51 protein-coding genes (2 of these 51 cut by a window edge) are annotated in these 57,671 nt (G+C 64.6%); 21 read left to right on the top strand and 30 right to left on the bottom strand.

From position 1 onward, the window contains the following. From JY451_01145 to JY451_01135, 3 genes are all read left to right on the top strand, one after another. Nucleotides 1–2,056 carry the 3' portion of a glycoside hydrolase gene (locus tag JY451_01145; protein ID QZH75270.1) on the top strand. It extends 1,355 nt beyond the left edge of the window, so the window shows 2,056 of its 3,411 coding nt (coding positions 1,356–3,411); its start codon lies beyond the left edge, outside the window; it ends in the stop codon at nucleotides 2,054–2,056. A gap of 154 nt (nucleotides 2,057–2,210) precedes the next feature. Beyond that, nucleotides 2,211–4,529 (top strand): TonB-dependent receptor, encoded by a 2,319-nt coding sequence (locus tag JY451_01140; GenBank protein QZH75269.1) that lies wholly within the window; start codon nucleotides 2,211–2,213, stop codon nucleotides 4,527–4,529. A gap of 80 nt (nucleotides 4,530–4,609) precedes the next feature. Then, nucleotides 4,610–5,989 (top strand): sulfatase-like hydrolase/transferase, encoded by a 1,380-nt coding sequence (locus tag JY451_01135; protein ID QZH75268.1) that lies wholly within the window; start codon nucleotides 4,610–4,612, stop codon nucleotides 5,987–5,989. A 9-nt stretch (nucleotides 5,990–5,998) separates the two neighbouring features. On the opposite strand, the gene JY451_01130 is transcribed toward JY451_01135, so the two are convergent. The 7 genes from JY451_01130 to JY451_01100 form a co-directional block, all read right to left on the bottom strand. Further along, complete coding sequence (locus JY451_01130) at nucleotides 5,999–6,763, bottom strand: siderophore-interacting protein (protein QZH75267.1); 765 nt, start codon at nucleotides 6,761–6,763, stop codon at nucleotides 5,999–6,001. After that, entirely contained in the window at nucleotides 6,763–7,923 is a 1,161-nt protein-coding gene (locus JY451_01125) for an alpha/beta hydrolase (protein QZH75266.1), read from the bottom strand. Before JY451_01125 ends, JY451_01130 begins: the two co-directional genes overlap by 1 nt. Nucleotides 7,924–7,926: 3 nt before the next feature. Next, nucleotides 7,927–8,829 (bottom strand): VOC family protein, encoded by a 903-nt coding sequence (locus JY451_01120; protein ID QZH75265.1) that lies wholly within the window; start codon nucleotides 8,827–8,829, stop codon nucleotides 7,927–7,929. 103 nt (nucleotides 8,830–8,932) lie between these two features. Next, on the bottom strand, nucleotides 8,933–9,691 hold the full coding sequence (locus tag JY451_01115) for an SDR family oxidoreductase (GenBank protein QZH75264.1): 759 nt from the start codon (nucleotides 9,689–9,691) through the stop codon (nucleotides 8,933–8,935). Continuing rightward, complete coding sequence (locus tag JY451_01110) at nucleotides 9,688–11,016, bottom strand: MFS transporter (GenBank protein ID QZH75263.1); 1,329 nt, start codon at nucleotides 11,014–11,016, stop codon at nucleotides 9,688–9,690. Before JY451_01110 ends, JY451_01115 begins: the two co-directional genes overlap by 4 nt. A 106-nt stretch (nucleotides 11,017–11,122) precedes the next feature. Then, nucleotides 11,123–11,656 carry a cupin domain-containing protein gene (locus JY451_01105; protein ID QZH75262.1) on the bottom strand — a complete coding sequence of 178 codons (534 nt, stop codon included), beginning with the start codon at nucleotides 11,654–11,656 and terminating at the stop codon, nucleotides 11,123–11,125. After that, nucleotides 11,653–12,597, bottom strand: coding sequence for a fumarylacetoacetate hydrolase family protein (locus JY451_01100; protein ID QZH75261.1), 945 nt, complete (start codon nucleotides 12,595–12,597; stop codon nucleotides 11,653–11,655). The genes JY451_01105 and JY451_01100 overlap by 4 nt, the downstream gene beginning before the upstream one ends. 161 nt (nucleotides 12,598–12,758) lie before the next feature. On the opposite strand from JY451_01100, the gene hisD reads away from it, so the two are divergent. The 8 genes from hisD (at nucleotide 12,759) to JY451_01060 (ending at nucleotide 20,771) form a co-directional block, all read left to right on the top strand. After that, nucleotides 12,759–14,087 (top strand): histidinol dehydrogenase, encoded by a 1,329-nt coding sequence (gene hisD, locus JY451_01095; protein QZH75260.1) that lies wholly within the window; start codon nucleotides 12,759–12,761, stop codon nucleotides 14,085–14,087. A gap of 132 nt (nucleotides 14,088–14,219) precedes the next feature. Further along, complete coding sequence (locus tag JY451_01090; protein QZH75259.1) at nucleotides 14,220–14,972, top strand: SDR family oxidoreductase; 753 nt, start codon at nucleotides 14,220–14,222, stop codon at nucleotides 14,970–14,972. Nucleotides 14,973–14,982: 10 nt separating this feature from the next. Then, nucleotides 14,983–15,783 (top strand): cyclase family protein, encoded by an 801-nt coding sequence (locus JY451_01085; GenBank protein QZH75258.1) that lies wholly within the window; start codon nucleotides 14,983–14,985, stop codon nucleotides 15,781–15,783. A gap of 12 nt (nucleotides 15,784–15,795) precedes the next feature. Continuing rightward, nucleotides 15,796–16,830, top strand: coding sequence for an aromatic ring-hydroxylating dioxygenase subunit alpha (locus tag JY451_01080; protein ID QZH75257.1), 1,035 nt, complete (start codon nucleotides 15,796–15,798; stop codon nucleotides 16,828–16,830). Next, nucleotides 16,823–17,473, top strand: a complete 651-nt coding sequence (locus JY451_01075) for a glutathione S-transferase family protein (protein ID QZH75256.1) — start codon at nucleotides 16,823–16,825, stop codon at nucleotides 17,471–17,473. Before JY451_01080 ends, JY451_01075 begins: the two co-directional genes overlap by 8 nt. Beyond that, nucleotides 17,463–18,119, top strand: coding sequence for a glutathione S-transferase family protein (locus tag JY451_01070; GenBank protein ID QZH75255.1), 657 nt, complete (start codon nucleotides 17,463–17,465; stop codon nucleotides 18,117–18,119). Before JY451_01075 ends, JY451_01070 begins: the two co-directional genes overlap by 11 nt. Next, the gene (locus tag JY451_01065) at nucleotides 18,116–18,760 is read left to right on the top strand and encodes a class I SAM-dependent methyltransferase (GenBank protein QZH75254.1); all 645 of its coding nucleotides are present in this window, start codon (nucleotides 18,116–18,118) and stop codon (nucleotides 18,758–18,760) included. The genes JY451_01070 and JY451_01065 overlap by 4 nt, the downstream gene beginning before the upstream one ends. Nucleotides 18,761–19,061: 301 nt before the next feature. Beyond that, entirely contained in the window at nucleotides 19,062–20,771 is a 1,710-nt protein-coding gene (locus JY451_01060; GenBank protein QZH75253.1) for an EAL domain-containing protein, read from the top strand. Between the two features lie 58 nt (nucleotides 20,772–20,829). Here the strand turns inward: JY451_01060 and JY451_01055 are convergent, their stop codons facing one another. From JY451_01055 to JY451_01035, 5 genes are all read right to left on the bottom strand, one after another. Further along, nucleotides 20,830–21,177 (bottom strand): DUF2200 domain-containing protein, encoded by a 348-nt coding sequence (locus JY451_01055; GenBank protein QZH76484.1) that lies wholly within the window; start codon nucleotides 21,175–21,177, stop codon nucleotides 20,830–20,832. A gap of 80 nt (nucleotides 21,178–21,257) precedes the next feature. Next, entirely contained in the window at nucleotides 21,258–22,328 is a 1,071-nt protein-coding gene (locus JY451_01050) for a VOC family protein (GenBank protein QZH75252.1), read from the bottom strand. A gap of 102 nt (nucleotides 22,329–22,430) precedes the next feature. Further along, nucleotides 22,431–22,640: a hypothetical protein gene (locus tag JY451_01045; GenBank protein ID QZH75251.1), complete on the bottom strand. Its 210-nt coding sequence runs from the start codon at nucleotides 22,638–22,640 to the stop codon at nucleotides 22,431–22,433. 103 nt (nucleotides 22,641–22,743) lie between these two features. Continuing rightward, nucleotides 22,744–23,736: a LysR family transcriptional regulator gene (locus JY451_01040; protein ID QZH75250.1), complete on the bottom strand. Its 993-nt coding sequence runs from the start codon at nucleotides 23,734–23,736 to the stop codon at nucleotides 22,744–22,746. 15 nt (nucleotides 23,737–23,751) lie between these two features. Next, nucleotides 23,752–24,675 (bottom strand): NAD-dependent epimerase/dehydratase family protein, encoded by a 924-nt coding sequence (locus tag JY451_01035; GenBank protein QZH75249.1) that lies wholly within the window; start codon nucleotides 24,673–24,675, stop codon nucleotides 23,752–23,754. Between the two features lie 38 nt (nucleotides 24,676–24,713). Here JY451_01035 and JY451_01030 point away from each other — a divergent pair, with 38 nt between their 5' ends. The 3 genes from JY451_01030 to pobA all read left to right on the top strand — a co-directional run bounded on the left by JY451_01030 (nucleotide 24,714) and on the right by pobA (nucleotide 27,512). Beyond that, a complete protein-coding gene (locus tag JY451_01030) occupies nucleotides 24,714–25,022 on the top strand; it encodes an antibiotic biosynthesis monooxygenase (protein QZH75248.1) in 309 nt (102 codons plus the stop codon). A 178-nt stretch (nucleotides 25,023–25,200) separates the two neighbouring features. Continuing rightward, nucleotides 25,201–26,331 (top strand): FAD-dependent monooxygenase, encoded by a 1,131-nt coding sequence (locus tag JY451_01025; protein ID QZH75247.1) that lies wholly within the window; start codon nucleotides 25,201–25,203, stop codon nucleotides 26,329–26,331. Nucleotides 26,332–26,342: 11 nt separating this feature from the next. Next, entirely contained in the window at nucleotides 26,343–27,512 is a 1,170-nt protein-coding gene (pobA, locus tag JY451_01020; GenBank protein QZH75246.1) for a 4-hydroxybenzoate 3-monooxygenase, read from the top strand. Here the strand turns inward: pobA and JY451_01015 are convergent. Genes JY451_01015 through JY451_00990 form a run of 6 tightly spaced genes read right to left on the bottom strand, consistent with a single transcriptional unit; the run spans nucleotide 27,509 to nucleotide 33,714 of the window. Further along, nucleotides 27,509–28,525: a Rieske 2Fe-2S domain-containing protein gene (locus tag JY451_01015; protein QZH75245.1), complete on the bottom strand. Its 1,017-nt coding sequence runs from the start codon at nucleotides 28,523–28,525 to the stop codon at nucleotides 27,509–27,511. The genes pobA and JY451_01015 overlap by 4 nt on opposite strands. After that, nucleotides 28,522–29,685 (bottom strand): hypothetical protein, encoded by a 1,164-nt coding sequence (locus JY451_01010; protein QZH75244.1) that lies wholly within the window; start codon nucleotides 29,683–29,685, stop codon nucleotides 28,522–28,524. Before JY451_01010 ends, JY451_01015 begins: the two co-directional genes overlap by 4 nt. Next, complete coding sequence (locus JY451_01005; GenBank protein ID QZH75243.1) at nucleotides 29,678–30,910, bottom strand: hypothetical protein; 1,233 nt, start codon at nucleotides 30,908–30,910, stop codon at nucleotides 29,678–29,680. Before JY451_01005 ends, JY451_01010 begins: the two co-directional genes overlap by 8 nt. Then, on the bottom strand, nucleotides 30,900–31,742 hold the full coding sequence (locus tag JY451_01000; protein QZH75242.1) for an MBL fold metallo-hydrolase: 843 nt from the start codon (nucleotides 31,740–31,742) through the stop codon (nucleotides 30,900–30,902). The genes JY451_01005 and JY451_01000 overlap by 11 nt, the downstream gene beginning before the upstream one ends. Continuing rightward, complete coding sequence (locus JY451_00995; GenBank protein ID QZH75241.1) at nucleotides 31,739–32,728, bottom strand: NAD-dependent epimerase/dehydratase family protein; 990 nt, start codon at nucleotides 32,726–32,728, stop codon at nucleotides 31,739–31,741. Before JY451_00995 ends, JY451_01000 begins: the two co-directional genes overlap by 4 nt. Continuing rightward, the gene (locus tag JY451_00990; protein ID QZH75240.1) at nucleotides 32,725–33,714 is read right to left on the bottom strand and encodes a hypothetical protein; all 990 of its coding nucleotides are present in this window, start codon (nucleotides 33,712–33,714) and stop codon (nucleotides 32,725–32,727) included. The genes JY451_00995 and JY451_00990 overlap by 4 nt, the downstream gene beginning before the upstream one ends. A 102-nt stretch (nucleotides 33,715–33,816) precedes the next feature. On the opposite strand from JY451_00990, the gene JY451_00985 reads away from it, so the two are divergent. From JY451_00985 to JY451_00970, 4 genes are all read left to right on the top strand, one after another. Beyond that, a complete protein-coding gene (locus JY451_00985) occupies nucleotides 33,817–34,434 on the top strand; it encodes a TetR/AcrR family transcriptional regulator (GenBank protein QZH75239.1) in 618 nt (205 codons plus the stop codon). A 67-nt stretch (nucleotides 34,435–34,501) separates the two neighbouring features. Continuing rightward, entirely contained in the window at nucleotides 34,502–37,864 is a 3,363-nt protein-coding gene (locus JY451_00980; protein QZH75238.1) for a PD40 domain-containing protein, read from the top strand. Between the two features lie 215 nt (nucleotides 37,865–38,079). After that, nucleotides 38,080–38,547 carry a lasso peptide biosynthesis B2 protein gene (locus tag JY451_00975; protein QZH75237.1) on the top strand — a complete coding sequence of 156 codons (468 nt, stop codon included), beginning with the start codon at nucleotides 38,080–38,082 and terminating at the stop codon, nucleotides 38,545–38,547. Continuing rightward, nucleotides 38,537–40,309: an ABC transporter ATP-binding protein gene (locus tag JY451_00970; protein QZH75236.1), complete on the top strand. Its 1,773-nt coding sequence runs from the start codon at nucleotides 38,537–38,539 to the stop codon at nucleotides 40,307–40,309. The genes JY451_00975 and JY451_00970 overlap by 11 nt, the downstream gene beginning before the upstream one ends. Before the next feature lie 12 nt (nucleotides 40,310–40,321). On the opposite strand, the gene JY451_00965 is transcribed toward JY451_00970, so the two are convergent. Then, entirely contained in the window at nucleotides 40,322–41,020 is a 699-nt protein-coding gene (locus JY451_00965; GenBank protein QZH75235.1) for a hypothetical protein, read from the bottom strand. 78 nt (nucleotides 41,021–41,098) lie between these two features. Between JY451_00965 and JY451_00960 the strand changes: the two genes are divergently transcribed. After that, entirely contained in the window at nucleotides 41,099–41,674 is a 576-nt protein-coding gene (locus tag JY451_00960; protein QZH76483.1) for a PAS domain-containing protein, read from the top strand. 162 nt (nucleotides 41,675–41,836) lie between these two features. Here JY451_00960 and JY451_00955 read toward each other — a convergent pair whose 3' ends face one another. The 4 genes from JY451_00955 to JY451_00940 form a co-directional block, all read right to left on the bottom strand. Further along, on the bottom strand, nucleotides 41,837–43,033 hold the full coding sequence (locus tag JY451_00955) for an esterase (GenBank protein ID QZH75234.1): 1,197 nt from the start codon (nucleotides 43,031–43,033) through the stop codon (nucleotides 41,837–41,839). Between the two features lie 142 nt (nucleotides 43,034–43,175). Next, the gene (locus tag JY451_00950; GenBank protein QZH75233.1) at nucleotides 43,176–43,601 is read right to left on the bottom strand and encodes a hypothetical protein; all 426 of its coding nucleotides are present in this window, start codon (nucleotides 43,599–43,601) and stop codon (nucleotides 43,176–43,178) included. Between the two features lie 59 nt (nucleotides 43,602–43,660). Beyond that, nucleotides 43,661–44,530 carry a hypothetical protein gene (locus tag JY451_00945; GenBank protein ID QZH75232.1) on the bottom strand — a complete coding sequence of 290 codons (870 nt, stop codon included), beginning with the start codon at nucleotides 44,528–44,530 and terminating at the stop codon, nucleotides 43,661–43,663. A gap of 14 nt (nucleotides 44,531–44,544) precedes the next feature. Beyond that, entirely contained in the window at nucleotides 44,545–46,506 is a 1,962-nt protein-coding gene (locus tag JY451_00940) for a PQQ-binding-like beta-propeller repeat protein (protein QZH75231.1), read from the bottom strand. Between the two features lie 373 nt (nucleotides 46,507–46,879). On the opposite strand from JY451_00940, the gene JY451_00935 reads away from it, so the two are divergent. Both JY451_00935 and JY451_00930 read left to right on the top strand, forming a co-directional pair. Further along, the gene (locus JY451_00935; GenBank protein ID QZH75230.1) at nucleotides 46,880–47,416 is read left to right on the top strand and encodes a hypothetical protein; all 537 of its coding nucleotides are present in this window, start codon (nucleotides 46,880–46,882) and stop codon (nucleotides 47,414–47,416) included. A 13-nt stretch (nucleotides 47,417–47,429) separates the two neighbouring features. Next, nucleotides 47,430–47,948 (top strand): hypothetical protein, encoded by a 519-nt coding sequence (locus tag JY451_00930; GenBank protein ID QZH75229.1) that lies wholly within the window; start codon nucleotides 47,430–47,432, stop codon nucleotides 47,946–47,948. A 57-nt stretch (nucleotides 47,949–48,005) separates the two neighbouring features. Here the strand turns inward: JY451_00930 and JY451_00925 are convergent, their stop codons facing one another. The 7 genes from JY451_00925 to JY451_00895 all read right to left on the bottom strand — a co-directional run. Beyond that, nucleotides 48,006–50,108: a PQQ-binding-like beta-propeller repeat protein gene (locus JY451_00925; protein ID QZH75228.1), complete on the bottom strand. Its 2,103-nt coding sequence runs from the start codon at nucleotides 50,106–50,108 to the stop codon at nucleotides 48,006–48,008. A 20-nt stretch (nucleotides 50,109–50,128) separates the two neighbouring features. Further along, nucleotides 50,129–51,811: a carboxylesterase family protein gene (locus JY451_00920; GenBank protein QZH75227.1), complete on the bottom strand. Its 1,683-nt coding sequence runs from the start codon at nucleotides 51,809–51,811 to the stop codon at nucleotides 50,129–50,131. An 18-nt stretch (nucleotides 51,812–51,829) separates the two neighbouring features. Then, on the bottom strand, nucleotides 51,830–52,942 hold the full coding sequence (locus JY451_00915) for a hypothetical protein (GenBank protein ID QZH75226.1): 1,113 nt from the start codon (nucleotides 52,940–52,942) through the stop codon (nucleotides 51,830–51,832). Further along, nucleotides 52,943–54,061 (bottom strand): hypothetical protein, encoded by a 1,119-nt coding sequence (locus tag JY451_00910; GenBank protein ID QZH75225.1) that lies wholly within the window; start codon nucleotides 54,059–54,061, stop codon nucleotides 52,943–52,945. After that, on the bottom strand, nucleotides 54,058–55,092 hold the full coding sequence (locus tag JY451_00905; GenBank protein ID QZH75224.1) for a hypothetical protein: 1,035 nt from the start codon (nucleotides 55,090–55,092) through the stop codon (nucleotides 54,058–54,060). The genes JY451_00910 and JY451_00905 overlap by 4 nt, the downstream gene beginning before the upstream one ends. After that, complete coding sequence (locus tag JY451_00900; protein QZH75223.1) at nucleotides 55,092–57,077, bottom strand: PQQ-binding-like beta-propeller repeat protein; 1,986 nt, start codon at nucleotides 57,075–57,077, stop codon at nucleotides 55,092–55,094. The genes JY451_00905 and JY451_00900 overlap by 1 nt, the downstream gene beginning before the upstream one ends. A gap of 155 nt (nucleotides 57,078–57,232) precedes the next feature. Beyond that, nucleotides 57,233–57,671, bottom strand: the 3' portion of a protein-coding gene (locus JY451_00895) for a hypothetical protein (protein ID QZH75222.1). It continues 203 nt past the right edge of the window; 439 of the gene's 642 nt are visible here — the last part of the coding sequence; its start codon lies beyond the right edge, outside the window; its stop codon occupies nucleotides 57,233–57,235.

Here is a 57,671-nt window from a genome sequence, read left to right as displayed (position 1 = left end):
CAACCACCCGGCCACGCCCGAAGCCACCGGGCTGGAAGTGGACAAGTATGACGGCCCCGCCGTGCGCCGCTATCTTGAGCATTATCTGGGCATGTATGCCGACGCGCTCGACGCGCCGATTGCCCAGCAGGACATGCTCGATGCCATCCTGACCGATTCCATCGAGGTGGGCGCGGCCAACTGGACCCCGCGCATGATCGAGCAGTTCACTGCCTTGCGCGGCTATGATCCGCTGCCTTGGCTGCCTGCGCTGACCGGAACGATCGTCGGCAGCCGCGCGGAGAGCGATCGCTTCCTCTATGACTACCGTCGCACTCTCGCCGATCTGCTCGCCAGCGAACATTACGGCACTGTGGCGCAGGTGGCGCACGAAAATGGCCTGATCGTCTATGGCGAGGCGCTGGAGAACGGTCGTCCGTCGCTGGGAGACGATTTGTCGATGCGCTCCCACGCCGACATTCCGATGGCGGCGATGTGGACCCACAGCCGCGAGGACGGCCCGAATCCGGCCCACGTCTACGATATCCGCGGTGCGGCCTCGGTCGCCAATCTGTACGGACGCGACTTCGTGGCGGCGGAAAGCATGACTTCGGCGATGCAGCCGTGGGATCATGTGCCGAGTTACCTGAAGCGGATCATTGATCTCGAATTCGTCAACGGCGTCAACCGTCCCGTGATCCACACCTCGGTGCACCAGCCGGAGGACGACGTGGTGCCCGGCCTGTCGCTTTTCATTTTCGGCCAGTACTTCAACCGCCACGAAAGCTGGGCTCCGCTGGCGCGGCCGTGGGTCGATTACCTCTCGCGCACGGCCTATCTGCTGCAACAGGGCCGCAACGTGGCCGATGTCGCCTACTTCTACGGCGAAGACGCGCCGCCCGCTGCGCTGTATCAGCAGGGTCCGGCGCCCGCTGTGCCGACGGCGTACGCATGGGATTTCGTCAACCCGGACAGCCTGGGCACGATCTTGTCGGTCGAAAATGGCGAGGTGGTTTCCACCGGGGGCGCGCGGTATCGGGCGATCTACCTGGGCGGAACCTCGCACATGATGACGCTGCCGGTACTGCGCAATCTGGCGGAGCTGGTGCGGAGCGGGGCGACGCTGATCGGCACGCGGCCGCAAGCGACGCCGAGCCTGGCCGACGATACCGACGAATTTGCCGCGCTCGCCGATGCGCTGTGGTCCGGCGAGACCGGGGCGGGGAGGGTAATCGCTTCCATCGATGTCGAAGCGGCGATGGCATCTGCGGGCGTTGCCCCGGCTTTCCGCTTCACCGGCGGCAGTCCGGCTGCGCGGATCCCGTTCGTTGAGCGCGAATTCGATGGAGGACGCTTGTTCTTCCTCAGCAATCTGGGCGCGGGCGCGGAGACCATCGAAGCGCGCTTCCGCGTCACCGGTAAGGTTCCTGAACTTTGGAACAGTGTGACCGGAACTTCATCGGCGGTGAGTTATCTGGTCGAGGGCGGCGAAACGATCATCCCGCTTTCGCTAGCGAGTGATGATTCGATTTTCGTCGTCTTCCGTGAAGACAGCGTAGCAGGCGGTGCTGCCGTCGCGGAACCGGGGGTGGCTGTTGCCGCCAGGATCGACAGCCCGTGGACGGTCAGCTTCCAGGAAGGCCGCCGTGGTCCCGCGCCAATGCAGATGAGCGAACTGGTTCGCTGGGACGAGTCCGCCGATCCGGCGCTGCGTTATTTCTCCGGCGTGGCGAGCTATGCCAACGCCTTCACCACACCCCGCGGCTGGGCGGCGGGCGAACCATTGTGGATCGATCTGGGCGAAGTCCATGACCTGGCCGAAGTGTGGGTCAATGGCGAGCGGGCAGGCGGGCTTTGGCGCGCGCCGTGGCGGATCGATGTCGGCGCGCTGGCGCGACCGGGCAGCAACAGCATCGAAGTGCGCGTAGCCAATCGCTGGGTCAATCGGCTGATCGGGGACGCAAACCTGCCCCAAGCCGAGCGCGGCACTTTCACCGCCCTGCCGACCTACGCCCCCGATGCGCCGCTGCGTCCGTCGGGCTTGGTGGGGCCGGTGCAGGTACTGGTCGCGGAGTGAATTAGAACCATCCTTCTATAATCCACACCGTCAATGGGCACTTATAGAAACAGCCCGTTTTACTTGGCGACCCCCGCATCCGATTGAGCCAGCAGGGATCAAGACCGTGCGGCCAATGGCGCGCACGGCCAACCAGGGTGAGGGAGTTTCTGATATGCGTTTTTCCGCAATGAGAGTGAGTCTGCTGTGTTCGGCGCTGGCCGGATCGGCCTTTGCCATCGCGCCGACCGCCTATGCACAGGATGCCGGACAGGCTGCACAGGAAGAGGAAGCAGAAGGTACGATCTTCGTCACCGCACGTCGCCGCGACGAAAGTCTTCTGGACGTTCCGGTTCCCGTCAGCGTGGCGACGCAAGAGCAACTGGAGCGTGCGCAGGTCAGCAATCTCGACGACCTTCAGCGGCTCACTCCCGCCCTCGAAATCAGCCAGACATCAGGCGGTGAGTCCAACGGGGGCGCACGGCTTCGCGGATTGGGAACCGGCGTCTTCAATACCAGCGTTGCCCCATCGGTCGCCTTCATCATCGACGATGTTTCCGTCGGAAACCTCTCGTTCCCTCTCCTGTACGACCTGGCGCAGGTCGAGGTTCTGCGCGGACCGCAGGGGACGCTGTTCGGCCAAGGAGCGTCCGCCGGGGTGATCAAGATCCAGACAGTCGAGCCCAGTTTGACTGAAATCAGCATCAACGGCGGGTTTGAGTTCGCTGACAAGGGAACTGCCGGTTCGGAATTCGGGAACCTGATCCTGCGCGCCGGGCTTAACTTGCCGCTGAGCGATAATGTGGGGTTGCGGATTGCATCGCAGTTTCAGCGGGAAACCGGCTTGCAACGGAATACCTTCACGGGTGAGGACAACGAAATCACCGATTTCGGCGTGCGTGCCAAGCTGCTGATGTTGCTGGGTGATCGCACCGAAGTGCGTCTCAACGCCGAGTATGTGAACCGTATCGATGATGCGTGGACGTTCCAGGCCTATCCGGTGGCTCCTCCCAGCGGAGCTGCTGCCCTGCTGACGGCCTGCGGCGTTACACCTTCGCCCCGGCTTGAGGAGTACTGCTCCGAATTCCCGGGATATCAGGCCAAAGCCGCATACGGCATATCGCTGAACGTCGAGCACGAGTTGACCGACGAACTGTCGATAACCTCGGTTACTGCCTACCGGGCGCGCGACTTCCGGACGGATTCGGTCGATTTTACCAGGCTGGTGGGGGTCCCCTCCGCCAATCGGGAAAATATCAATGCCGATGGAAAGCAGTTCAGCCAGGAACTGCGCTTCTCCTACGTTGGCGACAGTTTCGACGTCATCTTTGGCGGTTTCTATCAGGATTTTTCCGCCGATACCTCCCCATCGATCGATGGACCGTTCAACCAGACCACTCCGGGTGATCGCATCGGCTTCAGCGTTTGCCCCTACGCGGGCAATTTCGCAATTCCCGGCGGTCCGATTGCAGGCTTCTACGGCTGTACCCCGTTCGTCTACGGCTTAGGTAATCCCACGGTACGGTTCGAGTTCGAAGAGAACGAAACTCAGGTTTGGGCTCTTTTTGCCGATGCCACGGTAGAACTGGGCGATCAGGTTTCGCTGTTCGGGGGCTTGCGCTACAATAATGTCGAAAATTATTTCGGCGTCGCTTTCGATCAACTGGTCGCCGATGTCGTCGGCAATACAAACGACGAGGACATTTCCGGGCGCATCGGTATCAGCTACGAGCCGACGCCGGACCTGAGTTTCTACAGCTCGGCCGCGCGGGGATACAAGCCACCTGCGGTGGCCCTGGTGCCGGGGAATCTCCAACCGATTTTCCTGGACCCCGAAACGTCAACTGCATTCGAGCTGGGTGGGCGCCTGGCTCTCGGACGGATGCTTCTCTCCGGAAACCTGTTCTACACTGAGCTGGAGAACTATCAGTCACAGACATCGGCCTTGGTTGCAGGGCAGCTCATTTCGGTCGCCTCGAACATCCCTGCCGTTGAATCATATGGTCTGGAACTCGACTTGTCCGGTCAAGTCAGTGACAGTCTATTCCTGAGTATCGGTTACCAATTCAACAGTGCGACCTACCCGGACAGTTTCCTCGGCGACGATGGAGTCGAGGTCGGCGGGGAACAACTTTCGAACGCTCCAAAGCACAAAATTGTTCTTTCTGGCGAATACAGCTTCCCGCTGTTCGGCGAAACCGAAGGATTTCTGAACGGGAATCTGGTCTACAAGAGCGATACCCGTATCGGGAATTATGGTGGCGACCAGTACGTGTTTCCCGCTGGCGAGTTGATCAACGTGGGTGCGGGCATTCGCGATATCGATCGGGGATGGACACTTTCGGTATTCGCCCGCAATCTCACCGCTCAGCGCGAACCGGTCAGCTATCTGCCAAGCGTCTTTGCCGGAAGCAGGGACGGAGGCCTGCGCGGGTGGCCGGGCGCCAACCGGACAGCGCGTGCCGTGGGCATTACGGGTAGCTTCCAGTTCTAGTGCCGAATGATTCCTGGTGGTGGCGAAAGGGCGGGCAACGCTTCTCTCGCTGCCGCCTTCGTGGTGAATGGAGTACAACTATGATCGATCGCCGCACGCTTCTGGCTTCCGCATCGGCCTGTACTGCGCTGGCAGCCTTGCCTCAGCCGCTTCGCGCGACTTCCACCAATCTTCCCAATATCGTGTTCATCATGGCCGACGATCTCGGTTACGCCGATCTCGGCTGCACCGGGTCGCGGATGAATCGCACACCGCACATTGATTCCTTGGCCGCGAACGGACGGTTCTTCACTCAGGGGTATGCCAACAGCTCGATCTGTTCGCCCACGCGCACAGGCCTGCTGACCGGCTGCTATCAGTACCGCTTTGCCGCCGGACTGGAGGAACCCATCGGCCCCGGATCTCCGCAGGACATTGGCGTGCCGCATGACTGGACGACCATGCCCGAAGTGTTGCGCGGCCTCGGCTACCAGACCGCGCTGGTGGGCAAGTGGCACCTTGGCAATCCGCCGCTGCACAACCCGCTGACGCATGGCTACGATCACTTCTTCGGCATCGTGCCCGGCGGGGCGGACTATTTCCGCCACCACGCAGTGGTGGGCGGTCGCGACGTCGGTGTCGGGCTGATGCAGGGCGATGCGGAGATCGAGCGCGCGGGCTACCTGACCGACCTGTTCGGGGACGAGGCGGTGCGGGTGATCCGTGAGAAGTCCGGCCCGCTGTTCCTCTCGCTCCACTTCACCGCGCCGCACTGGCCGTGGGAAGGGCGCGAGGATGAGGAGGTGGCGCGAACTCTCGGAAACTTCATGCATTTTGATGGGGGTTCGCTGGAAACCTATGCCAACATGGTTGCGGCATTGGACGACAATGTCGGCAAGGTTCTGGCGGCGCTGCGTGAAATTGGCGAGCTGGACAACACACTGATCGTCTTCACCAGCGACAACGGCGGCGAGCGGTTCAGCGACACCTGGCCGTTCGCAGGCATGAAAGGCGAACTGCTCGAAGGCGGCATCCGGGTGCCGCTGCTGGCGCAATGGCCTGCGCGGATTGCTGCCGGTACGCGCAGCGAGCAGGTGGCGATTTCCATGGATTTCCTGCCCACTTTCGCCGCGCTGGCTGGCGGTTCGCTTCCGGCGAATACTTACGACGGCATCGATATCGGGCCACAATTGATTGACGGTGCGGTGCCGGTGGAACGTACGCTGTTCTGGCGGATGGCTTCGAACGGTGGCATGGCCGCGGTGCGCAGCGGCGACTGGAAATACCTGGCCACCGGCGACGAACAGCACCTGTTCAACCTTGCGCTCGACCCGCGCGAGCGGGCCAATCGCATGGATGCCGAACCCGAGACATTCCAGCGACTTCGTGCGCAATGGGACGCGTGGAACGCGCAAATGTTGCCTTATCCTCTGGGGAGTTACCGGCAAGACAATCGACCTTACTTCTCCGATCGCTACTGACTCTGCGCGTCAGGCGGTGTTCGTCTCGGCATCCTCGCGCTTGATGCGCTTGTGGTCTTCCTCGGTCAGACCGCACTTCCAGTAGGACGAGATGTACAGCCGGTCCGGTCCCAGTCCGCGCTCGTCGCGCAGGTATGCACGCAGCGCCTGCATCGCTCCGAATTCGCTGGCGCACCAGGCATATATACCGCCTTCGGGCCAAGCGGCGGCACGCAGCGCATTGGCGAGGGCTTGGGGCTGCGATCCGGGTTGCGGCACCACCAGCCATTGCAGTTCGATGCCTGCGGGGCGGGGCAGGTCCTGCGCGTCAGCGGCGTCCATCACCTCGATCACTGCCAACCCGCGCGCATCGGCAGGCAGGGCGGCGAGATTGACGGCGATGGCGGGCAGGGCGGTCATGTCCCCGGCGATCAGGTAGTGGTCGTGCCCGGGCGGCAGCTGCTTGGCAGGGCCGGGGCCGCCTGCCTCGATCGTGTCCCCCGGCTGGACCGTCAGCGCCCATTCGGTGGCAGGGCCAGCGTGGCCGGTGGCAGTTTCCGCATGCAGCGCGAAGTCGACATCGAGCGCTTCGGCGCGCTGGGCGCGGATGGTGTAGGTGCGCACTGCCAGCCCGCCGTCCGCCGCCAGCCGCAGCTTGACATAGCCGCCCGCACTGTCCGCCGGATAGTCCGCCATCCCCTCCCCGCCGAGTGTGATGCGCAGCAGGTTCGGGGTGACGTGATGCTTGGCCAGAACGGTGAGCTCGCGCGGTGGCGGGCGATTGGGAAGAGCCATCAGGTCTTCGTCTTTCCGCCCAAGGTTTCCGCAAACCAGTCGGCGATGTAGTCAATGGCAAAGGCGTGGTTATCCGCGCCGACATGCTCGACCCCGCCTTCGCGCGGAGTGAACCATTTGAGTTCCCTGCGCGGCGAATTGACCAACTGGTCGTAAGTCTGGTTGGCGTAGTCGGGGGAAATCTGCCGGTCCTGCACCCCGTGGGTGACGAGGAACGGCACCTTGATCCGGTCCATGTGGCCGTTCAGGTCCATGTCCTTCGTCTTGACGAGGAAATCGTCCATGTCGCTGGCGCCGAACACCCAGAACACGTGGCCCCAATAGTGCGGCACGGGGTTTTCGCCTTCACGCTTCATCCGCTTGTACTGCACTTCGTGCCAGTTGTGGTTCGCCCCCCAAGCCGCGCCAGAGGCGAAGCGCGGTTCATAGGCGACCGCGCGCGGGGCAAAATGGCCACCGAGCGAAATGCCGGTCATCCCGATGGCGTCGGCCTTCACGCAGTCCTGCGTTTCCAGCCAGTCGACCCACTTGCTCGCCCACTTTTCCGAATGTGGGGTGGCCAGCAGGCCTTGCAACCGCAGTGCCTCTCCGGTGCCGGGCTGGTCGACGCACAGGGTGTGCACGCCGCGCTTGGCCATGGCGTAGGGGAAGCCCCCCATCCACAGCATTTCCTTCATCGAATCGAGACCATTGCAATAGACCACGCAAGGCGCCGGGCCGTCGACCGGGGCCCTGTGGAATAGCCCGGCGATTTCCTTGCCCTCGTACTCGGTAGTGACGCGGGTGACGGGATCACCCGCCATCTGCGCCCCGCGCCGGAAATTATCGATGCCCTTGCGAAAAGTCTCCATCCGCCCCGGTGACCCGTGCGCCTGCATCCGCTCGCCGGTCATGTAGTAGATTGATGCGCGCTTGAACTTGGCCCCGGCAGAGAATTCGCGCCCAAGCGCAAGGTCCTCTTCCCCCAGCCCGACGAGCTTGTCGGCCATGCCCACCCAAGCGCGCATGAAATCCTCGGTCCCGGCGTCCTCGCCAGCCTCGGCCTTGCTTTTCAGTTCCTCGATGATGTCGACGATCTCGCCGATCTTGCCGCCATTCTCGACGGCAATCGAAACCGAGAGGTTCCAGACGTAATTGGGGAAGGGTTCGAACAGCGCCAAATTCTATACTCCTGATGGCTGGAACAGCCCGGCGTCGGGTGCGGGCTTGGGCATGGTCTGCGGGCCGCCGGTGCCGATGCCCCACTGGTCCATCACATCTGGCGCGGGGGCGAAGGTGCGCGGTTCCCAGCTTGCCTCGTCGATTTCTTCGAGTTCGGAGGTGTATTCGACCGCGAAGCCTGCGGGCGTAATGAAATAGGCGAAGGTATTGTCCCCAGCAGTGTGCCGACCGGGACCCCAGACGGTATCGAACCCCTCGCGGCGCAGGCGCTTCAGTCCGCGCATCATCTCGTTCACATCGGGCATGTCATACGCGATGTGGTTGAGGCAGGCCGGGCCGGGGAGGAAAGCGATCCGGTGGTGCGCCGAATTGCAGCGAATCAGGCTCATGAAATCGCCGATCCAGTCGGAGAGGCGGAAGCCGAGCACGTCGATAAACCACTGGGTGATTTCCTTGTGCTGCGGCGAATGGAACACCACGTGGCTGATCTTTTCCGGCACCGCCTCGCGCGGCTCCAGCGCGCGGGCCGTGCCGCGCGCGACATCGCTGGAAATTTCCATCTCGATCCCGTCCGGGTTGAAGAATCGGAAGCCATACCCGCCGCCGAAAGTCTCCAACTCGCGCGGGGCGAAGATGATCTGGCACCCCGAAGCCACCACCTGATCGTGCAGCGCATCGACATCGGCGCGATTGTCCGCCGCCAGTGCCACCACGTCCACGCTGCGGACATCGCTCTGCCGCAGGCGCACGACGTAGAGTTCGTCATGCCCCTCGGTGGCGAAATAGGTCAGCCCGTTGTCCTCGGCGATCAGCTTCAGCTTCCAGGTATCGAGGTAAAAGGCCCGCTCTGCCGCCAGATCGGGCACGGCATAGCCGACATAACGGACATCGGTAACACGGCTCATGTGGTTCTCCTTGTGCCCCGCAATTAGTCGGAGTGATCGCAGCAATGAAGCCCATTCCATCGATAGCATGGAATCCAAAGGCTCCATCCCTGGTGACGGAAACTCAGCTCCCGTCGGTAATCAGTGTCCCGCCATCCACCACCAGCGTCTGCCCGGTGACGAAAGCGCCCGCCTGGCTGGCGAGGAACTGCGCGGCTCCGGCTACTTCCTCGGGCTGGCCGGGGCGGCGCAGCGGGGTCATGGCCATGCGGCGGGCCATGAAGCCCGGATTCTCGAGCAGCGGCAGGGCCAGATCGGTGCTTATGAAACCGGGCGCGATCGCGTTGACCCGAACATTGCGCGGCCCCCATTCGACCGCCAGATTGCGGGCGAGTTGCGAGACCCCGGCCTTCGACAGTGCATAGGCATTGATCGCGCCGTTTCCGCGCAGTGCGGAAATGCTGCTGAGCAGCACCACCGCGCCCCCGCCCGCAGCCGCAATATGCGGCAGGGCCAGATTGCACAGCACCACCTGGCTACGCAGGTTGACCGCCATCACCCGGTCGTAATCGTCCATTTCGACATCGGCGAAGGGGCCATGCTTGCCGGTGATACCCGCGTTGCAGACGAGAAGGTCGAAGCCGCCGAGCAAGGCCAGTGCGCCATCCACCAGCGCGGCGAGCGCGGTGTCATCAGCGACATCGGCAGGAAGCCCCGGCTGGCCCAGTTCCGCCGCCACGGCCTTCGTTTCGCCCTCATCTTCGCTGGAAATCACCACCCGCGCCCCGGCGGCGACGAAGGCTTCCGCAATCGCCCGCCCGATCCCGCGCGTCGAGCCGGTGACAATGGCGCGCTTGCCGGTAAGGTCGAAAGGCGAGGTCATGCCTCGGCTGCCGCCTTTGCCTGCATCGTGCGAAGCAGGTGATTGCGGGCGAGGAAGAACAGCACCGTTGTCACCGCCATCGCTCCGGTCGCCACCATGCGCATGGCTTCGCCCAGCCGCTCCTCGCCCAGCACATATTCGCTCAGTGCCCCCACCAGCGACGGGCCGATGGCAAAGCCGATGATGCTGATCGAGAAGATCAGCAGCGCCGAGATGCGGCTCCTCAAGGCGGGCGGGGCGATCATCTGGGCCACGGTGTTGTTGATGGCGTTGAACGGCGCGCTCACCAGCGCAAAGGCGAACAGCAGCAGGTAGAAGCTGTCGGTGCTCTCGGCGCTGAAGGCGATCCATGCGAGCGGGACGGAAAGCGCCGTGGGCAGAATGCCGATCCGCAAGGGCGCATCAAGTACCCCGCGCGCAGCGAGCCAGTCGACTATCGCGGCGTAGGTTCCCTGGCCCAGAAGGGCGGTGCTGAGCATGATGAGGCCCAGCATAGACCCAGCTTCCACCGGAGATACGCCCAACGAGCGCTGGAGGTATTCGGGCACCCAGCCCGTCAACACGCCGGCCGACATTGCGGAAATGCCGGACCCGAAGAACATCAGCGTCATTAGCACGCGGTGCTGGCGCAGGAACGGCATGATCGGCACCTTGGGCGCGGCGGTGGTGGCTGCGCTGGTCTGGCGAGCGCGATCAGGATCGTGCAGCAGCGGGATCAGTGCCAAGGCCAGTAGTCCGGGTAGCCCGATCAGGATGAAGGCAACCCGCCACGGGGCTAGGTCCTGTAGCAACGGGATCCCCTCGAACGCACCAGCAGCGCCTGCGCCGAGGATTCCACCTGCCGCTGCCACCCCGATTGCGGGGCCGACCTGGAAGCCGATCCCTTGGAGGGCAAGCGGCTTGGACAATTCATGCCGAGGGAAGCTCGCGCCGATGATGCCGTGCGAACACGGCCCGATCCCCGCTTCGCCAGCGCCCATCAGCATCCGCAGCACGAACAGGCTGATGAACCCGGTGGCAAAGCCGCAGGCGACGGTGGTGATTGACCAGACGAACAGGCACACCCCCAGTACCCTGGCGCGGCTGTACTTGTCCGCCGCTGCGCCGATAGGCAGCAGGAAGATCACGTAGAACAGCGTAAAAGCGAAGCCGATCAGCAGGCTGGCCTGAAAATCGCCGAGCCCGAATTCGGCCTTGATGGGGCCGATCAGCATCGAAATCGCCATCCGGTCCGCCAGCGCGATGGCAGTGAGCAGGAAGACGATGACGGCGGAACCCCAGGCCTTGGCACGGGGCGGATAGGCTGGTGCTGTCGCTTCGGTCATCCCAAGTGCCCCGCCTTCGTCACCCCGGCCCCCGAGCCGGGGTCCCGCTCCCTGCTGCTGCGGGAAGAAAAGCGAGACCCCGGACCGAGTCCGGGGTGACAAGAAATCATGATATCCGCACCCCGTCATACCGCTCATCCACCGCTTCGGGCTTGTACTCAGCCAGCGGCTGCCCCTCGTGCAGATAGGCCGGAGCCTCGATCAGGATGAAGGCGATCCGGCACACTGCGTCGGTAGTATTGCGCCACAAATGGTTCGTCCCGCGCTGCACGATTACGCCGTGCTTGCCGACGGTGGTCTTGCGCCCGTCCTCCAGCTCCAGCTCGATCTCGCCTTCGAGCACGATGCCGTAGTCGATGGAGTTGGTGCGGTGGAACGGGCTCTCGCCGCCGGGAAGCATATCGACGATGCGAAAGGCGCTGCCGCCCTTCAAAGTGGTCCCGACATCGCGTTCGCGTCCGTCGGTCGGGTCGTTGTTGTCGGCGGGGACCGTCTCGGTGGTCCACAGCAGCAGGAAATTCGCATCGCCGGTCGGAACAGGCTGCGGCTCCTCCACATCCTCCGAAACGAAGCAGGCGCGGCCATCGGCATTGTGCCCGGTGACGACCCGCTGGATCGGCGGCAGCACCGGATCGCTCACGGGCGCACCACCTGCTGGTCGATCGCGCCGAACGGCGTGCGGCCGTCTGCGGTACGCGCTTCCATCCGCACCCGGTCACCATAGCGCATGAATTCGGTCTTCGCTGCGCCCTGGTCGACAATCTCGATCCCCCGCCGTTCGGCGATGCAGGAAGAGCCGACTTCGCGGAAATTCTCGTTCGAGACCGTGCCCGACCCGATCACCGTTCCCGCCACCAGCTCGCGGGTGCGCGCGGCGTGGGCGATCAGCGCGTCGAAGGCGTGGCCCATCGCCTTGCCGTGGGCATTGCCGAATTGCGCGTCGTTCCAGTGCACAGTCAGGTGCATGTTGGGCTGGCAATCCTCCCAGCCATCGCCAAGCTCGTCCGGTGTCACCGCAAACGGCGCCATGGAGCACGGCGGCTTGGCCTGGATCCAGCCGAACCCGGTCTTCATTTCCGGCCCCGCCAGCGCGCGCAGGCTCCAGTCGTTGATCTGCACCACCAGCGCGATGTGGCGGGGCGCATCGGCGGCAGAGGTGCCCATCGGCACCTGCGTGGTGATGATCCCGAACTCGCCTTCGAAATCGATTCCCAGCGCCTCGTCAGCCATCACCACGTCTTCGCCGGGGCCGTAGAACTTGCTGGACACGCCCTGGTACATCAGCGGCCATTCCACCGGCGGCTTGTCGATCCCGATCACCTTGTCCATCAGCGCGCCGTGGCTGGCATAGACCGAACCGTCGAGCCATTGCCAGGCGCGCGGCAGCGGAGCGGTGACCTGCGCCATGTCGAGCGTATCGGGAAAGGCGGAAATGGCGCGCAACTGCGGCTCCACTGCGTCCCATTGTTCGAGCGCCTGCTGCAAGGTCTTGACCGGCGCTGTGGCGCAATGGGTGCCCTCCGGTGACACTACCACCAGTCGCCCATCGGGCGTGCCGTCGATCAGCGTAGCAAGACGCATGTGAATTCCTCCCTCAATTATCGATGGTGCGCAGCTAACCGCGCCAGCGCAAGGCAACAATGGCATTCAACCGATAGCAAGCCATCGATAACATGCGTTGGTCCGCCGTAAGGGCTTGGGGCATTTGCCGCCTACCAATCACGCGGGGATCGAGAGATACAATGGCCATCTGGCTCAAGCGCGGCACCAGTGCCGAAGCGAAGCGCGACGCGGACCGCAAGGTGCGCGATATTGTCGAGGCGGCACTGGCCGATATCGAAGCGCGCGGCGACGCGGCGGTGCGCGAGATGAGCGTGAAGTTCGATGGCTGGGACCGCGAGGACTATCGCCTGACCCAGGCCGAGATCGACAATTGCGTCGCCCGGCTGACCGCACAGGAGCGCAAGGATATCGAATTCGCGCAGGCGCAGGTGCGTGGGTTTGCGCAGATCCAGCGCGCCAGCATGACCGATGTCGAGGTCGAGACGCTGCCCGGCGTGGTGCTCGGCCACAAGCATATCCCGGTGAACGCGGCGGGCTGCTACGTCCCCGGCGGCAAGTATCCGCTGCTCGCCTCGGCGCATATGAGCGTCATCACCGCCAAGGTGGCGGGCGTGGCGCGCGTCATCACCTGTGCCCCGCCGTTCGACGGCAAGCCCGCCGACAAGATCGTCGCCGCGCAGGCGATGGCCGGGGCCGACGCGATCTATGCGCTCGGCGGCATCCAGGCGATCGGGGCGATGGCGCTGGGCACACAGAGCATCGGCGCGGTGGACATGCTGGTGGGGCCGGGCAATGCCTTCGTCGCCGAAGCCAAGCGGCAGTTGTTCGGCCGGGTGGGGATCGACCTGTTCGCCGGGCCGACCGAGACGATGGTGATCGCCGACGAGACCGTGGACGGCGAACTCTGCGCCACCGACCTGCTGGGGCAGGCCGAACACGGGCCGGAAAGCCCCGCGATCCTGATCACCAATTCGGAAAAGCTGGCGCGCGATACCATGCGCGAAGTCGAACGGCTGCTCGCGATCCTGCCCACTGCCGATTATGCTCGCCCCGCCTGGGAGAATTTCGGCGAAGTGGTGGTCTGCGAAAGTTACGAGGAAATGGTCGCGGTGGCGGACGATTACGCCAACGAACACGTGCAGGTGATGACCGCCGATCCCGGCTACTTCCTGAAGAACATGACCAATTATGGCGCCATGTTCTTGGGGCCGCGCACCAATGTGGCTTACGGTGACAAGGTGATCGGCACCAACCACACGCTGCCGACCAAGAAGAGCGCGCGCTATACCGGCGGGCTGTGGGTGGGCAAGTTCCTCAAGACCTGCACCTACCATAACGTGCTGACCGATAAGGCGACTACGCTAATCGGCGAATATTGCAGCCGCTTGTGCGCGATGGAAGGCTTTGCCGGCCACGGTGAACAGGCAAACATCCGCGTGCGGCGCTATGGCGGGCGGAATGTGCCTTATGCCGGTGCGGTGGAGCCGAGCCGGGAGACGATGGCGTGAGGATGGGGGCGTGAGGCGAGGGGCAGTCCAGTCTCCCTCCCGCTGGCGGGAGGGGTTAGGGGTGGGCCTGTCCGGGGGCGGCATTGCGTTTCAGGCCCAACCCCAGCCCCTCCCGCAAGCGGGAGGGGAGGAGTGATCCCTATCACCCCGTCCTTCCGGCTCGAGGGCAAGCGCGCGCTGGTGACCGGCGCGGGGCGGGGGATCGGTCTCGCCGCCGCCGCCGCGCTGGCCGAATACGGCGCACAGGTGACGCTGGTCGCGCGCAGCGAGAGCGAGATTGCCGCAGCCGCGAAAGCCATTGGGAACGGCGCAGAATACGCCACCCTTGACGTTTCCGACCTTGCCGATGTGCGGCAGTTCTTTGCGCATCACGATCCCTTCCACATTCTCGTCAACAACGCCGGGACCAACCGCCCGATGCCGATGTGGCAGGTGGAGGAAGACGATTTCGACGCGGTGCTCGATCTCAATCTCAAGAGCGCCTTCTTCGTCGCGCAGGCCTGCGCGCGGCGGCTGATCGAGGTTGGCGAGAAGGGTTCGCTGATCCACATGGGCAGCCAGATGGGGCACGTCGGCGGGCCGAACCGCAGCCTCTACTGCGCCAGCAAATGGGCGCTCGAAGGGATGAACAAGGCGCTGGCGCTCGACCTCGCGCCGCACGGCATCCGCTCCAACACCATTGCCCCCACCTTCATCGAAACCCCGCTGACCAAGCCCTATTTCGAGAACGCCGAATTCCTCGCCAGCGTGCTATCGAAAATCAAGTTGGGCAGGCTCGGCCAGGTGGAGGACCTGATGGGCGCAGTGGTTTTTCTCGCCAGCGATGCCAGTGCGCTGATGACCGGAACAAGTATGGTAATAGATGGCGGCTGGACCGCTGAGTAGGAGAAGAGCAATGCCCCGCCGTTTTGTCGACCTTTCGATGACGCTTGAAAACGATGTCATCAGCGATCCGCCGTTCCTTGCGCCGAAGATCGAATACGAAGTTCACGCCGATACCCGGCACGAACTGGAGAAGTTCTTTCCCGGTGCGCCGATTGACGAAATCTACGGCGGCGAACCTTTCGCCGCCGCCGAATGGGTGCGGCTCACGACCCATTCGGGCACGCACGTCGATGCCCCATGGCACTATCACCCGACGCAGGATGCCAAGCTCGAAGGCGGCAGCCGCCCGTCGCAGACGATCGATGAAATGCCCTTGGAATGGTTCATGAACCCCGGCGTGAAGCTGGATTTCACCGCCAGGGAAGACGGCTATCTGATCACCGCCAAGGATATCGAGGAAGAGCTCGACCGGATCGGGCATGACCTGAAGCCGCTCGATATCGTGGTGGTCAATACCTCGGCGGGCATGGCGCTGAAGAACCGCGATCCGAAGTACGTCAGCCGCGGCGCGGGGGTGGGTTACGAGGGGACGATGTACCTGCTCGAACGCGGAGTGCGGGTGACCGGGATCGACGCCTGGAGCTGGGATGCGCCTTTCGTTCACACCAAGGCCAAGGTGGCCGAAACCGGCAATGCCAAGCTGATCTGGGAAGGCCACCGCGCGGGCGTCGACATCGGTTACTGCCATATCGAGAAGATGCACAATCTCGAAGTGCTGCCCGGCACCGGCTTCACGATTTCGTGCTTCCCGCACAAGATCAAGGGCGCAAGCGCGGGCTGGACGCGGGCCGTCGCGATTTTCGACGAATAAGGAGAGCGAGGCATGGGGGAGTTTCCGCGCAATTGCTGGTACATGGCGGGCTGGTCGGAGGAACTCCGCGAGGGCGACCTGCTCGCCCGCCGCATCGCTGACAGGCCGACGGTGCTTTACCGGCTCGCCGACGGGTCGGTTACGGCGCTGCTCGACCGCTGCCCGCACCGCTTCGCCCCGCTTAGCCGGGGGGAGCGCGACGGCGATAGCCTCGTCTGCCCCTATCACGGGCTGACTTTCGATGCGGCTGGCGCCTGCGTGCGCAATCCATTCGCCGAACGCATTCCCGCCGCCGCGAGAGTGGACAATTGGGCCTGTGTCGAACGCGACGGGATCGTGTGGCTGTGGGGCGGGGATCGCGAGGCTGCGGACCATGCCGCCATCCCCGATTTTGCCGTGGTGCGCGACCAGCCGGGGCGCAAGGTCCTGCGCGGCTATACCCATGTGAAGGCGCCCTACGAATTCTGCACCGACAACCTGATGGACCTGTCGCACATCGAATTCGTCCATCGCGGCACCTTTGCCGGGGACGGGGTGATCTTTGCTGGACGCCACGAAGTTATCGACGAGGGCGAGACCCTGCATTCGAACTGGTGGATGGAGGATGTCCCCGCGCCAAGCGCTTGCCGCCCCCCCTATGCCGAAGGGCAATTGACCGACCACTGGCTCGACATGCGCTGGAACGCGCCCGCCAGCATGAAGCTGGACATCGGCGCGACGCTGCCGGGTGCTCCGCGCGAGCAGGGCTATGCGGTGGGCGGGCAGGCGCATATCGTCACCCCGGAAACCCCCACCACCTGCCACTACTTCACCGCCAATGCGCGGCATAACGAGGTGGACAATCCGCACGTCGATGCCTTCCTGACAGAGCTGTTCGATCAGGCCTTCAACGTGGAGGACAAGCCGATCATCGAGGCCGCCTTCGCCAATATGGAGGCAGCCGATTTCTGGGCAGGGCAGCCGCTTTCGCTCGGCGTGGACCAGGGCGGCACCCGCGCGCGGCGCAAGATCGAAGCGATGCTGAAGGAGGAGAAATCCCTTGCCTGAATATACACTCTACCACCTGCCCGGTGCCTGTTCGCGCGTCACCATGACCGCGCTGGAGCAGTGCGGGGTGGAATACGCCGATCACCCGGTGAACCTGATGAAGGGCGAACAGCATTCGCCCGCCTTCCGTGCGGTCAATCCGCGCGGGAAGATTCCGGCGTTGCTGGTGGATGGGGAAGTGCTTGGGGAGAACGCGGCGATCCAGTGGTATCTCCACCGCAGCTTTCCTGAAGCGAAGCTGTTCCCCGATGCGGCGAGCGGCTGGGACGAGGCGCAGATCCTCTCGGACCTGTTCTGGATCAGCTCCGGCTGGCACCCGGCGGTGCGCGCGAACATGATGCCGATCCGCTGGACCACCGATGATCCTGCGCCGGTGCGGGCGCGGGGGAAGGAACTGGTTAAGCCGCTTTTCGAGGCTTTCGATGCGCGGGTGGCCTCGCAGCCGTGGTGGTTCGGTGAAGCGTGGTCGATCATCGATGTCTATGCCTACTGGAATTACACGACGGCGGAGCAGGGCGAATACGATCTTTCCGGGCTGGAAAACCTTGCGGCCCACCGCGCGAGGGTCGAAGCATGGCCCGCCTTCCAGCGCGCACTGGCGCGGGAGAATGCCGCGCGGGAGCGGCTGAACCATGCCGCATGAACTGATCCTCCACCACGCCTATACCGCCTGCACACGTGTAACGCTGACTGCTTTGGAGGCGGTGGGCGAGCCCTATGTCGAGCGGCTGATCGATTTCCGCGCGGGGGACAGTCGCAAGCCCGAATATCTCGCCATCAGCCCCGGCGGCAAGGTGCCTTGCCTGCTGGTCGATGGCGCGCCGCTGGTGGAAAATGCCGCGATCCTGCGCTGGCTGCATTCCGCCTATCCCGACGCAGGCCTGTTCCCGCCCGCCGCGAGCGCGTGGGAGGAAGCGCAGCAGCTTTCGGCGCTGGCCTGGGTCTCCTCCGGCTGGCACCCGTCGGTGCGCGCGGTGAAAGTGCCGTTCATGTGGACCACCGGCGATCCCGCCCCGGTGCGCGAGCGGGGGAACGAACTGTTCTCCGCCCTGCTCGACCAGCTCGATGCGGAACTCAGCGAACGTCGCTGGTGGTTTGGCGAGACATGGTCGATCGTGGATACCTACCTGTGGTGGGCCTACGTCAATTCCGAATTCGGCGGCTTCGACCTGTCGCCATGGCAGAACGTCGCCCGCCACCGCGGCGATAACGAAGCGCTGCCGCAATTGCAGCGCGCACTCGCCCGCGAGCAGGCGGCGCAGGACGCGCTGGAGGCGAGCAAGCCATGAGGTTCAGCGATCCCGAAGTGCAGGCAGTCTTCGCCGATTATCGCGTTCGGGCCGCGCACGATCAGGCGCTGATGGCCTCGCTCGGCCCGGCAGGCTTTGCCCGGCGCGACGAATTCCTGCTGCCGGTGGGTGAGGAGGTCGGCTGGCTGCTCCACGCGCTGATCGTGGCCCGCCGCCCCAAGCGCATTCTCGAACTGGGCACGTCCTACGGCTATTCCACCCTGTTCCTCGCCGACGCCGCGCGCGCGATAGGCGCGCAGGTGGTGACAATGGAACTGGCCGATTACAAGCAGGCCTATTCGCGCGAAGCTCTTACCCGCGCGGGGCTGATCGATGTGGTGGACTATCGCTGCGGCGACGCGCTTGAGTTGCTGGAGGCAGACAAGGGTGAGTGGGACTTCGTGCTGCTCGACATCTGGAAAGACCTCTACGTGCCGTGTTTCGAGGCCGTCTATCCGCAGCTGGCGGAAGAAGCCGTGTTGTGCTCCGACAACATGGTCGAACCCAAGGCCGCCCGCCCCAACGCCCGCGCCCTGCGCGCTGCAATCGGCGCGAAGGGCGACGTGCAAACGGTGCTGCTGCCGGTAGGGCAGGGGGTGGAACTGAGCGTGCGATGGAGTCCTTCGAACAATAAGCTCTGATCTGTCGGGATTTGCCTAGATTCGTTAGCCTGAAGCCAATCCCATTTTCGTGTCGTTCGCTGATCCGCAAAAGATTCCGCAGGCACGCACTTCAGGCCAGCCAGCCCGAGGACCCACTTTGGCCTGAGAAGTGCAAGTGGCTGACTCGTCTACGGAAACCACCTGCAAAGACAAATTCAGTCTATTAACCTTCGCCTGGCTAGGGCCGATGGGGGAGCCAGGGATGATAGACGGGTCACAGGATCGGAAAGAGTTGGACGCTGGCGCAGACGGCCGTGGTCCTTCGCGGTTGCAGTATGAGATGATGCTGACCAATTCGGGAACGGCTGCCATCTGTGCGGGTGCAGATAATCGCATCCTTTCCTGGAATAGCGCAGCAGAGCATCTTTTCGGCCATACCTCAGAGCAGGTTATCGGCCAGCCGCTATCGATCATCATCCCTTCACGTTTGCGCGCCGCGCATGATGCCGGCTTCGCGCGGGCGGTTGCATCCGGGCGCGCGCGCCTTGCAGGGCATTCGGTCGAGATACTCGCACTGCACGCCGATGGCAGCGAGATACCTGTCGACCTCACCCTTTCAATGTGGTTTGAAGGGGGCACGCCTATGTTCGGCGCCTTGTTGCACGACATTGCCGATCGCCACTCCGCCAAGAAGCGGCTGGAACACCTCGCCCATTGCGATACGCTGACCTCGTTGCCAAACCGCAATGCCCTTCACAATCGGCTCGCTGCCGAAATGAAAAACGTGCCTTGTTCGCTGTTGCTGCTCGATCTTGATGGTTTCAAGCACGTCAATGACACTCTTGGCCATACGGTAGGCGACACGCTGCTGAAGGCGGTAGGTAAACGCCTCTCGGAAGTCGTGGGGGACTCCGGTTTCGTGGCACGCCTTGGCGGTGACGAATTTGCCATCCTGCTTACCAGTTGCGCCGAACCGCTGCGGCCGAACGAAATTGCCAACCGCATTTTCGCTTGCTTGCGCACCCCTTTCGAGCTGTTGGGCAAGGCGGTTTATGTGGGGACCAGCATCGGCATTGCCATGTCGCCGCATGATGCATCGAAAGTCGAAGCTCTCCTCTCCTGCGCGGATCTCGCACTTTACAGTGCGAAGAACGAAGGCGGTGGGGTGCGGACCTTTTTTGCCCGCTCCATGCAAAGCAATGCCGAACACAGGCATCGGCTGAGTTGCGAGTTGCGCCAGGCGCTTGCCAACAACGAATTCGAACTCTGGTTCCAGCCGCAGGTTAGTCTAAAAGACAATTCGCTCTGCGGGGTCGAGGCGCTTCTGCGTTGGCGCCATGCCACACATGGTTTGCTTACCCCGAGTACCTTCATCGAAGTTCTTGAAGACAGTGTGATAGCAGAAGAAGTCGGTGACTGGATCGTGGACAGGGCCTGCGCTGCCGCAGCCGATTGGAAGCGGCGGGGCATCGGTTCATTGCGGGTCGGTATCAATCTGTTCGCCGCGCAGTTGCGCTCCGGCCGCCTGTTCGGAGTCGTATCTGGAGCATTGAAGAAGCATGGACTCGATCCGGCCCAGCTTGAACTGGAAATCACGGAGACCACCGTCCTGCGGCACAGCGCGCAGTCCACCATCGCCCTGCGCAAACTGAAATGTCTGGGAGTCAGCATCGCTTTTGACGATTTCGGCACCGGCTTTGCCTCGCTCAGCCTGTTGCAGAAGTACCCTTTGTCACGGCTGAAGATCGATCGCAGCTTTGTCGAGCGGGTGGACCGGAAAGCGGGCGATGCGGCCATCGTCAAGGCCGTGGTGACCATGGCGAAGAGCTTCGGGCTGACGGTGATCGCCGAGGGGGTCGAAACGCTGGGGCAGGAACGCGCGCTGGTGGATCTGGGATGCAGTGAAGCACAGGGGTTCCGCTATGGTCGCGCAATGGCGGCCGGCGATATCACTGCAACCTATCTGCGGGCCCGCGCCTCGGTTCATGCAGGACCTGGCCCCCGGATAGCAATGATGTGCTCCGCCGAGGCGCAGAGAAGGGCGGGTTGAAACGCGCTGGAACCGAACCCGCGCAAGGCCTTGGTTTCTCGATTGCGCCTATTGCGCTTTACCGCAACACCTTCTCCATCGCCTTGCCTTTCGCCACCTCGTCCACCAGCTTGTCCAGCCAGCGGACTTGCTGGGTCAGGGGGTCGTCAATGTCCTCCACCCGGATGCCGCAGATCAGGCCCTTGATCCCGCTGGTGCGGGGGTTGATCGCCGGGGCTTCGGCGAAGAACTGCGCGAAAGTGGTTTCGCGCGTCAGTTGGTCGGTTAGACCAGCATCGTCATAGCCGGTCAGCCAGAATATCACCGCGTCCACCTCCGCCTTGCTGCGGCCCTTGCGTTCCACCTTGGCGATATACAGGGGATAGACGATGGCGAAGGTAAGTTCACCGATGGTTTTGCGTGCGATGGCCTGGCTCCGATAGACGGGGTGCTGTCAAGCTACAGTCCGCGCCATGATCCGGCAATGGCTGTCACTGGTTCGAGCCGTCAGATCGCGTGCTCGTCCTCGTCGGCCAGTTCGGCCAGCTTGCCTTCCACCGGCAACGCACCCGGCTTGCTCTTGCGGTAAGGCTCGAAACTGGCGCGGTTCAGGTCAAAGGTCATGTCCCACGGGATGTTGTCGCCACGGAAGATTGGGGGCGCGTTGTTGCTCCACAGCAGCGAACCGAAGCGGAAATCCCACGCGCGTGGCACCCAGTTGTCGTCCAGATAGTCGCTGTCGGCGTGGTACTCGGCTTCGCCCGATTTGCCGGGAATGTCGCAGTAGTAGTAGACCGCGCTGGTGGCGCGGTGGCGGGAAATGCCGCCGCTGGAATTCATCGAGGTGTTCTTCCAGCCCCGCGCTTCCATGATGTTCGCCCCCAGCATCACTTCGTCGATATCGTCGCAGCCGAAGGCAATGTGCATGAACCTGAAATGATCGGGCGCGATCGGCAGGTCGCAGTTCACCCAAAAGATGCTGTGGTGTTCCCAGGTGCCGTCCGCGCGGGCGAAGATGCCGGTGCCTTTGGAATGGTCGGTGTAGCGGAAGCCCAGGTGGCGTTCGTAGAATTCGAAGCTGGCGACATAGTCGATGCTGAAGAAGACCACGTGGTTGATCGTCTTGGGGATGCACTTGTGCCGCCAGATGCGGTGCTGGTTGAAGCGCGGATAGCTGGTTGGGGTGTTGACCGGGCTTGTTTCAGAGACGAACGGGCGCTTGGTCCAGAGACGCAGCGCAATCGGCTGGCCGTCGGGGCATGTGGCGCGCACGGTGCCATCAGTGGCTGTCGTCACGGTGACTTCGGTGGCAAGGCTGGCGGCAAAGCGATCGAGCGCGGCCTGATCGGCCACGCCCCACACCGTTTCCTTGATGCCATCACCAGGAAAGGGATCGGGCGAGGGCAGGCGGGCATCGCCATGCTTGTAGAGGATCACCCGGCTGCCGGAAGGGAGGCGGAAGACTGTCTCGCTCTCGTCCGAACTCTCTGCCGAAAGTCCGAAATCGGTCCAGAAACGCGTATGCTCGGCCAGATCCGCCACTCCGAAGACCACGCTTTCAACGCCCAGAATACTCATCGCCAAACCCTATCCGCCCGATTGCGCCAGTCCAGACTAGGGCATCGGGCCGGATTGCTAAGCGCATATCGTGGGAGAGCAGCTATCCACCCGGGCGATAGGTCAATTCCCCTTGCGGAACAGCAGGGTCAGCAGGAAGAAGATGGTCTTCGCATCGAGCAGTTTCAGCGCCGCGCGCGCTTCTTCCGGCTTCAGCCGCGCGACCATCGGCATGGCGCCGAAGATCTTGCCGCGGATTACCAGATCGTTGCCGTCGCGCACGATCTCACGGACGTTCATTAGCTCGCCGTCGTTGGCGTCGTAGATCTTCATGCCTTCATCACCTTGTCGAATTCGCCCCCCGGATCGTCCGTCATGCGGAGTGCGACATGGCTCAGAACGGTCGCGTCGCTTTCCCGGACCTGAGCAATACGAGCTACCGCCCCGTCTGCTGCTCGCGGAAATGGAACGCGATCTTGCTGTCGCCATCCGCTTCGCTGTCGTCGGAAACCAGCGGTCCCGGCACTTCCTCGCGCGCGACCTTGCGCAATTCCTCCACAACCCAGCGCAGTCCGGCATCGTTGTTGTGCGCGATGTCCCACTGTGCCAGTTCGCGCACCGGGGGGATCTCGAATGGCACTTCGGCAAAGGCCACCGGATAGCGCCGCCCCAGCTTCTCGGCGAGGCGGCGGTGCATGGTGGCGATGCGATCGGTGCCGACGATCAGCGCGGGCATGGTGACGAAGCTGGCCGTGACCACTTCGATCCGCCGCTGCTGCTTCTTGCGCCGCATGTACCAGTCATCGAAGGCCGGGATCCGTGACTTGCCGAAGCGGACAGTGACGTGGGGCAGCGAGAGATAGGTCTCGCTCGACATCTTGCCCTGCATGGCCGGGTTGTCGCGGTCCCCCACCACCACGTAATCGTCCACGAACATCAATTCGCTGGGGTGATCCGAAGAAGTGGCGAAATCGACCGTTACCAGCAGATCGACGATCCCGCGTTCGAGCGCCTCGACCGGCGCGCTCGACATGTGCTGGATTTCGAAGCGCATTTCCGGGGCGATCTCGGCAAACCGCTGGAAGGCGGGGGCAAGCAGCACTTCGGTGGTGTAGTCGGACGCCATGAAACGGAACAGGCGGTCGCTGGTGCGGTAATCGAATTCGGGCTTCACAGCGATGGTGGCGGTAATCTGTTCGAGCACCGCGCGAGTCGGATCGATCAGTTCCTCGGCGCGCTTGGTCAGCACCATCTGCCGCCCCTTGAGCACCAGCAGGTCGTCCTCGAAATACTCGCGCAGGCGGGCGAGCGCGCTGGAAGTGGCGGATTGCGACAGGCACAGCCGGTCCGCCGCGAGCGACACGCTTTGTTCAGTCAGCAACGCATCAAGCGCCACCAGCAGATTGAGATCCAGCCGCTGGAACCGCATAATTCTCCCCGATCGTTATTCGAGCGTCTTGAGTGCGCTCTCCACCAGTCTAGCTACGCTGCCGTCATCCGCAAATCCCGCACGATGCGCGGCGAGCGTTTTGAGGCCGGGGTGCGTCCCGAATGTCGCTTCGAGCGCCGGATCGGGCAGGTAGTCGACCAGCGAGGCATGGGTGCCGCACTGGCGGGCCACTTCTTCGGCGAGGTCTTTCATGGCGACCCGCCGTGCGGGCAGGGTGACGGCGCGGGTGGCCGGCAGCAGCGCCGAGTCGAGCGCCAGCGCGTGGATAAAATTGTCCGCACAGCAGTCCACCGACTGGGCCCAGATCGTCGCCTGGGGAGAAACCGGGCAAGTGAACGGCTCGCCCGCGCGCAGGGCGTGGAACAGATCGCTCATGAAAGCCGATTTCATCCCCGATGCGCCTCTGGGGCGGGCGAGGATTCCGGGCAGGCGTATGCTCACTCCGTCGATCACGCCACGATTCGAGAGCATGGCGACGGCCACTTCCATCATCGCCTTGTGCCCGCCGTAGGTCATGCGCGGGGAAAGCGGCGTGGCATCGTCCACGCCTTCGGGGGGGAGGGGATCGCCATAGACAGCGATCGAACTGGCATAGACCACCCGCGCGCCGGGACTGACTTGCGCGAGCTCCTCCAGAAGATCGTACATCGCGTCCACGTTGATCCGCCGCGAGGCTGCGGGATCGGCCTCGGCCGCGCCTCCGGGGACGGTGGCGAGATGGACCAGCGCATCGCATCCTCCCGCCAGCGCCTCGGATCGCAGCGCTGCGTCACCCAGATCGCCCACTATCGGTCGCGCACCGTTGGGAATGCCATCGGCGAAGGAATCCAGTCCGGTAACGGAGTGCCCCGCCGCGCGAAGCTTGCGCACCACATGCCGCCCGACAAATCCCCCGGCCCCCGTCACCAGAACTATCATCGCTTGTATCCCATCCCCAAACTCGACATGCTCGACGCATGATAACCGAAGTCGCCCACCTCACCATCGATCCTGCACGCACCGCCGAATTCGAGGCAGCTGTGGCCAGCGCCGCCAAACACTTTGCGGCGGCGGAAGGTTGTCAGTCGATGCGGCTGGAGCGGGTGATCGAAGACCCGGCGCAATATCGGCTGGTCGTCGGCTGGGACTCGGTCGAAGCGCATATGGTGACCTTTCGCGAGTCCCCCGGCTTCACCCGCTGGCGCGAACTGGCGGCGCCGTTCTTCGTCGCGCCTCCGGTGGTCGAGCATTGGGAACTGGCGGGCGATCATTATTCTTCCGAATAGCCTGCGCGCTGCCGGTTGGCCTGCGGATTGAATCGATAGGCTGACATCCACCGCAGTGAACTGTCCGCAAAATCGATATCGAGGCATCCAAATTGCAGGCTTGGCGGATGCCGGCGTGCGGTCATAAAGCCGGATTAATGCGGACAATGGAGAAGCATGTGTTGAAGAGGCAGGGGCAATGATTTCGAGCGTATCGAAGGTTCTGATCGTGGGCGGCGGGATCGGCGGCATGGCGGCGGCCATCGCGCTGGCCGAACGCGGCGTGGCGGTGGACCTGATCGATCTCGATCCCGACTGGCGCGTTTACGGCGCTGGCATCACCATCACCGGGGCAACGCTGCGCGCATACAAGCGACTCGGCATGGTGGAGGATATCGCCCGCGAGGGAGCGATCACGCCGGGATCGGCGGTGTTCACTTTCTTCGGCAAGTTCCTCCACGATCTCGATGAACCGCCGCTGGAAGAGGGACTTCCGGCAACCGGCGGGATCATGCGCCCGGTACTCCACCACCTGATGCAGCAGCGGGTGCAGGCAGCGGGCTGCGACGTGCGGCTGGGGATCACGGTGGACGAACTGGATAACATGGCGGGCGGCGTGGATGTCACCTTCTCGGACGGCTCCAGCAGTCGCTACGATCTCGTGATCGGCGCGGACAGCATTCACAGCCGGGTGCGCGAGCTGGCTTTCCCGCACATGGGCGAGCCCGAACGCACGGGGCAGGGCTGCTGGCGCGTGTCTATGGCCAAGCCGCCGACTCTCGAAAAGGGCGAAATGTTCTTCGGCCACCCGCAATATACCGTCGGCATCACCCGTTGCGGCGAGGAGCAGGTCTATCTCTGGCTGCTGAGCAAGCACGAGCGGCGCGAAAAGCACTTCGAAGCCGATGAACTCTATGACGAAATGAAGGCGCGGCTGGCCGATTTCGGCGGCAATGCCGGCTGGGTGCGCGACAATATGACGCGCGAAGACTGGGTGAACTATCGCCCGCTGGCGGCGAAGATCCAGCCACGCCCGTGGCATGAAGGGCGCGTGGTGCTGCTCGGCGACGCCGTCCACGCCACCACCCCGCATCTGGCTTCCGGCGCGGGGATGGCGGTGGAAAGCGCGGTGGTGCTGGTGGAGGAACTGGAGAACGCCAGCGACGCCGAAGCCGCGCTTGCCGCCTATGAGGAGCGCCGCTTCGAGCGTTGCCGCGACATTGTAGAAAGCAGCATCGCCATCGGTGAAGCGCAGCTTGCCGGCGCCGGAGGAGACGTGGTCGGTGGGATGATCGGTGCCGCCTCGCACCGGCTGATGGCGCCGTTCTGATGGAAACCCCGATGAAAACCCAGGTCTGCATTATCGGCGCTGGCCCGGCGGGGCTGCTGCTCGGCCATCTGCTGCGCGCCGAGGGGATCGACTGCGTGGTGATCGAGCGGCAGGCGCCCGATTACGTGCTCGGGCGGATTCGCGCGGGCGTGCTGGAGAACGTGACCGTCTCGCTGATGGAGCGGCTGGGCTTGGATGCGCGGCTGAAAGCGGAGGGGCTGCCGCACGGCGGGTTCAACCTCGCCGATGGCGAGCGGCTGATCCGCATCGATATCGAGGAACTGACCGGGCAGCAGGTTGTGGTCTACGGCCAGACTGAAGTGACCCGCGACCTGATGGAAGCAGCGGAAGATCGCGGGCTGGAAGTGATCTACGGGGCGGAAGGCGCGGCGCTGCACGATGTGGAGAGCGATGCACCCTTTGTCACCTTCACCAGGGACGGTAGCGAGCACCGCATCGACTGCCGCCTGATCGCCGGGTGCGATGGCTTCCACGGCCCCAGCCGCAAGGCGATTCCCACCAGCGTGGGCAAGGAATACCTGCGCGAATATCCGTTCGGCTGGCTCGGCATCCTCGCCGATGTGCCGCCGTGCAACCATGAACTGATCTACGCCAACCACGAACGCGGTTTCGCGCTCGCCTCGATGCGCAGCGAAAGTCGCAGCCGTTATTACGTCGACGTTCCGCTGACCGATACCGTGGACCAGTGGAGCGACGAACGGGTGTGGGACGAACTGGCGACACGGCTCGGTCCCGAAGCGGCGGCAGGGATTACTCGCGGCCCCAGCATCGAGAAGAGCATCGCGCCGCTGCGCAGCTATGTGTTTGCGCCGATGCGGCACGGCTCGCTGCTCTTGTGCGGCGATGCTGCGCACATTGTGCCCCCTACCGGCGCCAAGGGGCTGAACCTTGCCGCGAGCGACGTGCACTACGCCGCCGATGCGCTCACACGGTTCTTCCGCGCACACGATAACGATGCGATATCAGGCTATTCGGATCGGGCCCTGGCACGGGTGTGGAAATCCGAGCGGTTCAGCTGGTCGCTCACCCGGCTGATGCACCGCTTCCCCGAAGACGGCCCGTTCGAGCGCGCGATGCAGGTGGCCGAACTCGACTACATCGCCAACAGCCGCGCCGCCCAGACCAGCATCGCCGAGAACTACGTCGGGCTGCCGGTCTAAAGCGAGGCCCGTACCGGCTCATCCTGCCCTTCCGGGAGCCTTTCGCCCTTCCACAATTGATGCAACCGCTGGCCGAGCAGGTCGCCCGGTCCGGACACGAATTGCGGGTGCCCGAACTGCTGCATCACTCCGTGCTGCTTGGCCAGAGCGTCACGATCCTGCGCCACCACCGGCCACAGGAAAAGCCGGATCGCGGCCTGCTTCAGCCAGCCGGGGGCGAAGCCCTTTGGTGTCGAAAAGCGCGCGAAGGGGGTGAAGCTGGACTGGGTGGCGGGTGTGAAAATGGCGGTGACGCACAGGGTCAGCTTTGTCGAGCCTTCCCAGCGTGCCTGCACCGTGCACGGCGGGGAATAGCGCGAGACGCTGCGGACCCGGTCGCGTTCGAGAAAGCGGGACATCAGGCCGAGATCGGGTTGGGTCTGGTGGATCGCCATGTCGATACCGTCGCCGTGGCATGTCACTACCAGATCGACCGGCAGGCGTTTGTCGCGGCGGCGGATGAAGCCGTGGTGGAGGTGGTTGGTGTGGAACGGGTCCATCACGTTCTCGATCGCGTCGAAGGCGCGCCCGGCCCAGGTGCCCTGCTGCCACCAGAAATGATCGAGTTCGGGATTGCCGAAATCGGGAGGCAAGGGCGGTTCAGCAGGCGCTTCGGCGGAAAGGGTCACGAACACTCCACCGTGCCGCTCAACCGCGCGGACTGATTGTGCGTTCAGCCGCGCGTCGCCGCCTTCGGCCAGTTCGCAGCCGGGGACGGAAACGCAGCGGCCATGCGCATCGAAGCGCCAGCCGTGGTATCCGCACTCCAGCGTGCCTTCGATCACACGCCCTCCGGACAGCGGATAGTTGCGGTGCGGGCAGCGGTCGACCAGCGCCGTCACCCCTTCCGCTGTGCGAAACAGTGCCAAGGGTGTGCCGCAAAACATTGCTTTTGCTATCTTGCTCGCACGGATGTCGCGCGACAGCGCCACCATGTGCCAGGCATTGCGCACGGCATCGGGGAACGTGCTCACGCCAGCTCCTCCCCGTTCCAGGCAATATCGCGGGTGGTGGCCGAAGTGGTCGAGATACCGTGGCGCAGGCCGCTAAGCGCGAAACCCGCAGCATCCACCAGCGCGCCTGCCAGCGGCAGGCGGTCTCCGGGCCGGGAAATGGCATCGCGGGATTGGCGCATGGTCGCCCGCCACTCTGCCACAGCTCCGCGCCGCAAGGCCAGCGGCAGGCCGAACAGCACCATCGCCGGGGCGAGATGACGCGGGGCTGGGGCGGGCTGTTCTGGCATCGGCGTCCCGGAAACTATTGCGCGAGCAAGATCGCCATTCCCCACCAGCAGATGCACCCCGCTGGTGCCGCGCGGATTGCACTCGATCAGCCACGGCTGGCCGCTGGCGTCGATGATGGCATCGCAGGCGAACTGACCGGTCAGGTGCGCGCTGGCTGCAAGGCTCTCGGCGATGGCGCGCAGAGGGGCGGTCTGCGCTTCGGCCAAAGGCGAAAAGGCGAAGCTCGCCCCGCCGCCCAGCCGCCAGCGGGAGGTATAGGCGGCGAAGGCGAGCAGCTTTCCGTCACGGGCAAAGGCGTGGAAGCAGCATTCCTCGCCGCGAACCCGGCGCTGTGCGAGGAGCGGCGACACAGGCGAGGGTGCCAGCTGCGCCAGTTCCGCCGCAGCAGGGCCGACCAGCGCACTCTCGCCGAAGCGGCTGAAAGGGGGCTTGAACACCCATTCGCTGCTGTTCCCCGCCAGCCCCTCCAGATACGCACGGCTTTCCAGCAACAGGCCCTCGGGCACCGGCAGGCCCCACTCGGTGCAGGCGAGAGCGAACGCGTGCTTGTCATGCAGGCGGCGCAATGTGGCGAGCGGCGGAGCGAACAGGCGCTCTTGCAGCGCGTCCGCCAGGGCTGGCGCGGACAGGTGGAACACTTCCTCGCAGGTCGGGATGACGAGGCGGGGGGAAAGCTCCGTCACCAGCCGCGCAATATCCCTGCGGAAGCTCGCCGGATCGAGCGCGGGCGGTGCATAGCGGTGCGTGGCCTTGGGCACGCGCGACCAGCGCGCCATCCGCGCCGGGGTGCAATCGGCGAGATGCACCTCGTAGCCCGCCGCCGCGAAATCGCGCGCGAGATCGAGCGCGGCGGCGGCGCGGGCGCCAGTGATGAGCACGCGCTCAGTCATTGCGCCAGACTACCTTGCGGCGCTTGGGGCCGGGCCATTCGGGGAGGTCGCTAGACGACCGGACCGGAACGGGGACCAGGCTGGCGAGCGCGGCGGCGGCGCGCTGGGCTAGGTCCGGCGGGCAAGCGGGGGCGGTTCGCAACTCTGCACTGCGCGTGTCGGCCAATGCCTGCCAGCGGATTGCGCCGCCCAGTTCGGCTTCGACCGCTTCGTTGATCTGGCGGGGAATGAAGGTGCAGGAATCGAAGCGCCACAAATTGCCGACACGCCCGCCGATTGGGCGAATGGTGCGCCCGACAAATCCACAGCGGCAGGGGCTTAGTCCGTCCAGTTCGAGGAAATCATCGCCCCGCAGCCGAACAACTGGCTGGCTGCGGCGGTGCAGGTCGGTCACGATCGGGCGGAAGCCTTGCGTTCCCGCCACGGGCTCCAGTTCGATCACCAGCGCATGATCGCTGAGGTGCAGCCGCCCTTCGCGGCAGGCGGCACCCAGGAAACCCTCGGTCGCCTGCCAGATCGGTTGCGGAATGAGGCCGAGGCGTTCCGCCACGAATCCGCGCTCCGCCTCGCTTGTCGGCTCGCTACCGTAGAACAGGTGGGTGAGGGAGGGGAATCGGACGCCCTGTTCCGCAAGCGCAATCAGCCGGTACGGCGGGGCGATCAGGATGCTTGGATCGTATTGCGCCAGCGCCGCCGCCGTTTCGGCAATCGGCGCTTCGAGCGGGAAGTGAGCAAATCCGATCCGCCGCCCGCGCACATCGGTGTAGAGCGCATTGTTGGAGCGCAGGTGCAGCGCAATCCGCTGGCGGCGCAGCAGTGCGCTCGGCGGGAGCAGCCGGGCAAGGCTCTGGCCGATATAGTCGGCGCGCTCTGCGGCAGTGGTGAGAAACAGCCCGCGCGCGCCGCCTCCGCTGCCGGTGGACCAGCCTGCGGTGATCTCGCCGGTGTCTTCGCCGCGCTCTGCCGCATCGGCCAGCGCCGTGCATTGCCCGTGCGAGAGGCCGAGGCTGTTCCAGCGCCCGTAATCCGCGCGCAGGTCTGCCGTGTCGGTGATCGGGAATTGCGCCAGCGGCTTGCCTGCAAGTTCCGCCAGTGCGGGGGTGGTTCGCAGCGCGGGCTGGAGCGCTCGCCATTTGCGCTCACTCAGCTCCTCCAGCCGCGGGGGAGACAGGCGCATCGCTCGGCGGGTGCGCCACCAGGCGCGAAGCACTTGCTCAGCCCCCATTCTCGCCCCGGAAGGCAGCAGCGCTGGCGGCGCAATGCGAGGGGAGGATGGCGAGATCACGGTTGTTCAGGCTGGCGCGGTGGAGCAGGTTCAGCGTCGCGCGATAGCCGCGCGTATCGCCGAGCAGCGCGGTGGTGATGCGGGGTGGCGGGCGGCGCTCCTCGATCGACTTGCCAAACCACACGGCATCGGCGGCAAGTAGCACGTCACGCCCCTCTTCGCTCTGGAACGCCAGCCCCCAATGCCCGGGGCAATGGCCGGGCAGGGGAACCGCGATCAGGCTGCCATCGCCCAGAATGTCACGCCCCACTGTGAAAGGCGCAAAAGCTGAGGGAAGCGCCACTTCGGGCGCGTCCTCGAAGAAGCGTGCGTCCAGCGCATCGGGCACGCAGTGGGCGAGGTAGCCCTTACGCACCCGCATAAAGCGGCCAGCCTGCCGGAGGTCCTCCAGCCCCGCGCGGGCGCACCAGACGGGCAGGTGCGCCAGATTGCGCAGCCCCGCGACATGATCGCCGTGGAAGTGCGAGACCACGGTTCCGGCGAGATCGCCCTCGGCAATGCCGTGTGCCGCCAGCCATGCCCGCCATTCGGCTTGCGGGCCGATCTGCACCGGCGTGGTCCAGCGGTAGAGCCGCTCGGGGAACGGGCGGGTGGCGGCGAGGAAGGCCGGATCGTAGCCGGTATCGAACAGGAAAATGCCGCGCTCCGGATGCGCGATTACCCCCACCAGCGCCGGAAAGGTGGCGGGGCACAGGCTGCCGCCGCTGATCGTCATCGCTTCCGGATGGCGGCACGATCCGCGCGCGATCCAGCGGAATCCGACGCGCCTCATGCCAGATTCCGCACTTCGGTGAGCAGGGTTTCGATGGCATCGTGGCGGGGCTCGTAACCGAGTAATTGCTGTGCGGGTTCAAGATCGAAGGTCTGCGAATTGGACATTGCCGCCAGCGTGTAGCGGGTGAGGACGGGTTCGTTCTTGGCGCGTGTCATGCGCGCAATACCTTCCAGCACGGTGGCGATGATTCGTGCTGGAGCAGCTGGCAGGTTGGCGAAATGCGGTGCGGTTCCCAGCGCATCGGCCACTGCCTGCGCCAAATCCCGCGCCGCAATCGGCTGCCCGCCGGAAATGTTGAGCGCGCGCCCGCCGATAGCCTCGCACCGCCCCGCCGCTTCGCACACCGCCCAGGCGGCATCGCGCAAGTCCGTCGGTTCGAGCAGCGCCACCCCGCCGCGCGGCAGCGGCACGCGCGGGCGGCGGGCGAGTTCGATCAGGCGCGGGACGATCACCCGGTCTCCTTCGCCAACCAGCGCACGCGGCCGGATGGCGCAGGTGGCCATGCTCGCGCTGTTGGCGGCGCGGACGCGCCGTTCGGCTTCCAGCTTGGTGCGGGCGTAGTGGTTTAGTTGCGGATTGGCCGGAGCATCGTCGGGGCCGATCTGGATCCGGTCGCGGAAACTGGCGAAGATCGAGGGGGAGGAGACGAAAGTGAAGCGCTTTACTCCGGCCTGTTGCGCGGCTTCCAGCAGGCGGTGGGTCGCGGTGACATTGATCCGCTGGAATTCCGCGCGCGTGCCCCAACTGGCGGAGAGCGCGGCATTGTGGATCACCGTGTCGCAACCACCCACCAGAGCGGCAAGGTCGCAGTCGCTCGTCGCCAGATCGGCGCGGACATATTCCACGCCCGACCAATCAAACGCCGCTCTCCCGGTCCCGCGCACCTGCCATCCGCGCGACAACGCCTCGCGCACCAGCGCGCCGCCCAAGCCCCCGGTCGCGCCGGTGATGAGGACGCGCTCCGGAGAGCTTTGGGCGCTCACAGCTGCAACACCATCGCGCCCGCGCTGATCCCGGCTGCGGTGCCGAGCAGCATCACCCTGTCCCCACGCTTGGCCATGCCGCTGTCGAGTGCATGGGCGAGGGCAGTGGGGATCGAGGCGGCTATCTGGTTGCCGTGGGTAGCGAAAATATCGATCACCAACGCCTCATGCGATGCAAACAGGCGGCGAACATGCTCCACCCCCGGCGCGCTCGCCTGATGGCAGATGACGCAATCGAGATCGCCCCGCACCATTCCCGCATCGGCCAGCGCCCCGTCGATCACGCCAGGCAGCGCCTTGGCTGCCGCCTTGAAGATGCCAAACGCGTCCATTTCGAAATGCGACCCCGCCACAAGCGCCTCGTAGCCTTCCTCCACCCGCAGCCTGGTGCCGCCCGCGCGCAATTGGGCGAGAGCGTGATGATCGCCGTGGGTCACAAACCGGCTGACGAGCAGGCCAGACGCTTCACCAGCCTCCAATGCCACTGCCGCCGCCCCGTCGCCGAAGATCGAGCGGATCTTCGGGTCGCTCGTATCCAGCCCCGCCGAAGCTATGTCGCTCGAAAACACCAGTACCCGCCGCCAGCGCCCGCAGGCGATTCCCATGGCTGCCACGTCGAGCGCGGCCATGAACGAGAGGCAGGTCTGGTTGACGTCGAAGGCCGGAATGCCCGATGCGCCAAGTCCCAGCCGCGCCTGCACCAGCGTGGCGGTGGAAGGGATCGGCTGCTCCATCACGCCGCAGCCGCCGATCAGGGCGTCGAATTCGCCGTCCGCCCATCCGGCCCTGTCGAGCGCAGCGCGCGCTGCCGCCGCGCCCATCATCGAACTGGTCTCGTCCGGCTCGGCCACATGGCGGCTGGCGATGCCGAACTTTCCTTCGGTCCACCCGGCATCATGCCCATGCACCGCGTCCAGCGCCGCCGAGGTGACGACGCGCCTGGGGCGATAGGCACCCCATCCGGCAATGGTGAAAGAACTCAGCACAAGGTGATCTCCAACCGATTCGTCCTGTAGCATGGCAAAGAAATAAACACTGTTCAATTAAAAATTGCACAGCGTTCAATTCCTGTGTTATCCCCCGCCGTCATGGGCAGGCGATCCGATCATACCGCAAAGGAACTGCGCGAGCTGCTGGTGGGCGAGGGGCATGCCTTGCTCGCCGAGCGCGGCTTTGCGGCCTTTTCCGCGCGCGAGGCGGCCCGGCGGGCGGGCTATTCGGTAGGGACGATCTACAATGTGTTCGGCTCGCTCGACGGCTATATGCTGGCGATTAACAGCCGCACTTTCGGGCAATGGGCGGCGGCGCTGGAAGGCGCGCTGGAGGGCGTGGCAGGCGAGGGCACCGCGCGGCTGGAAGCGCTGGTCATGGCCTACTTCGCCTTCGCCGAGGCCAACCGCAACCTGTGGATGGCGATCTACGACCACCGGATCGACCGCGCCGTGGACATCCCGGCGCAGGATGTCGCCGCGCGAGAAGCGCTGACAGGGATCGTTGATCGTGAAGTCGGCGCGTGGTTCGGCCCCGATGCCGATACCGCGCAGGTCCGTCCGCTCGTCCGCTCGCTGATCGCCACGGTCCACGGGCACTGCGCGCTGTGGCTGACGGGCAGCTATGCGCTGATGAACGAGCGCGAACCCGCGCGGCAGGCGCTGGCCCGCGTGCTCGAAGTGCTGGCCGCCAACCGGCTCACCGCAAAGCACTGATCGAGGCATTGCACAGCCAAGCTTGAGGCCTATGGTGGGCACTCATTTCAACTGAAACGGGTTGCCGATGCTCCGCAAATTCTCGCTCTTCGCCGCCACCAGCCTCCTTGCCGGCATTACCTTTGCCACCGCCGCCGCCGCGCAGGTCCAGCCGCCCGCCGATCAGGCGCAGCCGCCCGAAGAGACCGAAGTCACCGAGGACGAGAACACCCGCACCGCGCCGCCCGCCGATCCCGCTCCCGGCCAGACGCCCGAAACGCCTGCCATCGCCTATGCAGACCCGGATGCGGGAAGCGACGAATGGGACGTCAACGCCCCTCCCGGCGTGCCGATCACGCAGGTGCCGATCAGCGTCAACGAAGGCACCTGGATGGACGTGGACGTCTCGCCCGACGGGCGCACCGTCGCCTTTTCGCTGCTCGGCGACATCTACACCATGCCGATCACCGGCGGCACGCCCACCCGCATTGCCGAAGGGCTTGCCTGGGAAGTCCACCCACGCTTCTCCCCCGATGGCAGCCGCATCGCCTTCACTTCGGATCGCGGCGGCGGGGACAACATCTGGCTGATGAATGCCGACGGCAGCGACAAGCGCCAGCTGACCGACGAGTCCTTCCGCCTGCTCAACCAGCCGAGCTGGTCGCCTGACGGGCAGTACATCGTCGCCAAGAAGCACTTCACCACCGGCCGCAGCCTCGGCACCGGGGAAGTGTGGATGTACCACATTTCCGGCGGTGACGGCGTGGCGCTGGTCGAACGGCCCAACGAACAGCACCAGAAGGAACTGGGCGAGCCGGTCTACGCTCCCGATGGCAGCGCCATCTATTACACCCGCAACATCACCCCGGGGGCCACCTTCATCTACGCGCAGGATTCCAACCAGGACCTGTTCAATATCGAACGCTACGACATGGTGACAGGCGAGATCACCACGGCTGTCTCCGGCCTTGGGGGCGCGGTACGGCCGCAGCCTTCGCCCGACGGCACGATGATCGCCTTCGTCCGCCGCGAGGACCTGCAATCGGGGCTTTATGTCCGCGACCTCGAAAGCGGTGTCGAGCGGCGCATCTACGACGATCTCGACCGCGACGTGCAGGAAACCTGGGCGGTGACCGGGGTCTATCCGAACATGGACTGGACGCCCGACAGCCGCTCGATCGTGTTCTGGGCGGGCGGCAAAATCCGCCGGATCAATGTCGATGGTTCGAACCTTACCGAAATTCCCTTCAGCATCAGCGATACCCGCGGCGTGCTGCCCGCGCCGCATCCGCAGATTCCTGTGGCGGTGGACGAAGTGCAGGTGACGATGCCACGCTTCGCGGAAGTTTCGCCCGACGGGCGCACCGTGGTGTTCGAGAGCCTCGGGCGGCTCTACACCATGCCCGCTGGTGGCGGCACAATGCGGCGGCTGACCTCTGACAGCGGTGACGCGCGCGAGCTCTATCCGAGCTGGTCGCGCAACGGCTCGCAGGTGGTCTATGTCCGCTGGACCGACGCCGGGCTCGGCGAAATTCGCACCGTGGGTGCCGATGGCCGCAATGGCCGCGCGGTCACCAGCCAGCCGGGGCACTATGCCCGCCCGCATTTCTCCCCCGATGGCAACGTGATCGTGTTCGAGATGGGTGCAGGCGGATACCTGACCGCGCCCGAATACAGCGCCAATCCCGGCGTTTACCGCATTTCCGCGAGCGGTGGCGATCCGGTGCTGGTGAGTCGCGACCATGCGCGCCCGCACTTCGGCGCAGCGAATGATCGCATTTTCATGACCGGATCGGACGATGGTGCACAAACCCTCGTTTCGACCGATCTCAATGGCGAAGCGGCGCGCACCCACGCCACCGGCGAACTGGTGACGAGCTATCATGTCTCCCCCACCGGGCGGCACTTTGCTTTCACCGAGAACTACGATGCCTATGCCATGCCGCTGATGCCGGGCGGGCAGGCGGTGAGCGTATCGGGTTCGGCAGGCGCGCTGCCGGTGGTCGAGGTTTCGGATTCGGGTGCGGACTTCGTGCACTGGGCGAGCGGCGGGGAGCGGCTGCACTGGTCGCTCGGGCCGACGCTCTACACTGCCGAAACTGCCGACCTGTTCCCCAATGCCCCGCTGGCCGAGGGCGAGGAGCGGGCGGATTACCGGCAGCCGGAAACTGGCGTCTCGCTGCTGCGCACCGTGCCGGCCGACCGCCACACCGGCGCACTGGCGATCACCGGCGCGCGGATCATCACGATGGCGGGCGACAATGGCGGCATTATCGAGAACGGCACGATCCTGATCCAGGGCGATGTGATTTCCGCCGTCGGCCCGACTGGCGCGGTGAGCATTCCTGCGGGAACGCCTACCATCGACGCGACCGGTCGCACGATCATCCCCGGCCTGATCGACGCCCATGCCCACGGCTCGGTCGATGCCGACGGGGTGGTGCCGCAGGTCAACTGGAACCTCACCCAGGCGCTCGCGCTGGGCAGCACCACGATCCACGATCCGTCGAGCGATTCAGCCTTCTTCGTGGCCGAGGACATGCAGCGTACCGGGATGCTGCTCGCCCCGCGAATGTTTTCCACCGGGCGGATCGTCTACGGGGCGCGCAATCCTTACGCCTATGCCCAGATCGACACGATCGAGGACGCGCTCGACCATGTCCGCCGCCTGCGCGCCGAAGGGGCGCCGAGCGTCAAGAACTACAACCAGCCGCGCCGCGACCAGCGACAGATGGTGGTGGAAGCTGCGCGCCGCGAGAACATGCTGGTGGTGGCCGAAGGTGGCTCGCTGTTCGGGATGGACCTGAACCTGGTGGCGGACGGCAATTCGACGCTGGAGCACAATATTCCGGTCGAATACCTCTATGAGGACGTGCTGCAATTCATGGGCGCGGCGGACACCAATTACACGCCGACGCTGGTGGTGGGATACGGCGGCCTGGCGGGCGATCCCTACTGGCGGCAGGCGACCAACGTGTTCGAACAGCCGCTGCTCATGGCGCACACTCCGCCCGCGATCCTGCGCGCCGACAATGCGCGGCGCACGACTGCGCCGGAAGGCGATTTCATCGACGACGATGTCGCGCGCGAAGCGGCGCGGCTGGCCGAGCGGGGGGTGGAAGTTTCCATCGGTGCGCACGGCCAGCAGGCGGGCATCGCCGCGCATTGGGAGATATGGTCTTTCGTGCGCGGCGGGATGAGCGAGTTGCAGGCCTTGCAGGCAGCGACGATTGCGCCCGCGCGTTCGCTCGGGATGGCGAGCGAGATTGGTTCGCTGGAGCCAGGGAAACTCGCCGATCTGGTGATTTTGGCGGGCAATCCGCTTGAGAACATCCGCAACACCGAGCGGGTCGAGACGGTGGTGCTGGGCGGGCGGGCCTATGATGCGGCGACTTTGAACGAGGTGGCGACTGGGGATGCGCAGCGGGCGGCCTATTGGTGGGAGGATTGAGGGATTTAGATACTGTTTCCCGATCCTCCGCTCATTTCTCACGCCCCGCTCAGCCTGAGCCTGTCTAAGGCCAGCCTCTAGGCCAGTCCCGCGTTGGTTGACCTTTGTGGCTATGCTTCGACAAGCTCAGCATGAGCGATCTGGGTGCTGAGAGATTTTCGGAATCTATGCCCCATTGCCGCGCGCCTCCCCGCTCTGGTAAGCGGCGGGGGAACATGAAGCTGCCTCCCGCCCTATCGAACCGCCTGCTGTGGCTGGAAATATGGCTATCACTGGGCTTCGCGCGGTTTCTGGTGAAATATGTCCGCTTCGGTCGCTGGCGGGCAATGCTCGGCCCGCTAGATGACGAACCCGCGCCGCAAGACCTGCCGCAACTCCCGCCGCAAAAGCGCAAGCAGGCCGCCGATCTCGGTCGCAAGATCGAACGGATCGCCAGTCGCCCGCGCCTGTTCCGCGCGGTCTGCCTGCCGCGCGCGATGGCCGGGCGGTGGGTGCTGGGGCGGCGCGGCATTCCCACCCGCGTCGTCATCGGGTCGCGCCGTCCGGGGGAGACCGACGGCTACATGTTCCACGCCTGGCTGATTGCGGGCGATGTGGTCGTGACCGGGGCGAGCGAGCGCGCCGACTATCTCGCCTTGCGCAAGAGCAGGCCTGCCGATCTGGCCACCAGCAATGGCGACTGAACAAGCGCCCGGCGTGCAGGCAGGAATGCGCGACCTGCTGGGCGCGATCCTCGCCTATGCCGGGCCGCAGGTGGTGCCGACGCTGCTTGTGGTCGCACTCGCGGCGGTGCTCGAAGGAGCGGGGCTGGTGCTGCTGCTGCCGGTTGCCGAAACGCTGTTCGCGGAAGGAGAAGGCGCGCGGTCGGGAGTGACGGGGCAGCTGATAAGCTGGCTCACTTCCATCGGCATTACCGGCGTTACCGGGCAACTGGCGGTGATGGGCACCGGTTTCGTGCTGCTGGTCGTCCTGCGCGCAGTCGTCTTGCTGAAGCGCGACGTACTGATGACCAGCCTTGCGCACGGCTTTGTCGATCACACGCGGCGCGAATTCTTCGCCCTTCTGGCGCATACCGACTGGCCGGTGATCAAGCGGTTCCGCAAGGCGCAATTGCTCAACACCATGACCAACAACATCAGCCGCGTGGCAGCCACGATGAACGCGCTGACCAATGGTATCGTGACCTTGGCGATGGCGCTGGCCTATCTCGTCGCGGCGTTCTTTGTCAGCACCACGCTTGGGCTGGCGCTGCTGGGGCTGGTCGCGATAGGTGCGGTGGCGGCGGTGGTCTGGACCCGCCGCAGCCACCGCCTGGGGCGCGAACTCAACTTTGCCAATCGCGGGGTGATGCATGAAACCACGCGCTTCCTCGACGGGCTGAAGGCAGCCAAGGCCGCGCGGGCGGAAGATGAGCTGACCGCCCGGTTCAGCGAGCGGATCGCCACCACCCGCGAACTCGCTGTGGCATTTGTCCGCCAGCAGGGGCGACTGCGCAATGCGGTGCAACTGGTCGGCGCAATCGGAGCGCTGGCGGTGCTGTTGGTAGGATACGGCGTAATCGGGCTGAGCGGTGGCGAATTGCTGGTGATGGCAGCGATCGTATTGCGGCTGTCGCCCAACCTGATTGCCACGTTCGGCGGCTTGCAATCGATAGCCCACGCGCTGCCCGCCTTCGAGGCGATCCGCGAGACCGAGGCGCAATTGCGCGGAGCGCAGCAAGCGCTGGTCGAGCCGGTTCACGGCCATCGGCAGGCACCGCCGCCCGCCCATGCCAGTCTGGTGCTGGAGGGGTGCCGGGTGGATGCCATCAACGATGACGGGCAGACGGTGTCGCTGGTCCACCTTGCCTTCGCGCGGATCGCCCCCGGCACGCTGGTGCATGTCGGCGGGCCGTCGGGGGCGGGCAAGTCCTCGCTGGTCGAACTGATCGCGGGGCTGCATCTGCCTGCCGCCGGGAGCGTGGCGCGCGGGGACTTCGTGCTTGATGCGGTTAGTCGCAGGGCGTGGCAGAGCGACATTTCCTTCGCCCCGCAGGAACCCTTCCTGTTCGACGGGACGGTGCGCGAAAACCTGCTCTGGCCCAACCTCGGTGCGGACGACGCGGCGGTGTGGCGGGCACTGGAGCAGGTCGAAGCGGCGGCCATCGTTCGCGGGCTGCCGCTCGGTCTGGATGAAGAACTGCTGGACGGCGGAGCGCGGCTTTCTGGTGGGGAGCGCCAGAGACTCTGCCTCGCCCGCGCGCTGCTCCGCCCCGCGAGCCTGCTGGTGCTCGACGAAGCGACCTCGGCGATGGACCCGGAACTGGAGCGTCGCATCATCGGGCGGCTGAGGGCGGACATCGGTAAGCGGATCGTGCTGATGGTATCCCATTCGCTCAACGCAGTCGGCTTCGCCGATATGCGGATCGAGCTGGCGGGCGGCGAGGCACGGATCGTGGTGCCTTGAGCCGCGCAAAAGTCAGCCGAACATCGTGCCCCGCCGCCAGTGAACAGCGGCCGCAATCACGACTGCCATGGCAAGCACCACGTTGATCGGGATGTTGTAGGCTCCCGTTTGCTGGGCATTGAACTTGGCAATGTGGTGATCGGCGCTGCTGATGGTCTGCACCGTAGCGGTGAGACCCTTTGCCTGCATCTGCGAGGCCAGTTCGTCAAACTTCTGGAAGGTTTTGAGATTCTCTCCCGCGTTCTCGTGCGCTGCCCCGAACGCGTCGAGAAAGGAAACCCTGTTATTGTCGGCCTGCAATTTCAGCAATTCATCAAGCATTCCGACCACGCGCTGGTAAAGCTGGCGGAAGGGAGCGCTGCGATCCTTGACCGATTGCTGGGCCCGGTAGCGCTCTTCACGGGGATACCGCTTGGCCATCTGGTTCTGCCAATCGAAGCTCGCCAACTTGCCTCCCACTCGGGAAACCAGCCGGTCCATGCGGCGCAACAATGTCGAGATATCGGCGCGATCGGTGAAGTGGGCAGGATCGTCTGGCAGGCTCCCCGATTTCTTGAGAAACGCCGGATGGCGTATCATCGCGCCGAACACTTCTTCAAGCTCTCTCTCTATCGCCGCAATTTCGGCTGCTGCTCGTGACATTGAGCCCCCCATTCGAAAACAATCTGCGGCAAAAGGCGACTTTTGCTGCGCTTTTGCAGCTTCTCCCATTGTTTTGCAGGGTGCAAGCGCTAGATTACAACCGTGGGAAACGACGAGGTTTACACATCGGACCCGGAAGCGCGGGACCTGATCGCGAGTAATCCGATCGCTTCGGTGGTGAGCAACCCTCGCCTGCCGGACAATCCGCTTGTCGCCTGCAACCAGGCATTCATCGATCTGACCGGTTACTCGGAAAACGAGATCCTTGGCCGCAACTGCCGCTTTCTTGCCGGGCCGGGCACGGAGCCGTGGCTTACCGAAGCGATCCGTGAAGGGGTGCGCGAACGCAAGTCGGTGTTGGTCGAAATCCTCAATTACAAGAAGGACGGCAGCGCTTTCCGCAATGCCGTGGTGGTTGCGCCGATCTTCGATGATGAAGGCGAGCTGGCCTATTTCCACGGTTCGCAGGTGGAGCTTGGGGACGCATCGGATACCCCGATGATGACGAGGCGCGCGCGTGCGGCGGAAAAGATCAAGGAACTCTCGCGCCGCCAGCTGGAAGTGCTGCAGATGGTCGCAGCGGGCCTGCGCAACAAGCAGATTGCCTATGAGTTGGGCCTGTCCGAAAAAACCATCAAGATGCATCGCGGACTGGCGATGGAAAAGCTCGGCGCGAAGAGCAGCGCAGACATGATCCGGCTGGCAGTGGAAGCGGGGATTTAACCAACGTTTGGGCTGACTGCCCCAAAGTCCATATTTCGCTGGCCATGCCATCCGCTAACTAGGGAGGGCATCGTAGCCGGATTGCGGGGCTAAAACTCTTCCCCTCCCGCCTCGCTTCCTCCATCCCACCTCATCCGGTTACGGTGCAACCCCTCCTCGCATTTAGCGGAACAGGCGCGGCAGGAAGTCGTGCAGGTAGCGGCGCCAGTTGGTCCAGGTGTGGCCGCCCTCGCTTTCGTTGTAATGCGTCTCGATCCCCTGCTGTTCCAGCAGGTCAAGCGTCGGGGCGGCGCTGCCGTAAAGAAAATCGTCGGTCCCCATCGCGTAATAGACCGGCTCCGCTGCTTCTGCCCGCATGCGCAATCCATCGGCATGGCGCTCCCGATATTGCTCAACCTCGGCGGGTGAGCGGAAACCCAGGCCCATCGAGAACACCCCGACTTCGCCGAACAGGTCGGGGCGCGGCACGCCAAAGTTCAGCGTGTGCGCGCCGCCCATCGACAAGCCCGCCATCGCCCGGTGATCGGAATCGGCAAGGGTACGGAAACTGGCATCCACGAAGGGGATCAGCGCGTCGATCAGGTCGCTGCCGAAATCGTCGTTCACCAGCATGTCGGCCTGCGCGCGCGGAGGGGTGTGGCCGAAGGGCATGACGATAATCATCGGCTCGATCGCGCCCGCTGCCAGCAGGTTGTCGGCGATGTAGTTGGCGTGGCCGACGCTGGTCCAGCTGTCCGCCGAATCGCCTGCGCCGTGAACGAGATAGAGCACCGGATAGCGGTCGGTGTCCGCCATGTAGCCGGGCGGGGTATAGACGTAGGCTTCGCGCTTTGCGCCCAGCGCCTCAGACCAATATTCGATCCGTGTCACCGCGCCGTGGTCGACCGCCGGATCGTAGGTCTGGAACGCCCCTTCGGCTCCCGGCACTTCCAGCGTGGAATTCACCCCCGTCCGTTCACGGCTGAAAGTGGTCGCCATCGGATCGGGCACGCGCTGGCCATCGACTTCGAAATTGAAGCGATAGGTGTCGGGCGCAACGGGGAGGGCAGTGGTCGCACTCCAAAGGCCGCTGGCGTCCTGCACCATCGCCAGCCCGCGTTCACCGCCGCCGAAGCCTGCGGGGACTGCGGGATCGAGATCGTTGCTGGTGACGCGGACGTTATCGGCTTCGGGAGCGCAAAGGCGGAAAGTGACGCGGCCATCTTCCAGCGGCTCGACCGAGCGGTAGTCCATCTCCGCGAAGGGCCCGGTCGGGCGGCAGCTTGGCGCCTCCCCCGTCTCCTGAGCGACAGCGGAAAAGGGCAGGGCGGTGCCTAGCAACAGCGTGGCAACCGCGACGACACGGAACGAACGGGTCATTGAAATTCCTCTCACCTCTTGCTGCCAGACAAGCGCAGGTGGGCGGGCAAAGTCAATCGTCCAAATCAATCATCCAAAGCAAAACGGGGGCCCCTTTCGGAGCCCCCGTCGTGCATTCCGGGAGGAACCGGAAACCTGGCTTTTAATTCTGGCCGCGGCGTGCTGCGGCGGCGACGGCTTCGGTGGTCGGGTTGCCGAGCGACAGTTCGCGGCCGTTGGGGAAGCGGATTTCCGCTGCTGAAGCGCGGGTATCGCCATCGCGGGCCTGGAAGGCTTCGACGATGATCTCGGTCCCGGCGGGCAGCGAGTTCCTGTTCCAGCCCCGGCGCAGCAGTGCGGACGGTGCGCCACCTTCCACGCGCCAGCGTTCGGTGCGGCCGTTACGCTGCGCATCGATGTGGATCCACGAGTGGGGGTTGACCCACTCGAACATCACCACAGTGCCTTCAAGGCGAACGGGGCGGTTACGGTCAAACTCGGTGGCGAAGGAGTGGTGCGCATATGCGCCCACCCCGGTAACCGCGAGCACGGCGCCGATTGCGGCAGCGCTGAGCTTCTTCATCTGCATGGTCTTACTCCTCGGGTTCTTCTGCTGTCAGTTATAACGTAATTGACTTTGTCCGTCTATCACTCGCTACCTTGCCCTGCGATTAAGTCGCCGTAGAGCAGGTTCTCGGAAAACGGCACGCACTTGAATTCGAGCAGCTGGGCATCGTCATTGACGAGGCGATAGAGCGTCATGTTCATGGTCCAGGCTTCGGTGTAGACGTTGGGATCCTCGATCGTCACCGAATAGTCCATGTGGTTGCCGCCTTCGGAAAGCGTGAAGCGCTCGGTCACGGTGGCGGCATTGGTGAGGTAGTTGCCCGCCCGGTCCAGCCAGGTCACGCCTTCCATCATTTCGCCCGCTGGCAGCTTCACCAGGCCCGGCCCTTGGGCAAGGGTTGTGACGACCAGCGTATCGCCTTCCCACCGGCCGTAGCTGGTGCCCATCCATGTATCGATCGGCGGGATGCCGACCTCTTCCATGTTGATGACGCGGTTGGCGGAGGCATATTCGTAGACCATCAGGATATCGTCGCCATCGCCCTGAACGATCTGGAACGGGTGCGGCATGTAGGTCGCGCGCGGAATCCCCGGCAGGTAGCAGGCGGCTTCGGGATCGTGGCTGATCACATTGGCACGATTGAGCGCCAGTCGTTCCTGCGCCGCGTCGTTGTAGGGGATCGCTCCGCCTTCGACCACGCCGAGCCCTGCCGGCATGGCGCCGATCGCGCCGAGCAGCCGGTCGGCTTCGGGCAGCGGATTGCTGGCCGCAGAGTGCGGTTCGACATTCCAGTTGGCCGAATTCATCACCTGCCACACGCCGTTGATGTTCGGGTGTTCGCCAATGCGTTCAATCGCTGCGCTGTCCTGCGCCAGCACCTGCGCGCTGCCGACAGTGGCCAAAGCCAGTGCTGCCGCCGCGACGCTCGCCAATCGTGTAATTCCCCGCATAACCACTCCTCAGATCAATCTTGTTGTTCAAGTGCATAGGCCACCATCATGCCGCCGGCATTGATGGCCACGTATTGTCTGCCGTCGTTCCCGCGATAGCTGAACGGGTTGGCATTGGCATTGCCCTGCAATTGCGCTTCCCATAGCTGCTGCCCGGTCGCGGCGTCAAAGGCGCGGAAGCGGCGATCGTTGGTCGCGCCGACGAATACCAGCCCGCCCGCCGTGACGGTCGGCCCGGCGCTACCGGCATTGCCGAGCAGGCGGCGACCTTCGGGCAGGGCTTCTTCGTCGAACATGCCGAGCGGCACGGCCCAGGCCACTTCGCCGGTGTTGGCATTCACCGCGGTCAGCCGCGCCCACGGCGGCTTGTAGCACGGCAGAACGGTGCCGACCGGGCGTCCGTTGTCGTCGTATTCGCCCGAAAGCGGTGCAGAAAAGGTGAAGAACGGCCCCTTGCCGTCCACGCTGGCGCGGTCGTACTCAGTCTGCGCGCCTTCACCGCTGGTGTCGAAGCTGTAGGGCTCGTCGCCCTCGACGCGTTCGACCCAGCCGACCAGCGAGGTATCGAGCGCGTTGACATAGACCATGCCGGTGGTCGGGTCCGCTGCCGGGCCGCCCCAGTTCACTCCGCCGATCCCGCCGGGAAGCTGGATGGTGGAGCGCGGCGGCTGGCCTTCGGCGCGGAACATGAAGGGGGTGTAAGGGCCCAGATTGAGGAAGCCGCCCGCACGGTCCCACATGGCATAGCAGGCCTGCGAATGGGCTGCCGTAGTGTCCTCTGCGGTGACGATGTCCTGATAGGTCATTTCCACCCGGCTCAATGGCGGGGTGACAACCGGGAAGGGCTGGGTGGGGTGATAGTATTCGCCCGGCACGTCTCCGGGCGGAACGCGGCGTTCCTCCACCGGGTGGACTGGCTCGCCGTCGCCGGCGTCGAGCACGAAGACCATGCTCGACTTGCCGATGTTGGCGAGCACATTGTGCCGCGCGCCATCGGGCGTGGTGATCGGGAGCAACGGCCCGGCGTGGCTCATGTCGATATCCCACAGGTCGTGGTGGACGGTCTGGAAATGCCAGCGGTATTCGCCTGTGGTCGCGTCCACAGCCACCACCGAATTGCCGAACAGGTTGGTGCCGGGGCGATCGCCGCCGTAATAATTGTGCGCCGGCCCGGCGATGGGGAGGTAGGCGGTGCCACTCGCTTCATCGACGGTGGCGGCAAAGCCCCACATGTTCGTGCCGCCGCGCCCTTCCGCGCCGCCGCCCCAGGTATCGTTGAACGGCTCACCCGCATCGGGCGTCGTGTCGAATTCCCAGAGCTGCTCGCCCGTGAGCACGTCATAAGCGCGCGGATTTCCGGCCGGGCCTTGCGGATTTTCGAGGCTGGCCGCGCCGATGATCGCGACATTGCCGGTGATCGTAGGTGTGCCGGTGTATCCCGGATCGACAACGACCGAGCCGTTCTCGCCGAAATTCGCCACCGGAGTACCGGTGGCCGCATCGAAGGCGTAGAGCCGCCCTGGTCCCATCACCAGCAGGCGCGGCGCATGGGCGGTGCTTCCGGGCCAGTAGCCCAGCCCGCGTCCGGCGAAACCGGGAGGACCGAAGGGACCGGGGCCGCCGGGAAACTCTTCGGTATGCACCCAGACCTCGGTGCCGGTCGCCGCATCCAAGGCGACGATGCGGTTGGCGGCGGGGAAATACATCACGCCGTCCACGACCACCGGCACGGCATTGTTGAAGCCGCGATAGGGATAGGTCCACGCTTGTTGCAGCGCGCCGACATTGGCGCGATTGACCTCGTCGAGCGGGGAGTAGCGGGTGGCGGCGAGATCGCGGTGGATGGTGCGCCAGTCGCCGTCCGGTTGTGTGGCAGCAAGCTGTTCCTGTGCGACCGTAGTCACGGTGGCACAGCCGATCAGGGCACTGCTGCACGCCAGCAGGCTTGCCCGTCCCAGTCCCCGTGCCATGCGCATCGAACCACTCTCCCCGAATCGCTGCCTGCGGGAATCGAACCTGATCCCGATGCCGCTTTGTTGATTCTGTCCTAAACGTGCCATCCGGCTTTGACAATGCCTCGACTGCCGGGTTCTTTGTTACCCATACGAGATAGTCACGGCAGGGGGGCCTAAAACGCCCTGTTTTCCGCTGTTTGCACGCAGGACTCATCCGAAAAAGGGTGTATTTTCAACAGTTCCAAATTTCCATTCTTCCGGACAGAATCAATGCAAGGGGCTTGGCGCGGACACATTTGCGCGCTAGCGGGATTGCGCTGGATCAAGGCAGAAGCGTTTCGGACAGGGTCAATCTCGCCTTTCCGGGAACGACAGAATCGAGGGGCAGAGGTCCATGGGTGATTTCTTTTTCAACATGACGGAGTGGCTGAGGACGACTTTCCTCCTCGATGCCGCTTTCTGGATGGAGGAAACCGGCATCAGCCGGGTAATGGTTGAGAATTTCTGGGGCGTGCCGCTGGTTCAGGTGCTGCACATCCTGGCGATTGGCGCAGGCTTCGGGGCCACGCTGATGCTGACGCTGCGGGTCAACAACATGGGTGCCAAGGGCATCGCGATGCCGGTGGTCGAAGCGCGTTATGTGCCGTGGATATGGTGGTCGCTGGTCGTCATCGTGTTCAGCGGCTTCCTGATGCTGATGGCGGAACCGGTCCGCAACATGATCAACGGCGTGTTCTGGGTGAAGATGATCGCGCTGGTCGTGACGCTGCTGATCACACTCGCATTCCAGCGCAGGGTGCGGACGCAGGCGCTCGCAGGCGGCATCGGCTGGCAGGCTGGATCGGGCACGCGGGCAACCTCGTGGCTCATCCTGATCCTGTGGTGTGTCATCATGGCTTGCGGTCGCTGGATCGCTTACGCGCCGGTTTGAGGGGAACGGAAAAATGGCTTCATACTATCCTGAACCGACGAATATCTGGGAATCCATCCAGTATTCCCCACTGGGCATTTCGATTGCCGAGAGCCTGTGGGCATTCCCGACGATCGAGACGATCCATGTGATCGCGCTGGTGACAGTAATCGGCACGATCGCGGTCATGGATCTGCGGATGCTCGGCGTTGCGGCTGGCAAGATGCCGATCACACAGATCAGCAAGGACACCCTGCCGTGGACCTGGGCGGGCTTTATCCTCGCCGCAATCACCGGCAGCCTGCTGTTTGTCAGCAAGGCTTCGAGCTACATGATCAACCCTTACTTCCTGATCAAGCTGGGGCTGCTGGCGCTGGCGGGTGTCAACATGCTCTACTTTCATTTCGTGACGTGGAAGAATGTGGACAGCTGGGACACCACACCGGTGCTGCCGAGGGGGGCGAAAACCGCCGCCATCGCCTCGCTGGTGCTGTGGATCGGGATCGTCTTCTGCGGCCGCGCGATCGGCTTTACGCTGGGGATCTATTACTGAGTCTTGCTTTTCGCGCTGGATCATGAAGAGGGCCGCTCCCACCGGAGCGGCCCTTTTTCATTCATCGGGCAGCGCAAACACATAGACCGCCGCGCTGTTCACTTCGGGAACCGGCAGTTCGGGGGTGAACCCGGGCAGGCCGAAAGCAAGCGGATTGCCCATGCCTGTCACCACCGCGACATATTGCCGCCCGTCCACCGCATAGGTGATCGGCGCCGCGTTGGGGACACCGGCGAGGCCCGAACGCCAGACCTGTTCGCCGCTCGCAGAATCGTAGGCGAGCAGTTCGCGGTCCATCCCGCCGCTGAACAGCAGTCCGCCCGCCGTTGCCAGCACACCTGCGTTGTAGGGCGCGCGGCGGCGGTGTTCCCAGCGCACTTCGCCGCTCTCCATGTCGATGCCCTGGAGAATGCCGAAATTGCCGTCGCTGTCGGGCCGGGCGGAATAGTAGATATCTACCCCGCTGGAGAGGAACCCGCCTTCGGGTACCGGGCGCAGTTCCATGCAGGTATCGCGGGCGTTGATGAACAGCAGTCCGCTCGCCTCGCTGAAAGCGGAAGGGCTCCAGTTGCGCCCACCGCCTGCGTGCGGGCACATGAAGACGGATCCCCGATCGCGCCCCGGCAGCAGCGCGGGATCGGGAGTCTTGCGGCCGGTTTCCGGGTCGATGGAGGTGATGAAGGTCTGGAAGCCCATGTCGGCGGTGGCGAGATATTCGCCGGTGGCGGCATCGAGCGTGTCGAACAGCCCTTCCTTGCCGCCAGTGATGACCACCCGGCGCGGCGCGCCGTCCACCTCGACTTCGCCGATCACCCGCTCGAACACCCAGTCGAGATCGTACTGGTCGTTCGCCATGTGCTGGTAATACCACGCCAGCTCGCCGGTGCGCGGGCGGAAGGCGAGGGTAGAATTGGTGAACAGCCCGTCATTGTTCTCGCCCGGAAGCGCATCGCGCACCGGGCCGGTGTCGTAGGTCTGCGCCACGCCCCAGAGCGCGAGGCCGGTCACCGGATCGTAGCTGCCGCTGGTCCAGACCGAACCGCCGCGCCGCTCGTTGTCGGGCAGGCCGTTCCAGGTATTGCCGCCCAGCTCGTCCGCATGGGCGACCGTGTTGAAGCTCCACAGATGCGCACCGCTTGCGGCATCGAAGGCCGCGATAATGCTGCCCTCGTCCCCCTGCGTGGCGAGGCCGATCATGGCCACCCCGTCCGCCACCAGTGGCCCACCATTGGAGCGGAAGCCCTCGCGACCCTCCAGCGGAATCGCCACGTCCCACACTGGGCGTCCTGTCCGCGCATCGAGCGCCACCATGTGCAGGTCGCTCGTCGCCATGATCACCATGTCGTCCCACAGCGAAATCGTCTTCTTGCCCTGCATGAGCGTGCCTTCCGGCATCTGCCGCCGATAGCGCCACAGCTGGCGACCGGTGGCGGCATCGAAGGCGAACACTTCCTCGCCATAGGCGTGGACGTACATCACCCCGTCGCGCACCAGCGGCTCGGCCATCGTCGCGCCCGGCGGCAGTGCCTGCGCCCAGGCGATCTGCAAGTCGTCGACATTGGCGAGCGTCACCTGATCGAGCGGGGAGAACCCTTGCCCCAGATGGCTGCGCCGCCATGCGGGCCAGTCCTCGGGCGCGGGGGCGACCAGTTCGGCCTGCGTCACTGGAGTAAAGTCGTCCAACGGACTGGCCGGTGGCGGACGATGCGGGAAGGGGTAGCGCGAGGAAATGCCCGGCAGGCCCAGCCCGCTGCCTTCTTCGCCCTGACCGCGTACCACGACGGGGAAGCGCGCATCGGCAAGGCTGGCGGGCGCGCCGCCGTTTTCGGACAGGATCAGCGCGGTCAGCGCGGCATAGCTGGCGTCGGACAGGCTTCCACCGCCGCCCGGTGGCATCGAAGTGGTGATGTAATCGGCGAGTTCACTGGCAGGCAGATCGCCCCAGCGGCCGAGGAACTCCGGCCCCTTCAGCGTGCCCGCGAATTGCCCGCCGGAAAGGTTTGCCCCGTGGCAAACAGCGCAATTGGCGGCGTAGATGCTACGCCCCTGCTCCACCTGCTGTGCAAAGGAAGGCGAGCTCTGCTGCGCCCAGCCGGTTCCTCCCGCCGCGCCCAGAACTGCAAGGCCCGCTGTTGCGAGCAGTACCGTGCCAATCCTCATATTCCCCTCCCCAGGTGATGTTATTCGTCAGCAATCCCCAGCGGCTGTGCCACGCGAGCGCGGAAAATGGCATCGTAGAGCGCGATCCGGTCAGACCCGATCCACGGCCCGACGCCCAATCGATCCGCGTCGAGCACCATCGCCTCGTTCGCGGACAGTTCTTCCACCGCAGGCCAGTTCGGCAGGCCCGCGCCGTTGGGATTGCCGGTGGCGGCGAAGTTCACCCAGTATTGCGAAACCTGATCCGCGAAGGCTTCCTCGCGCGCATTGCCGCACATCTGGTCCACCGACGAACCGCCGGGGAATGTGCGCGGGGCGCAGAGGTTGTCGAACACATAGGGTATTTCCCCCGTGTGTGCCGCCCCGAGGTTGCCGCGGCCTTCGTCATAGGGCGGATCGTGGCGGAACCAGTAGTGCCAGGCGCTCTGGCCGATGTCCGCCTGATACTGCGCGAACTGGCGGTGCAGCCAGCTCATGTTGTCACCGAACGGCTGGGTGGAAACGGCACGGGCTTCCTCGTCGGTGGTGACGGGATAGGCTGCGCGGCCTTCCTCCACCAGATCGCCCCAGCGCATCGCTTCCCCGGCGTTCCAGCTTTCCAGTGTCGCTGGCGGGCCGAACAGCGCGGTAAAGCTGCCTTCGTCCTCGTTCGATCCGGTGAGCACGTCCACCCGCAATTGCCGGCCCTGGGCAAAAGTGATCGAAAGGTCTTCGGGGATGATATGTCCGTCTACGATCATGCCTTGGCCGGGAAGGTTTGCGTGCACTTCATTGGCGGGAAGCGCCCGAAGCGCCGCGAGGCTGGTGGTGCCGAACTTCTCCTGTGCCGTGGCGAGCGTGCGCGCCTCGGCCGCCTCGCGTTCGACCATCCGGCCGATGTTGAGCCCCATCCAGTTGCCCGACTGGCTGATGACGCGGTGAACCAGTCCTTCGGCAGGCGGAGCGCCCGCCAGTCCGCCGTTCATCGCTGCCCCGGCGCTTTCGCCGAAAATGGTGACGCGCGAAGGATCGCCGCCGAAAGCTGCGATATTGTCCTGCACCCATTGCAACGCGGCGATCGCATCGCCCATTGCCTGGTTGCCGCTCGCGCCGTGCGGGCTGGCGGCAGTGAGTTCCGGGTGCGCCATGAAGCCGAGCACGCCGGTGCGGTAGTTGAAGGTGACGACTACGACGCCCTTGTCGGCAAGATAGTCGCCGTGGCTGAACGGAGCCGAGCCGCCGCCTTCGTTGTAGGCACCGCCGTAGAGCCAGACCATCACCGGCAGGTTTTCCGCTCCGCTCACGGCCGGGGTCCAGACGTTGAGGTAGAGGCAGTCCTCCGAAGTCGGCGGACTGTCGGGCATGTCGGTGGCGGAGTTGACCGGGAAGCGCTGCGGGGCCGGGTTCTGTACGCAATTCGCGCCCCAGCTATCCGCCATGCGGATACCCTCCCAGTTGGCGGCAGGCTGCGGCATTTCCCAGCGGAGGTCGCCCACCGGCGGTGCGGCGAAGGGAATGCCCTTGAACACCGTCACGCCTTCGACTGCCGGGCTTTCCACTCCGCGCAGCAGACCGTTCGCCGTTCGCACCGGGCCGGTTTCGATGGATGCACGCACGGCGACGGGTTCTCCCACGGCTTCGGTGGTGGCGGTCTGGGCCACGCTACCGGTGGTGGCACAGGCGCTCGCCCCGGCCAGCGCGAGGCCGGCCAGGGTGACTTTCAACAGCTTGCCTTGCATGGCTTAGGAACCTTCGCCTTCACCCGCGCCGCCTTCGGTGTTCTCGACACCTGCAGCGGCGGCAGTGATGTAGTTGCGGATCTGGACATTGCCTTCGTGGCAGGCATATTCGAAGAACTGGTATTCCTCGTTGCGCGTCCAGTCGAGCCGCGCGGTCCACGGGGCGGTGTAGACTACCGGATCGGTATAGGTCAGCTCATAGACGATGTGATCGGCATTGGTCATCGTCAGCCGTTCCACCACCACAGCCTCTGGCGAAGTGGGAATGGTGTTGAACGGTGGCACGCCCATGGTCGCCATGTTGAGCGGGGAAGGGCCGCGTTCGGCAACGTTCTCGGTGGCGGAATCGCCGTCCTCGATATTGGTCGTCTCGATCACCAGCGTATTGCCATCCCAGTAGCCGATCGACTGGCCCATCCATGCGCGCACTTCGGCAGGCCAGCGCATTGCCGCGCGTTCCGCCGGATCGTTGACGATCGGGATGATCCGCGCGTCATGGATCATTTCCAGCGAGATGATGACATAGCCGGGGGCCTGCATCACGCGGATGCCGTTGTTGTAGCGGAACGGGAACATTGATGCCGGAAAGCCGCGCGTGACGCAGCGATCCCAGGTGTCGAAATCGTCCACCCAGTCGAAATGCGTGTTGGGCGTCCAGCTCGAACGGCCTGCGCGATACATTTCCTGTGCCCACTCGGTCATCGCCGGCAACTGGCCATTGGCGGGGGAGACCAGCAGCGAAGTGCGGCGACCCGAAGCATCGCTCTCCACCCAGTGGCCGAAGCCGATGGTGCCAGCCTCGTCCTCTGCGGCGTAGCGTTCGTCCGATCCGCTCGCCTGCGCCAGTCGCGCCTGGTATTCCTCGTCGGTCAGGTAGAACCGGTCCCCGAACTGCGCCGGGCGCTGCATCGGCAGGCTGGCGATATTGTCGATCGGGAAAGTACCGCGCAGGTCCGGATCGCCCCAGCTGGTGCGCGCGGGATTGTAGTCGGTGGGCACCGGAGCGATGGTGGTGAGATCGTCCGGGATCACGTCTTGCGCCGCGACAGGGGTGGCAAAGGCGAACATTGAGGCGGACACAATCGCCAATGTCTTGAAAGTGTTACGGGCCATCATTCAGTCTCCTCGCGAATTGCTGTTCTGGGTACCGCGGCTGGCCGGGTCCATCGCCGGGGGCGGCCCGGCGTTCGGATCGACCGGATCGACCATGCGGCCACGGGCATATTCCTGCTGCCGTTGCGCCCGATCGGCGGTGATATAATTGCGCACCTGCACGTTCCCTTCGTGGCAGGCGTATTCGTAGAATTCATAGCTCTCGTCGCGCGACCAGTTCACGCGAGTGGTGAAATCACCCTGCCAGATCACCGGATCGGCATAGTGCATTTCATAGGTGATCGTATCCGGCCCGATCATGTGGAAGCGCTCCGTTACCACCACCTGCTCGCTCATCGGGATGGTATTGTTGGGGGGCACTCCGCGCGTTGCCATGTTGAACACGCTGGCCCCCGGCTGGATATTCGTGGTGACCACTTCGAGCGTGTTGCCATCGACCCAGCGGCCCCGGCTGTTGCCGAACCAGCCGGAAAGGCCTGCCGGCCACGCCTCGTCCTGCCCCGCCACCGGGATCACCCGCGTGCCGAGCATTTCGAGATTGATTACCACGTAGCCGGGCGACTGGAAGATGCGGATGCCGTTGTTGTAGCGGAACGGAAACATCGAAGCGGGAAAACCGCGCGTGGCGCAGCGATCCCAGCTGTCGAAATCGCTCACCCAGTCGAAATTCTGCCCGCCGACCCAGCTAGAGCGCATCAGCGCGGCGCGACGGATGCCTTCCGCCGTCATCGCGGGCAAGCGACCACTTGCAGGCTCGACGATCATCGAAGTGCGGCGGCTGCCCGCCTGATACTCGATCCAGTGGCCAAGCCCGATAGTGCCTTCCTGATCCTCGCTCTCGTAGGCTTCTTCGAGCTGGTCGACTCGACCTTGCTCGCTGGCAATTTCCGCTTCGGTCTTCCAGAACCGGTCACCATATTGCTCCGGGCGGTTGATCGGCAGTTCGGCAATATCGTTGAGTGGCCAGGTGCCACGAAAATCGGGATCGCCCCAAGCAGTAGTTCCCGGCGGGTAATCGTCCGGCACGGGCGGCATGGTGGTGAGGTCTTCTGGTACCTCCTGCGCTGCGAGCGGGCCAGCAAGCAGCGCGAGGCAAAGGAGAGGAAGGGCGCGGCGCATCATTCGGCTACGGCTGCTGCAGCCGCCGCGCGCTCGGCACGGCTGGCGGTGATGTAATTGCGGACCTGCACATTACCTTCGTGGCAGGCGTATTCGAAAATTTCGTAGGCATCGTCGCGCTGCCATTCGAGGCGCGCCGACCAGGGGGCGGTGAAGACCACCGGATCGGTCCAGGTGAATTCGTAGATAATTGCGTCCGGCCCAACCATGTGGAAGCGCTCCACCAGCACGGCACTGGCGCTGACGGGCGTATCGTTCTCGCGCGGGGAGCCGGTGGTGCCGATGTTGGTGGCGCTGGGGCCGGGGCGGAAATTGCGGGTTTCCACCCGCAGCGTGTTGTGATCTTCCCACGTCCCACGGCTGTCGCCCAGCCACTGGCCCACGGCGGCGGGCATATGCGCGCTGCCATCGGTGGGGATCATCCGCACTTCGTGGACCATCTCCATCTGCAGGGCGACCAGCCCAGGCGACTGGAATATCCGCATCCCGTTGTTGTACATGAAGGGGAACATGCTCGCGGGCAGGCCACGCGTGATGCAGCGGTCCCAGCTGTCGAAATCGTCCACCCAGTCGAATTGCTGATCCGCAGCCCAGGTCGAATTCATCGCGTCGGACAGTCGCTGGCCTTCGGGCGTGTAGGCGGGGAGCTGGCCGTTGGCGGGCGAAGTGATCCAGCTGGTCCGGCGGTTGGCGGCGGCGACTTCGGCCCAATGGCCGATGCCCATGGTGCCGGAGGAGTCCTCGTTCTGGTACCGCTGTTCCAGCGCCGCGACGGTTTCCGCGCGGGCGGCGAATTCTTCCTCGGTCAGCAACTGGCGATCGCCGAACTCCGGCGGGCGCTGGAACGGGGTGCGGCCATTGAGATGGTCGATCGGCCAGCCGCCGCGGAAATCGGGCTCGCCCCAACTGGTGCGGGCGGGCTGGTATTCGTTCGACGGCGCGGGAAGCTGCGTCAGGTCTTCGTCCTGCGCATGGGCCGGGCCGCTGGCGAGCAGCATGGCCGATGCGAGGAGCAGGGCCGACCGCGCAAGCATTACTGCGCGCCCTCCGGCAGGGCGAAAGTGACGTAGCGGCTCGGCCCCGGTTCGGGCAGGCCCAGCCCGCCGAGGAAGTGGCCCACGCCGCCGACCGGCAACGTGATGAATTGCCGTCCATCGACTTCATAGACCGCAGGCACGCCTTCCGTCCCGGCGTCGAAGCGGTGCTCCCAAAGGATCGCGCCGGTATCGGCATCGCGGGCGCGGAAGGCGCGGTCGCTGGCGGTGTTGACGAACAGCAGGCCACCCGCCGTGGCAACCGGGCCGGAGCGCGGCGTCTGCGCGCCGACCCCGGTGATGCCCCGCGCTTCCAGCGTCATGATCTCGCCGTTGGGGATCGAATAAAGCTGTTCGCCGGTGTTCATGTCATAGGCGGTGAGATTGGAGAACGGCGGCTTGATCGCCACCATGCCGTTGCTTTGCAGCATGAAATTGACCGGCCAGCGATAGGGAATGTTGTCCTCATCGGCATTGGGCATGGCTTCGAGGGCCGAGGCGCGGGTATCGGCCTGGATGCGCAGCATCAGCGGCAGTTCGCGGCTGACGATGTAGAGCCGCTGGCGTTCGGGATCGACCGAGACGGTGCCCCAGTTCGCTCCGCCGTTGTGGCCGGGGAAACCGATGGTGCCCTGGATGCTCGGCGGCACGAACGGACCCTGGCCGGAATCTGGTCGCGAATTGGCGAACAGTTCGCGCAGCGCTGCCTGATCGGCTTCGGGCAGGTAGGGGTTGATGTCGTCCACCGTGAACTGCTGCCGCATGTAAGGCTGCGGCCAGCTCGGGATCGGCTGGGTGGGGCTGGCGTGTTCGCCGGGCACGTCGCTGGCGGGGACGGGGGTTTCGACCACATCCCAGATCGGTTCACCCGTGCGACGGTCGAAGGCGAAAATGTAGCCGTGCTTGGTTACCTGCACCACAATCGGCACCTGTTCGCCATTGCGGGTAATGGTCATCAGCTTGGGCGCGACCGGCAGGTCGAAATCCCACAGGTCGTGGTGGACGATCTGGTAATGCCAGATGCGCTCGCCGGTCTCGGCATTGATGGCGATCAGCGAATTCCCGTAGAGATTGTCGCCCTCGCGATTGCCGCCGTAGAAATCGTAACGCGGGGTGCCGGTGGGGATGAAGACGATGCCCAGCTCGGTATCGATCGTGCTTTCGGACCAGTTGTGAACCCCGCCGAACTGGCTGCGGTCCTCGCTTTCGGGCCATGTTTCATAGCCGAATTCGCCTTCGCGCGGTATGACGTTGAAAGTCCATTGCAGCGCTCCGGTGCGCACATCGTAGGCGTGGATATTGGCGGGCGCGCTGGCGTAGTCATAGGCACCAGCGGGCAGGCTCATGATGATGGTATCGCGGTAGATCCGTCCCGGATTGCTCGTCTGCAAAGGCGCGGCGGGGGTGGCGATATCGTCCGGCAGGGCTTCGCGCAGGTCTACCCCGCCTTGGCTGCCGAAGGTGGGGATGACCTGCCCGGTGGCGGCGTTCACCGCGCGCAGCAGGCCGTTGTTGAGCACCATCAGCCGCTCGTCACCCGCGCCGTCGGTCCAGTAATTGATCCCGCGCGTGCCGATCCGGCCTTCGAGCGTGCTGACCCAAATCTGTTCGCCGGTAGCCGGATTGAGCGCCACCAGTTGCCCGGCACCGTTGATCACGTACATGCGCCCCCCGGCGACGACCGGGTTGAACAGCGGCGGCTGGCCTTCGCCGGTGGGAAATTCCCACGCCACTTCGAGCTGGGCGACGTTGCTGCGGTTGATCTGGTCGAGCGCGGAATACTGCGAGGAGTCGCCGCCGCCGAGATAGCCGTCCCAGCTTTCGTGATCGAAGCTGGCACCGGGTTCACTGGCATTGGCGGAGGCACTGGCCATGTCGCCCGACGGCGTGGTGGCGCAGGCGGCGAGCGCCAGTCCGAGCGAGGCGGCCAGCAGCAGGCGGACCCTGCGGCCCTGAACGCGGCGGTTGATGGTGGAAATGCCCAAACCCTTGCTCCCGGCAAATTGCGCAGGCCATGCGGCCCGTCTTCGTTGAGTCTGTCCTAGCCGGATTCGGGCGGAGTCAACAAGGGTGAAACGGCAGCCAAATTGATATTATCCGAAATTTTCGGACTAAGTCACCTTGAGGCAGTGGCGGGAGGCTATTCCGCCGCCGCTTCCGACTGCATCTGGTGGCCCGCCACTTTGCCTTCGATGGCTGCGGTTGCGCCCTCGATCGGGCGTTCGCCCACGGAATCGCCTTGGAAGATCGTCGAAGTGCTCATCTGCCCGTTGGCCGCCAGCGTAAGCGTAACCGTGTCCATCGAGCGGTTTTCCCAGAACCAGCCGTGGATGCCGGTAAAGGCGGGCGTATAGGTCCCGCGCATTTCCTGCGCCGTGTCTACACCGTAGCTTTCGGTCAGTTCCTCGCCGCCTTCAAAGGGATGCGCATGCATATCGTAGGCGACGGGTGCGCTGGCCTGCCAGCGGAAGGTCATCGGTGCGCCTTCGGGCATGGTGTACTTGAATTCGACCGATTCGAACGGGCCGAGCTCGATCTGCCAGGCATCGGCTACGCCCTCGGCAGGCGGGAGGTCGGCG

Source organism: Erythrobacter sp., from assembly GCA_019739335.1.
Lineage (GTDB): Bacteria > Pseudomonadota > Alphaproteobacteria > Sphingomonadales > Sphingomonadaceae > Alteraurantiacibacter.
Note: the sequence above shows the minus strand (reverse complement) of the source record. Positions and strands in the feature narration are given on the sequence as shown.

Coding starts and splice junctions, on each gene's coding strand:
- JY451_01140 (QZH75269.1), top strand. CDS start 2,211: ATGCGTTTTTCCGCAATGAGAGTGAGTCTGCTGTGTTCGGCGCTGGCC.
- JY451_01135 (QZH75268.1), top strand. CDS start 4,610: ATGATCGATCGCCGCACGCTTCTGGCTTCCGCATCGGCCTGTACTGCG.
- JY451_01130 (QZH75267.1), bottom strand. CDS start 6,763: ATGGCTCTTCCCAATCGCCCGCCACCGCGCGAGCTCACCGTTCTGGCC.
- JY451_01120 (QZH75265.1), bottom strand. CDS start 8,829: ATGAGCCGTGTTACCGATGTCCGTTATGTCGGCTATGCCGTGCCCGAT.
- JY451_01115 (QZH75264.1), bottom strand. CDS start 9,691: ATGACCTCGCCTTTCGACCTTACCGGCAAGCGCGCCATTGTCACCGGC.
- JY451_01110 (QZH75263.1), bottom strand. CDS start 11,016: ATGACCGAAGCGACAGCACCAGCCTATCCGCCCCGTGCCAAGGCCTGG.
- JY451_01100 (QZH75261.1), bottom strand. CDS start 12,597: ATGCGTCTTGCTACGCTGATCGACGGCACGCCCGATGGGCGACTGGTG.
- hisD (QZH75260.1), top strand. CDS start 12,759: ATGGCCATCTGGCTCAAGCGCGGCACCAGTGCCGAAGCGAAGCGCGAC.
- JY451_01085 (QZH75258.1), top strand. CDS start 14,983: ATGCCCCGCCGTTTTGTCGACCTTTCGATGACGCTTGAAAACGATGTC.
- JY451_01080 (QZH75257.1), top strand. CDS start 15,796: ATGGGGGAGTTTCCGCGCAATTGCTGGTACATGGCGGGCTGGTCGGAG.
- JY451_01070 (QZH75255.1), top strand. CDS start 17,463: ATGCCGCATGAACTGATCCTCCACCACGCCTATACCGCCTGCACACGT.
- JY451_01065 (QZH75254.1), top strand. CDS start 18,116: ATGAGGTTCAGCGATCCCGAAGTGCAGGCAGTCTTCGCCGATTATCGC.
- JY451_01060 (QZH75253.1), top strand. CDS start 19,062: ATGATGCTGACCAATTCGGGAACGGCTGCCATCTGTGCGGGTGCAGAT.
- JY451_01050 (QZH75252.1), bottom strand. CDS start 22,328: ATGAGTATTCTGGGCGTTGAAAGCGTGGTCTTCGGAGTGGCGGATCTG.
- JY451_01045 (QZH75251.1), bottom strand. CDS start 22,640: ATGAAGATCTACGACGCCAACGACGGCGAGCTAATGAACGTCCGTGAG.
- JY451_01040 (QZH75250.1), bottom strand. CDS start 23,736: ATGCGGTTCCAGCGGCTGGATCTCAATCTGCTGGTGGCGCTTGATGCG.
- JY451_01035 (QZH75249.1), bottom strand. CDS start 24,675: ATGATAGTTCTGGTGACGGGGGCCGGGGGATTTGTCGGGCGGCATGTG.
- JY451_01030 (QZH75248.1), top strand. CDS start 24,714: ATGATAACCGAAGTCGCCCACCTCACCATCGATCCTGCACGCACCGCC.
- JY451_01025 (QZH75247.1), top strand. CDS start 25,201: ATGATTTCGAGCGTATCGAAGGTTCTGATCGTGGGCGGCGGGATCGGC.
- pobA (QZH75246.1), top strand. CDS start 26,343: ATGAAAACCCAGGTCTGCATTATCGGCGCTGGCCCGGCGGGGCTGCTG.
- JY451_01010 (QZH75244.1), bottom strand. CDS start 29,685: ATGACTGAGCGCGTGCTCATCACTGGCGCCCGCGCCGCCGCCGCGCTC.
- JY451_01005 (QZH75243.1), bottom strand. CDS start 30,910: ATGGGGGCTGAGCAAGTGCTTCGCGCCTGGTGGCGCACCCGCCGAGCG.
- JY451_01000 (QZH75242.1), bottom strand. CDS start 31,742: ATGAGGCGCGTCGGATTCCGCTGGATCGCGCGCGGATCGTGCCGCCAT.
- JY451_00985 (QZH75239.1), top strand. CDS start 33,817: ATGGGCAGGCGATCCGATCATACCGCAAAGGAACTGCGCGAGCTGCTG.
- JY451_00980 (QZH75238.1), top strand. CDS start 34,502: ATGCTCCGCAAATTCTCGCTCTTCGCCGCCACCAGCCTCCTTGCCGGC.
- JY451_00975 (QZH75237.1), top strand. CDS start 38,080: ATGAAGCTGCCTCCCGCCCTATCGAACCGCCTGCTGTGGCTGGAAATA.
- JY451_00970 (QZH75236.1), top strand. CDS start 38,537: ATGGCGACTGAACAAGCGCCCGGCGTGCAGGCAGGAATGCGCGACCTG.
- JY451_00965 (QZH75235.1), bottom strand. CDS start 41,020: ATGGGAGAAGCTGCAAAAGCGCAGCAAAAGTCGCCTTTTGCCGCAGAT.
- JY451_00955 (QZH75234.1), bottom strand. CDS start 43,033: ATGACCCGTTCGTTCCGTGTCGTCGCGGTTGCCACGCTGTTGCTAGGC.
- JY451_00950 (QZH75233.1), bottom strand. CDS start 43,601: ATGCAGATGAAGAAGCTCAGCGCTGCCGCAATCGGCGCCGTGCTCGCG.
- JY451_00945 (QZH75232.1), bottom strand. CDS start 44,530: ATGCGGGGAATTACACGATTGGCGAGCGTCGCGGCGGCAGCACTGGCT.
- JY451_00940 (QZH75231.1), bottom strand. CDS start 46,506: ATGCGCATGGCACGGGGACTGGGACGGGCAAGCCTGCTGGCGTGCAGC.
- JY451_00935 (QZH75230.1), top strand. CDS start 46,880: ATGGGTGATTTCTTTTTCAACATGACGGAGTGGCTGAGGACGACTTTC.
- JY451_00930 (QZH75229.1), top strand. CDS start 47,430: ATGGCTTCATACTATCCTGAACCGACGAATATCTGGGAATCCATCCAG.
- JY451_00925 (QZH75228.1), bottom strand. CDS start 50,108: ATGAGGATTGGCACGGTACTGCTCGCAACAGCGGGCCTTGCAGTTCTG.
- JY451_00915 (QZH75226.1), bottom strand. CDS start 52,942: ATGATGGCCCGTAACACTTTCAAGACATTGGCGATTGTGTCCGCCTCA.
- JY451_00910 (QZH75225.1), bottom strand. CDS start 54,061: ATGATGCGCCGCGCCCTTCCTCTCCTTTGCCTCGCGCTGCTTGCTGGC.
- JY451_00905 (QZH75224.1), bottom strand. CDS start 55,092: ATGCTTGCGCGGTCGGCCCTGCTCCTCGCATCGGCCATGCTGCTCGCC.